Source organism: Acidobacteriota bacterium (assembly GCA_028874215.1).
GTDB lineage: Bacteria > Acidobacteriota > UBA6911 > RPQK01 > JAJDTT01 > JAJDTT01.
Window position 1 is genome coordinate 1 of record JAPPLF010000032.1, and the last position, 40629, is coordinate 40629.

At 59.9% G+C, this 40629-nt stretch carries 28 protein-coding genes; 18 read left to right on the forward strand and 10 right to left on the reverse strand.

Annotated features, from left to right (window positions below):
* The first annotated feature begins 213 nt into the window (after positions 1-213).
* Positions 214-1320 (forward strand): hypothetical protein, encoded by a 1107-nt coding sequence (locus tag OXT71_06410; GenBank protein ID MDE2926013.1) that lies wholly within the window; start codon positions 214-216, stop codon positions 1318-1320.
* A 98-nt stretch (positions 1321-1418) separates the two neighbouring features.
* On the opposite strand, the gene OXT71_06415 is transcribed toward OXT71_06410, so the two are convergent.
* Both OXT71_06415 and OXT71_06420 read right to left on the reverse strand, forming a co-directional pair.
* On the reverse strand, positions 1419-2819 hold the full coding sequence (locus OXT71_06415; protein ID MDE2926014.1) for a methyltransferase: 1401 nt from the start codon (positions 2817-2819) through the stop codon (positions 1419-1421).
* A gap of 43 nt (positions 2820-2862) precedes the next feature.
* On the reverse strand, positions 2863-3060 hold the full coding sequence (locus OXT71_06420) for a hypothetical protein (protein MDE2926015.1): 198 nt from the start codon (positions 3058-3060) through the stop codon (positions 2863-2865).
* Between the two features lie 178 nt (positions 3061-3238).
* On the opposite strand from OXT71_06420, the gene mqnC reads away from it, so the two are divergent.
* The 6 genes from mqnC to OXT71_06450 all read left to right on the forward strand — a co-directional run bounded on the left by mqnC (position 3239) and on the right by OXT71_06450 (position 9269).
* Entirely contained in the window at positions 3239-4321 is a 1083-nt protein-coding gene (gene mqnC / locus OXT71_06425) for a dehypoxanthine futalosine cyclase (GenBank protein MDE2926016.1), read from the forward strand.
* A gap of 82 nt (positions 4322-4403) precedes the next feature.
* On the forward strand, positions 4404-4847 hold the full coding sequence (locus OXT71_06430) for an arginine repressor (GenBank protein ID MDE2926017.1): 444 nt from the start codon (positions 4404-4406) through the stop codon (positions 4845-4847).
* Between the two features lie 46 nt (positions 4848-4893).
* Positions 4894-6132, forward strand: coding sequence for an argininosuccinate synthase (locus tag OXT71_06435; GenBank protein MDE2926018.1), 1239 nt, complete (start codon positions 4894-4896; stop codon positions 6130-6132).
* Between the two features lie 23 nt (positions 6133-6155).
* A complete protein-coding gene (argH, locus tag OXT71_06440) occupies positions 6156-7571 on the forward strand; it encodes an argininosuccinate lyase (GenBank protein MDE2926019.1) in 1416 nt (471 codons plus the stop codon).
* Positions 7568-8527 (forward strand): ornithine carbamoyltransferase, encoded by a 960-nt coding sequence (argF, locus tag OXT71_06445; GenBank protein ID MDE2926020.1) that lies wholly within the window; start codon positions 7568-7570, stop codon positions 8525-8527. The genes argH and argF overlap by 4 nt, the downstream gene beginning before the upstream one ends.
* A gap of 34 nt (positions 8528-8561) precedes the next feature.
* Positions 8562-9269, forward strand: a complete 708-nt coding sequence (locus OXT71_06450; GenBank protein MDE2926021.1) for a YIP1 family protein — start codon at positions 8562-8564, stop codon at positions 9267-9269.
* Positions 9270-9330: 61 nt separating this feature from the next.
* Here the strand turns inward: OXT71_06450 and OXT71_06455 are convergent, their stop codons facing one another.
* Positions 9331-11184: a sialidase family protein gene (locus OXT71_06455; protein MDE2926022.1), complete on the reverse strand. Its 1854-nt coding sequence runs from the start codon at positions 11182-11184 to the stop codon at positions 9331-9333.
* A gap of 184 nt (positions 11185-11368) precedes the next feature.
* On the opposite strand from OXT71_06455, the gene OXT71_06460 reads away from it, so the two are divergent.
* Positions 11369-12934 carry a tetratricopeptide repeat protein gene (locus OXT71_06460; GenBank protein MDE2926023.1) on the forward strand — a complete coding sequence of 522 codons (1566 nt, stop codon included), beginning with the start codon at positions 11369-11371 and terminating at the stop codon, positions 12932-12934.
* Here the strand turns inward: OXT71_06460 and OXT71_06465 are convergent.
* Both OXT71_06465 and OXT71_06470 read right to left on the reverse strand, forming a co-directional pair.
* A complete protein-coding gene (locus OXT71_06465; protein ID MDE2926024.1) occupies positions 12924-14117 on the reverse strand; it encodes a PLP-dependent transferase in 1194 nt (397 codons plus the stop codon). The genes OXT71_06460 and OXT71_06465 overlap by 11 nt on opposite strands.
* A gap of 208 nt (positions 14118-14325) precedes the next feature.
* On the reverse strand, positions 14326-15294 hold the full coding sequence (locus OXT71_06470; GenBank protein MDE2926025.1) for a phosphotriesterase-related protein: 969 nt from the start codon (positions 15292-15294) through the stop codon (positions 14326-14328).
* Positions 15295-15498: 204 nt separating this feature from the next.
* Here OXT71_06470 and OXT71_06475 point away from each other — a divergent pair, with 204 nt between their 5' ends.
* The 4 genes from OXT71_06475 (at position 15499) to OXT71_06490 (ending at position 25700) form a co-directional block, all read left to right on the forward strand.
* A complete protein-coding gene (locus tag OXT71_06475; protein MDE2926026.1) occupies positions 15499-17952 on the forward strand; it encodes a hypothetical protein in 2454 nt (817 codons plus the stop codon).
* Between the two features lie 22 nt (positions 17953-17974).
* On the forward strand, positions 17975-20461 hold the full coding sequence (locus tag OXT71_06480) for a hypothetical protein (protein MDE2926027.1): 2487 nt from the start codon (positions 17975-17977) through the stop codon (positions 20459-20461).
* 181 nt (positions 20462-20642) lie between these two features.
* A complete protein-coding gene (locus OXT71_06485) occupies positions 20643-23132 on the forward strand; it encodes a hypothetical protein (protein ID MDE2926028.1) in 2490 nt (829 codons plus the stop codon).
* A 60-nt stretch (positions 23133-23192) separates the two neighbouring features.
* Positions 23193-25700 carry a TonB-dependent receptor gene (locus tag OXT71_06490; protein ID MDE2926029.1) on the forward strand — a complete coding sequence of 836 codons (2508 nt, stop codon included), beginning with the start codon at positions 23193-23195 and terminating at the stop codon, positions 25698-25700.
* Positions 25701-26130: 430 nt separating this feature from the next.
* Here OXT71_06490 and OXT71_06495 read toward each other — a convergent pair whose 3' ends face one another.
* On the reverse strand, positions 26131-26673 hold the full coding sequence (locus OXT71_06495; GenBank protein MDE2926030.1) for a polymer-forming cytoskeletal protein: 543 nt from the start codon (positions 26671-26673) through the stop codon (positions 26131-26133).
* 304 nt (positions 26674-26977) lie between these two features.
* On the opposite strand from OXT71_06495, the gene OXT71_06500 reads away from it, so the two are divergent.
* Complete coding sequence (locus OXT71_06500; GenBank protein ID MDE2926031.1) at positions 26978-27331, forward strand: polymer-forming cytoskeletal protein; 354 nt, start codon at positions 26978-26980, stop codon at positions 27329-27331.
* The gene (locus tag OXT71_06505) at positions 27283-27537 is read left to right on the forward strand and encodes an XRE family transcriptional regulator (protein MDE2926032.1); all 255 of its coding nucleotides are present in this window, start codon (positions 27283-27285) and stop codon (positions 27535-27537) included. The genes OXT71_06500 and OXT71_06505 overlap by 49 nt, the downstream gene beginning before the upstream one ends.
* A 265-nt stretch (positions 27538-27802) precedes the next feature.
* Here the strand turns inward: OXT71_06505 and OXT71_06510 are convergent, their stop codons facing one another.
* The 4 genes from OXT71_06510 to OXT71_06525 form a co-directional block, all read right to left on the reverse strand.
* Positions 27803-28963, reverse strand: coding sequence for a hypothetical protein (locus OXT71_06510; GenBank protein MDE2926033.1), 1161 nt, complete (start codon positions 28961-28963; stop codon positions 27803-27805).
* A 7-nt stretch (positions 28964-28970) separates the two neighbouring features.
* Positions 28971-30374 (reverse strand): MBOAT family protein, encoded by a 1404-nt coding sequence (locus OXT71_06515; GenBank protein MDE2926034.1) that lies wholly within the window; start codon positions 30372-30374, stop codon positions 28971-28973.
* A gap of 1 nt (position 30375) precedes the next feature.
* Positions 30376-30723, reverse strand: coding sequence for a hypothetical protein (locus OXT71_06520; protein MDE2926035.1), 348 nt, complete (start codon positions 30721-30723; stop codon positions 30376-30378).
* Positions 30724-30857: 134 nt separating this feature from the next.
* Positions 30858-31970, reverse strand: a complete 1113-nt coding sequence (locus tag OXT71_06525; protein ID MDE2926036.1) for a hypothetical protein — start codon at positions 31968-31970, stop codon at positions 30858-30860.
* Positions 31971-32290: 320 nt separating this feature from the next.
* Between OXT71_06525 and OXT71_06530 the strand changes: the two genes are divergently transcribed.
* The 4 genes from OXT71_06530 to OXT71_06545 all read left to right on the forward strand — a co-directional run bounded on the left by OXT71_06530 (position 32291) and on the right by OXT71_06545 (position 40399).
* A complete protein-coding gene (locus tag OXT71_06530) occupies positions 32291-34669 on the forward strand; it encodes a hypothetical protein (GenBank protein MDE2926037.1) in 2379 nt (792 codons plus the stop codon).
* 14 nt (positions 34670-34683) lie between these two features.
* Complete coding sequence (locus OXT71_06535; GenBank protein MDE2926038.1) at positions 34684-37272, forward strand: hypothetical protein; 2589 nt, start codon at positions 34684-34686, stop codon at positions 37270-37272.
* 101 nt (positions 37273-37373) lie between these two features.
* Positions 37374-38678, forward strand: coding sequence for a tetratricopeptide repeat protein (locus tag OXT71_06540; protein ID MDE2926039.1), 1305 nt, complete (start codon positions 37374-37376; stop codon positions 38676-38678).
* A gap of 134 nt (positions 38679-38812) precedes the next feature.
* On the forward strand, positions 38813-40399 hold the full coding sequence (locus tag OXT71_06545) for a CRTAC1 family protein (protein ID MDE2926040.1): 1587 nt from the start codon (positions 38813-38815) through the stop codon (positions 40397-40399).
* Positions 40400-40629 lie beyond the last annotated feature (230 nt).

The window sequence follows — 40629 nt, forward strand, 5'->3', positions numbered from 1 at the left end:
CCCAAGCGCTAGGACAATGCTATGCTGATGCGAACACGGTAAAGTCGGGCTAGCGTGTTTTCAACACTCGCCCTCCAACCCTCCAAGCGTCGCTCCCGGTCCATATTTCTTCCATTGGCGCTGTCACCATGCTCTTTTTTCAGCAAATCGTTGAAAACTCTATATTAGTGAAAGTCTCTTGGAATTTTCACTACAATTCAGTATTTTCAATACATGCTGAAAAACCAGAAATCAGTAAAAGATCTGCAGGTCGCCGCCGTGCATGCGGCGCGTGACCTGCTCACCCATGTGCCGCACCTTGTGACCAGTTCAGTTCAGCACGAACAGTGGCGTGGAAGCGACTATCCCATAGACGGACGTATCGAGTTCGACCATGGTGAGGACACCTATGCACTCGTCATCGAATTCAAGTCGAACGGTGCACCCCGTTTCGTACGGTCTGCGGTCTATGAACTCAAAGGCTACTTGGCCCATGCTCGTCAGTCCGGTCACGGGGATTCCGACGGACGTTTGATCCCCATGCTCGTGAGTCCCTACCTGTCTCCCGAGTCTCGATCGATCTGCGTGGACCACGATATTGCCTACCTGGACATGGTCGGAAATGCTCACCTCGCTTTCGACAATGTGTATATCGATCGGGCGGTTGCGGACAGGCCCAAGCCCGAAACCCGTGCTCTAAGGTCGATCTTCGCCCCGAAGGCGGCGGCAATTCTGCGGGTGCTTCTTCGCGATCCTGGTCAGCCATGGCGTGTCACCGACCTGGCGGAAGCGGCCAATGCGAGCCTTGGCCATGTGAGCAACGTCCGTAAAGCCCTGCTCGCACGAGAATGGATCGAAAACGGGACGGACGGCACCATCCTTGTCCAGCCGAATGCGTTATTGAGGACATGGCGCGACGAATACCGCGAGCCGGCGGGTCGCCGCATTAGCGGATATACGCTCTTGCACGGCGAGCAGCTCAGCAAACAATTGTCGGGAAAGCTGAATCCGGAACCCCAGCTTCCACGCGCAGTTTTCTCGTCAAACTCGGCCGCCCAATGGATCGCGCCCTTCGCCCGGGGCGGCACACACAGCTTCTACGCCGACGAGTCTGGTGCTCGGATGCTGGAGCAGGCGTTGAAGCTTGCTCATACCGAAAAAGGAACGAATGTAGTCGTGTGCATCCCGAACGATGAGAGTTTGCTCAAGGACGCCGTTCAGCCGGCGCCGGGCATATTCTGCACCAGTCCGATCGTCACATACCTCGATCTCTGGCTCGGCAATGATCGAGAACGTGAGGCTGCCGACCACTTGGCCTCAAGGTGCTTTCCGTGGTTGTGACAGAGCCTCAATACGCGGGGGACTACCCCGATCGGACGACGGCGGCAGTCAAGTCCGTTCTGATCGAGAGTGGAGCCGGAAGGCACCGTCCTGCCCGGTCACGCCTCCGTGAAATAGAGGACCCTGGATCCGGAGGGCAGTTCCCGGCGCCGGTGGACCCGGAAGCACTTTCCCAGGCACTCCTCGAAGTAGTCCATCCGGTAGTCGGTGTACTGGTCCTCCTTGTTCCGCAGGAGCATCCGGACCATGGGGTCGTCCCGGCGCACGAACTCGATGACCAGTGAGCCTCCCAGCCCCGAGAGCCATTCGACGAACTCCGCCAGTGGAATGTTGGCGGCGATGACCATGTGATGGATCAGCGCCAGGGAGAGGACCAGTTCCGGGGATCCTCGCTCCGTGAGGGAGGTCCTTTCCCGGCAACGCCATCCCAGTGACGGCGAGGGATCGGCCAGGTTGACCACGAGCGGAAGTATGTTGCCGGGACCCTCCCGGCGCAGGTCCCGGTAGAGGAGGTCCACCGAGGCCGAGTCCCGCTCCATGGACAGCACGTACTCAGACCCGGCGGCGGCCAGTCGCGAGTAGTCGCCCGTGTTGGCTCCCAGGTCCCAGGTCGTCTTCCATCGCTTTCGACCCACCACCCAGCGGACGAATTCCCGTTTGGCTTCCCGGTCCGGCCCGGAATAGGTGTTGTCCCCGGCGTATCCGGTCCACTGGGAGGCGGGGGGTGTCCATCTCAGTCGTGAAACCAGCCGGGTCAGGCGGCTGACGTTGGAGAGGATCGCCTTCCGGTTGAATCCGGCGTCCTTGAGAAGCTGGCTGGCGCTCTCCTTGCGCGCGCCGTATTTCTCCTGGAAGCGGCTCTGGAGCCAGACGTGAGGGAGGACTCCGGAGCGGAACAGATCCCGGGTGGAGAGTACGTCCCGGCACTCTCGCGGCGAGATTCCGTTGAGACTCCCCCTGAGCCAGTGCTGGAACGGCAGGTTTCGATAGGCCTGCAACATCAGCGGGTACAGGTAGAGGCTGCAGAATTGCCGGTAACCCGTCCAGGCTCCGCCCGGCGGCAAGGGTTCAAAGGAGGGAATGTCGATGAAGACCGGCCGGCTCCCGTTCCATTGAACGTTGTAGGGGGTGGCGTCCTTGAGGATCATCCCTTCGGCCAGAGACTTGGAGATCAGCCGGAGCTGCAAAAGGGCGGCATCCTGCAGCATCCGGAACGACCACTCGTAGAGATAGGAGACGTAGGGGACGGTCTCGTGGCGCAGAATCCCTGCCCAGTCTCCGGGCGGCACGTCCGTGGACGCCCATCCGTCGGCGTCCACGCGGCGGGTCCTGACGATCAGGCCCTCATCCACCAGCCGGGGAAAGAACCGGGTCTTCTCCAACCTGTCCCAGGCTTCGATGGCTTGCCGGCTCAGGGCGCGATAGACGGCCCCGTCCCGGTAGAAGACGCGGCCATGGCGATCGCGGAACGATCCAGGCTCGCTTCGGAATTCAGACATGGGAAAGGAACGATTTTCGTCGTACCGGGATGCTCGAGATCCGTTATTCCGCCTTCCGGCCGGTCCGCTCCAGGGATGCGTCGGCCTTGTCTGGCGCGCCCGACCGGACTCCAAGGGCAGACTTGATCCGGTGCCAGACGACTTTTCCCAAGACGGCCACTCCCGCGATGCCCCCCAGCAGCAATTGAAGAAAGAGACTCCCCGATCCGGGATCCAGGTAGGCGAGAGGTGTCCAGATCATGATCCTGCCCTGTACGGGTCCGGCAAGCAGGTTTCGGGCAACTTGCCGATCCGCGCGATTGTAGCAGAGGGCAAAGAGAGAATGAGGAAAGAGTGAAGAGAAGATGGGGAGAGTCCGGCGTTGCGGCCGGTGTCGCGCCACGGCGGGTTTCGGTCCAGGCTGCTAGAATACGCTGGTCATGAAGACGCCGGAGAGCATCCTGGAGGGCGTTTACCAGGGACAACGACTGGAACCGTCCGATGCTCTCGTTCTATTGAAGTCCGGTGAACTCCAGCAGTTGGGTCAGGCCGCCGACTGGATGCGCCGCAGACTGCATCCGGACGGAGTCGTCTCCTTCCTCGTGGACCGGAACGTCAACTACACCAACGTGTGCGTCGCCCGCTGCACCTTCTGCAACTTCTACCGCCGCCCCGGCCATGACGAGGGCTACGTCCTGTCCAACGAGACCATCTTCAAGAAAATCGAGGAGACCCTGGCCCTCGGCGGGACCGGAATCCTGATGCAGGGGGGCATGCACCCCGATCTCAAGATCGACTATTACGAAGAACTGCTCAGCTCGATACGGGAACGCTATCCCGCCATCCACCTTCACTGCTTTTCTCCGCCGGAGATCGTCGTCCTGGCCCGGCTCAGCCGGCTCTCCCTCCGGGAGTCGATTCGAAGGCTGAAGGCGGCGGGACTCCAATCCATTCCCGGCGGCGGCGCCGAGATCCTGACCGAGCGGATGCGCCGGGAAATCAGTCCCGGCAAGTGCACCGCCCGGCAGTGGTTGGAGGTGATGCGGGTCGGCCACGAAGAGGGGCTGCCCACCACCGCCACCATGATGATCGGAGGCGGCGAATCCCTCCGGGAGCGGGTCGAGCACCTGGAGGGCATCCGCAGCCTCCAGGATGAGACGGGAGGGTTCGTGGCCTTCATCCCGTGGAACGTCCAGTTGGAGGGGACCCCCATGCAGGAGTCCATCCAGCGGGAGGTTGCGGCGGTGGAATACCTCACCCTCTTGGCGGTCGCCCGGATCTACCTGGACAACATCGTCAACCTCCAGGTCTCCTGGTTGACCCAGGGTCTTCAGGTGGGCCAGATCGCGCTCCATTTCGGTGCCAATGACGTGGGCAGCATCATGATCGAGGAGAACGTGATCAGCACCGCCGGCGCCCATTACACGGCCCGGCGCTCCGATCTGGTTCAATTGATCCTCGACGCCGGCTTCGTTCCCGCTCAAAGAAACTCCGTCTACAGCACCTTCAAGAAAATCGCCTGATTCCGGACATCCGCCCGGATACTCAGTTCCCCCGGTTTGACTCCGGTGGGGAATCCTGTATAAAATTGCATTCTTCCTGGAAATGAATAAGAAACTGAGACAGGAGGCCATCGTCCGAATCGTGGAGACCGAGACCATTTCCAGTCAGAAGTCCTTGCGAAAGGCGTTAATGGAAAAGGGGTTGAGTGTCACCCAGGCGACGCTCTCCAGGGACCTCAAGGAACTGGGCGTGATCAAGACCGTGGACGATGGGGGCGGGTATAAATATGCGTTCCGGGAGAATCGACGCGCTCCGCTCTTTCGGAGTTGCGAGGTCAGCGGGAACCTCCTCGTGGTGCATACGGATGCCGGGATGGCTCCGGCGGTCGCCTACCGGATCGACGAGATGGGGCTGGCGGGGATCCTGGGCACCGTGGCGGGAGAGGACACTCTCCTGGCCGTCGTTGCCGACGGCCATGATGCCCGTCTGGTGAAGCGCCAACTGGGAGCTCGCGGTGGAGGTCCCGGCCAGCGGCGGGAGCGGTGACGCCGCCGGCGGTATGGATGGAAAAGACACGGAAAGGGTCGAATTCGTGCAACAGGTAAAGAAGATCGTCCTGGCCTATTCGGGCGGATTGGATACTTCCGCCATGCTCCATTGGCTGAAGGCGAAGCATGGATGTCCGGTCCTGGCTTTCCTGGCTGATGTGGGGCAGGGGGAGGACCTGGAGGAGATCCGGGAAAAGGCGCGCCAAACCGGGGCTGACGAGGTCGTGATCTCGGATCTGAGGCGGTCGTTCGTGGAGGAGTTCGTCTTTCCCGCGGTCCAGGCCCACGCCGTCTACGAGGGCGAGTACCTGCTGGGAACCTCGCTGGCCCGGCCCGTGATCGCCCGGGAGCAGGTCCGGGTGGCCCAGGAATGGGGGGCCGACTGCGTCGCTCACGGCGCCACCGGCAAGGGCAACGACCAGGTCCGCTTCGAGCTGACCTACCAGGCTCTCGCCCCGGGCATTCGAGTCCTGGCCCCGTGGCGCTCCTGGGAGTTTCGGGGCCGGCAGGACCTGATCCGCTATTCGAGGGAACACGGGATTCCCATTACGTCTACGGAGGAGAAGCCGTACAGCATCGATCAGAACCTGATGCACACCTCTTACGAGGGAGGCATCCTGGAAGATCCCTGGAGCGAGCCGCCCGAGGACATCTTCCTGAGAACCGTGGCGGTGAGCGAAGCTCCCGACCTGCCTCAGGACCTGATCATCGGCTTCCACCAAGGGGTCCCGGTCCGGGTGGACGATCGGGAACTGGGTCCGATCCGGATGCTCGAGGAGTTGAACCGGCTGGGCGGCGGCCATGGGATCGGGCGGGTCGACCTGGTGGAGAACCGCATGGTGGGGATGAAATCCCGGGGTGTCTACGAGACGCCGGGCGCGACCATTCTTCACAAGGCGCATCGGGCCCTTGAATCGTTGACGCTGGACCGGGAGGCGGCGCACCTGAAAGAAGAGCTCTCCAACCGCATGGCCACCCTGATCTACAACGGTTTCTGGTTTTCGCCCGAAATGAAGATGCTCCTCGGCCTGGTCCAGGAGGCTCAGCAGCGGGTCACCGGAGAGGTCAAGGTCCGGCTCTACAAGGGAAACTGCACCCTGCTGGGGCGCCGCTCTCCCCTGAGCCTCTACGATCCGGAGTACGCCACCTTCGAGAGCGACGAGGTCTACAGCCAGGCGGATGCGGAAGGGTTCATCCGCCTCAACGGGCTCCGTCTCCGGATCGCCTCGCTGCGGGATGACCGGACTCGCCAGGGCCGGGAACCGGTCGCGGCCGGATCCTGAGGATCGGAGAAAGACAGAAGACCATGACCCGATCTCCCTGGGCAGGCCGATTCACGGAAGATCCCGACCAGGCGGTCCAGGACTACACCCGGTCTCTTCATGTGGACCGGCGATTGGCCGGCTACGACATCCAGGGCAGCCGGGCCCATGTCCGGATGCTGTGCCGGCAGGGGATCCTCAGCAGCCGGGACCGGGACCGGATCCTGCAGGGACTGGACCAGGTCGAGGAGGAGATCCGGTCCGGACAGTTTCCGTACCGGGACGAACTGGAAGACATCCACATGAACATCGAGGTCCGCCTGTGTGAACTGGTGGGCGATGAGGGACGCCGGCTTCACACGGGCCGAAGCCGGAACGACCAGGTCGCCGTGGATCTGAAGCTGTTCTGCCTGGACGCGGCGCTGGGATGGCAGGAGATGATCCGGCGGGTCCAGGAGGGTCTATTGGACCGGGCCCGAAGCCTGGAGCGCGAGCTCTTTCCCGGCTGGACCCATCTGCAGGCCGCTCAACCGGTCTCCTGGGCGCATTATCTGCTGGCCTACTGCGACATGTTCGACCGGGACCACCGGAGGCTGGCCGCCTACCGGCGCCTCCACAGCGTCAGTCCCCTGGGCGCCGGCGCTCTGGCCGGCAGCACCTTGCCTCTGGATCCGGGCTGGACCGCACGGGAGCTGGGTTTCGCCTCCAGCTTCGAAAACAGCTACGACGTGGTGGGGGACCGGGACTTCCTGCTGGAGCTGCTTCAGATCGCCACCCAGATCATGCTCCACGCCAGCCGCATGGCCGAGGACCTGATCTATTTCTCCAGCACGCCGGTGGGGTGGGTGGAGCTTCCCGAGTCCCTTTGCACCGGCAGCAGCATGATGCCCCAGAAGAAGAATCCGGATCTGCTGGAGCTGTGCCGGGGCAAGACGGCCACGGTGCTGGGGCATGCCAGCGCCATGGCCATCCTTCTCAAGGGTCTGCCCAGTTCCTACAACCGCGACCTGCAACAGGACAAGGAACACCTCTTTCCCGCCGTGGACACGGTGGGGGAGACGCTGGGGATCCTGACCCTGGTGGCGAGCCGGATGCGAGTGGTTTCGAGTCGAATCGGACCGGCGCTGGAACGGGGATTCCTCACCGCCACGGATCTGGCGGAACACCTGGTGTCCCTGGGGGTTCCGTTCCGGACCGCTCACGAACAGGTCGGGCGCCTGGTGGCCTATTGCGTGAAGCATAACCGGACGTTGCGGCAGCTCTCCTTGCGGGAAATCCGCAAGCTTGCGCCCCGGTGCGGTTCCGACGTTCAGGGCGTCTTGAAACCGGAGGGCGCCCTCGATCACAAATTCCACTCGGGGAGCACCGGGCTGGCCTCCATCCGGCAGCAGATCGACCGCTGGGAGGACCGGCTCCGGACCCACGGGAACGGAAGTACTTCAAGGGAGGACCAGCCATGAGGGACTTCATCTCTCTGGCAGACCTGAGCCCCAGGCAGTGGACCCAGCTCCTGCATCTGAGCCGGGAGGTCAAGTCGCGGCCATCCAATTTCAGGCGCATGATTCCGGGCAAGAGCATCGTCCTGATCTTCGAGAAGCCGTCGCTGCGCACCCGGCTGACCTTCGAGCTGGGAATCCAGCAGTTGGGAGGCGACGCCGTCTATCTCGACTACCAGGAGGCCAATCTGGGACAGCGGGAGGCTCTGAGCGACGTGGCCAAGAACCTGGAGCGCTGGTTCGACTGCCTGGTGGCCCGCACCTTCTCCCACCAGGTGCTGATCCAGCTCTCGGAGTATGCCCGTTGCTCGGTGATCAACGCCCTGACCGACGAGGAACACCCCTGTCAGGCCTTGGCCGACATCTTCACCCTGGTGGAGAAGTGGTCGAACGTGGAGGGACGGACCCTGGCCTACATCGGAGACGGAAACAACGTCTGCGCGTCGCTGGTTCATGCGGCCGCCCTCTCGGGCATGTGCTTTACGGCCGTGACTCCCGAGAGTCGGCAGCCCTATCCGGATTGGCAGGAAGATTTCCGGCGATTGTCCACCAACGAGCGCGCCACTTGTCATTGGAGCGATTCTCCGGACGGGATCCGGGGAGCCGATGCCGTCTATACCGACACCTGGGTCAGCATGGGCCAGGAAGGCGAGGCTCAGGAGAGGCTGGCCGAATTCCGGCCCTACCAGGTGACGCCCGAATTGATGGCCCGGACCGGAAAGGATTCCTTCTTCATGCACTGCCTCCCGGCCCACCGGAACCAGGAGGTGACCGACGCGGTCATCGATGCTCCCTACTCGCTGGTGTTCGAACAGGCCGAGAACCGGCTCCACGTCCAGAAGGCGCTGCTGATGTGGCTGCTGGCCCCGAAGGAGGTGGACCGTTACCTGCACCTGGAGAAATGGGCGGCGTGGAAATAGGTCCGAACGATTCGCACGAGAGGAGAGAGGGACAGTGAACGATTTTGAGACCGCTTCGTCCGAACCTGAACCGATGACGCTTCTTCAGCGCGCCACCGGCGTCTTCTACCAGCCTCGGGCCGTAATGAACGCCGTGGCCGGGAATCCCACCTGGGTGGGGCCTTTGCTCCTGGTGTTGGGTTTGGGAGTGTTGACCGCATTCCTGATTCCCGACGAGGTCATGGAACAGTCGACTCGCAACATGCTCTCCAAGATGCCGGGGGGTGACGCGGCCGCGGCTGAACTGGATTCTCAAGACTTCAGCGCGACCAGCGTGACGAACCTTCTTTCCATCGTGTTCACCACGATCATCACCGGTTTGTTGATCGCTCTTTGGGGCCTGCTCCTGTTTCGAGGCATTTTGGGGGGCGAAGGACATTTCAAGCAATATTTCTCCATGGTCCTGATCTCCGGAGTCATCGCTTCCGTCGGCGGTCTGGTCAGCATTCCGATTCAGATTCAATCGGGCGATCTGTTTGCGTTCCTCAGCGTGGGGACACTTCTGCCCTTCTTGGGAGAAGGATTCTTGCGGACCTGGATGAACGCCATCAGCCTCTTCACCATCTGGCAATGCATCGTTCTGGGCATCGGGGCCAACTGCATCGACAAGGACCTGGGCCGGGTCGGCGCCACCCTGGCATTTCTCCTCCCGGCCGTCGCCATCACCATGGTGGGATCCGCTGTCTGGCAGATATTTGCGTAACGGCTTGAAGAACGCGATCTGGCGGAACACCGGCGAGTGATCGCCCCGGCGCCGTCCCAATTCAGGGCGCCGGGTCGGCCCGGATGAAAAAAGCGTAGGTGTTGGTGTCGAGGCCGTCGTAAATGATGCTGTATTGGACCATCAACTCTTTCGGCGCGCCGGTCTGCCGATCGACAAGGCAGTTGTGGCTGTACCCGTCGAGATGCCGGGCGTCGCTGCTGACGACGATCCCGTCGCTCCAGTTGATCCCGTCGTCGGACTGGTAGAGAACGAAACGGCCGCGCCCCTCCCCGACGCTTCCCGACCGCCCGTGCAGGTAGTATTTGCCCCCCAGATAGGCCAGCTCCGGATCGCGGATCTTCTGGTCCACGTAGGCCCTCTCCTGGGGGCTCCAGGTCTCTCCCTGATCCCCGCTGATGGTGTAGTAGAAATGGTATTCGTCCCGGTGGGTGTAGGCTCCGGCAAGCAGGCGGCCGTCCTCCATGATGCACAGGGCGCCGTACCACTTGTCGGGGTCCAGCGCCAACGTACTCCGCCGGGTCCAGGTCTGCCCGTCGTCGGTGCTGACGTAGAGCACGTGGTGACCCGAGTTGCTGTCGAAGAGGACGTAGTTGGTCGGGCCGTCTACCGCCACCGCGCAGGGATACCCCACAAAGTCGCCGTCGATGGGTGCGTACTCGGTCCAGCTGGAGCCGTGGTCGCGGCTGATCATGATCCCGCTGCCTGACCTGACGTCGTTGTTGTTCCGATCGAAATGGGTCAGGAACAGGACGGCGGTGCCCTTTTCCGTAACCAGGCCCTCCTCGACCCAGACCGGATGCTGCGGATCTCGCAGGAATTGGTCGTAGGAATACGGGAATTTATTGTATCTCTGCCAACTCCTTGCTCCGTCGTCGCTGTAGGCGTACTCGCTCCAGCCGTCCAGGTTGTGGTCGCTGGCATTGGAATGGAAGGCCACGATTCGGCCGTTGGCGTGCTGCATGCAGACGGGACCCCCATGGGAGTTCCGCCCCGGATCGTCGTTCTGGAAATCGACGATGACGTCGCCGAAGATCTCGTCCCCCAGGCGCGTTTCCGGATCGCTATCGTAGACCAGAGCGTTTTCGATCCGGTCATACGGCTTCAAACTGTCTACCAGGATCTCGTCGCTCCACTGGATGTCGTCGCCGGTCCCGGTGATCCCGACGGCGATGACGGCGGCGTGGAATTCGCTTTGGCCCTCCGGTACCCGCAGACACATCTCGATGATGGTGGGCTCGCTGAAATCCCAGGGAAACTGGGGTTCGTGCCCTCCGGAAACGGGCAGTCCGCCCGGTTCGCCGATAAGGTTCCCTTCCAGGTCGAAGGACCGGTAGCGTAGTTCGGTGCCGGGCGGCGCGGCTTGTCCCGGCTCTCCGGACACCACCGCCAAACCCACGTCCCGGCCGGGGCCGAAGACCCCGGTCAGGACCCGGCAGTCGCCGTCGGAAAGCCACTCACCGGGCCGCTGGCCCGCAACGGAAAAGATCTCGTCGATCTCTCCGGTGGCTTCATGTTCCAGCAGATACCGGCCTTGAACGTCCAGCGAGTCGGCGGAGCAGGGAGCCCTGGTGAAGACCGAAACTGCTCCCACCGCCAATTCTGCCGGGTCGGCGGGAGTCAGGGTGAAGATTCGGGCTCCCCCGGCAGGCAGGTTCGTCCGGATGAAGTTCCCCTCCGCTGCCCGGCCGTTGAAGAGGGCTTCCGGAGCCTGGGAAGAGCCCCGGTGAAAGAGCAGCGCCAAGTCGCATGCACGCCCGACCGGCCCCGCGTTGGTGACCACGATCTCGGTCCGGGAGATATTTTCTCCCAAGGGTCCCATCACCACCTGGGGCAGAGTCGCCGCCGTCGTGCATCCGGGGGTGTCCCAGATGGATCGGCAGTAGGGCGTGTCCACTTGGAAGTCTGGTCCGGCAGGGGTCGAATTCGAGCCTTGCCAAGCTTGAATACTCTCCGCGAGGGACGGGGCCGAACTCGCAGTCCCGGGAGCTTCGGCGGCGGATGCTCCCATATTGGCCATGGTCCAAGCAGCAAGAATCAGTACCCGCGTCATAGGCCGACTATGGCAAACTGAGGTGGCCATGGCAAAGGGTTCCCGGCCGCCATTTGTGCTCCTCTGGCTCCTCCTCAACCTCTTTGCTGTCCCATGGAGTCTGGCTGAAAACCAGGCGACTACGGGCGAACTCATACGCCAACACTATTCGGAGGCGCTCAACGCATTCCAAAAGGGACGGTTCCAGTCGGCTCTTTCCAGCCTGTCGGAACTCCTGGAGGTGGCCCCGCAAGTTGCCGAGGCTCACAACCTGATGGGGATCATCCACCAGAAGATGAATCGGCCTCGACTATTTGAAGAGTCTCTCCGAACGGCCATTGAGCTGCGGCCCGATTACGTCGAGGCCCGAAGGAATCTGGCTCTTCACTGGGTCCGTCAAGGCAGGTTGGAGCCGGCGCTCCAGCAGTTCCGGAAGTTGCTGGATCTCAGTCCCGATTCGTCGGAAATCCGTTATCGAATGGGCGTTATCTACGCGGAGCTGGGTCAATTCAAAAGCGCCGTCAACTATTTGGAAGCGGTGGGAAACGAACCTCGATTCCAGAGTCGCCAATACTATCGACTACTCGGGGAATGCTATGTGGCCTTGAAAAAACCGGAGGCTGCGGTTGTCAGCCTGGAGCGGGCCAACCGGCTGGGTGACGACAGCTTCGGACTCTGGGCCGCCCTGGCGACAGCCTACGAACAGACGGGACGCTTGGATGAGTCGGTGGCCGGTTTCAAGAAAGCCCGGGCACTCAATCCCGGCAAATGGGATTTGAGTTTTTCATTGGCTTCGGCTCTGTTCAAGCAGGGGGAGGATGAGAGCTGTCTGGCTGAACTGAGCCGTTGGCCCGAGTCCGAGAAGAATGCCGAGTACTTCAACCTCATGGGCGCGGCCAACGCCAGGTTGGGTCAAGTCGTGGAAGCCGGCAAGTCATTCGAGAAGGCCATCGAACTGCAACCCCGAAACCAGGAGTCCCACTACAATCTGGCGCTCCTGTTTCTGAGGGCCGATGCCTACGACGAAGCGATTACGGTCCTCGATCAGTCGTTGGCGCACTTTCCCGAGTCTCCGCAATTGCTGAGGGCAATGGGATTCTCTCAGCAACTCAAAGGGAGGTTTGAGGACGCTCAGCGAACGTTTTCAAGATTGATCGAGATTCGGCCTTCCGACAGCTCCGGCTTGCTCTATCTCGCCAGTTCATTTCTGGAAGCCGGACAACCGGAGCAAGCACTCTCGCATTTCGAGAGGGCCCGCCGGCTGTCTCCGGAAGACGGGCGCATCTACTATCTTCAGGGTCTGATCCACTCCCAACGGGGCGAAGAGGATCGCGCTCTGGCGCTTTTCGATCAATGCCTGACGCTCGATCCCGCCTTCGTTCACGCTCTCTTTCAGCGGGCAAAAATCCTCTTCACGCGGGGAGACCTTGCGGCGTCGTTGCGGGATAGCCGGCGGGCCATCGAATTGGACCCCGGGTTCCCCCAGGCTCACTTCCAGGCCGCTCAGGTACTGGCCAGGCTGGGCCGGCAAGATGAGGCGCAAGCGGAACTCAAGACCTACCGCGAACTCCAATCGAAGAACGCCGACAAGGAGTTCCGGATTTTCAAGCCTTGATCTCCCGTAGACGATCCACGATCAGCGTAACGTCGCCGGGCCGCAGATTCTCGGGAAAGATGATCACCTTGCCCTTGGCGGCAAAGCTCTCGTAAACGGCGATGATGGGGTCGCCATCCTGGAGCGCGTTGATGAGGCCATGGGCGTCCAGGCCGTACTTCACCGGATCGACGCGGATATGGGCCGCCGGGACGGTCCTGCCGCCCGGTTTCGGAAACTGGAACCTTCCACTCAGACCTTCAATCCGATTCACGCCATCCACCAGTGAATGGGTGGTCTCCTTCCAATTCTGCAGCTCCGCCGCCAGATCCCTTTCCACATAACGGGTCAAGGCGGTCACGAGACCGACGATTTCCTCTTTTCCGACCTTGAACCCCCGTCCGATTCCGTGGTGCGGAGGGCCGGGCAGAACCCCATCATCGATCAGTTCGCGGAAACTCCAGGTTTCGGGGAAGACATCCATGTCCTGATGCTGCAGCGCGGCTGCCAGAATCAGTTCCTTTCGGCCGCAAATGAAGCCGCTCGACTGGGGTCCGCGGATGTGTTTTCCGCCGCTGAAGACCACGAGATCGGCGCCGTGCCCGATAAATCTGCGGAGGTTCTCCCGTGGCGGCAGTTCTGCGCTCGCGTCGACGATGACGGGGACCCCATTTTCTCCGGCGATTTCGGTGACCCGGGCGATGGGCAGGCTGCCGTCGGCGATTCCGGCCAGGTAAAAGACGGCGGCGGTCTTCTCGTCGATGGCCCGCTCCAGCTCATAAGGAAATGTGGCGTAGTTGAAACCGATCTCCTTGACCCTTGCTCCCGCCGCTCTCAGGGCGTGGTCATAGTCGTTGCGGTGACCCCGCTGGATGATCACTTCGTTCTTCATCCCCCTCGTATCGGGCAGGCGATTCATCTTTTCGGGGTCGAGTCCCGTGAGACAGGCAGCCATGGACAAGGTGAGCCCCGCCGCCGCGCCCGAAGTGACGTAGCCTGCTTCGGCGCCTGTGATCCGCGAGATGGTCCTGCTTGCCGCCTCCTCCAGGTCTTCGATCCGGACAAAGGAGCGGCTGGCTTCCTGCATCGCCTGGATCACCTCGGGGTCCATGACGCAACCGCCGACCTTGGTGCTGAAACTGCGGCCGTTGATCACTTCACGGACGCCCATCCGGCGGTATATGGGGTTTCCTGTCAGACCCATCAGCCCTCCACTCTCCAAAAGGAGGAGCGATTTCCAATCGCCCACTCTTCGTCGCCAAGTTTGGCACACGGGAGTTCGGCGGTTAGGAAACCGCCGCTCCACATGAGGAGGGGCGATTTCCAATCGCCCGTTCTTCCGTCGCCAAGTTTGGCACACGGGAGTTCGGCGGTTAGGAAACCGCCGCCCCAGCTCCCGCTCCCAACTTTTTCTACCGGGCGTCCGCCGGACCGGGCCGGTGGGGGGAGTCCCTCACTACCAGGGCACGTCCGGGGTTGATCACGGTCATGCATCGAATCTGTTCATCCGTCACCCCCGCGCGCTTCAACCGGGGCAGGAATTCTCTTTGCAAATAGGCGTATCCCTTGCCTCCGTATGCCAGGAGATGGCCCTTCATGCAAATGTCCAGCGAGAGCATGATCTGGTTCAGATGTCCCGCCGAAATCAAGGCCCGGATATTGGCAACGCGGACGTCGTCGTGAGGATAACCGTCGCCCACGTATCCGATGTTGTCGATTCCCAGGAACACCCCTCTTTCGCCGATGGCCAGGAATCGATCCGGCACGGGACGATCTCCCAAATGGCTGATGACGATACGATCACGAGGCACGCCCTCCTCTTGCAGGAGATCGATCTGCTCGAGAGCCAGCTCGCCGAAGTGAGTGGTGTGAGTCCAGATGCTGACGCCGGTTCTCTTCTGTGCTCGAGCCGCAGCTCGAAACACCTTCTCCTGGGCAGGTGTGATGGAATAACGTTCCGTTCCGATCTCTCCGATGAATCCGGCCCGTATTCCGCTATCGCCGACCCCTTTCCGGAGCTCCTGGACCATCAGCTCCGCCAGTTGGTCCGTGGACTTCTCGCGAATCTCCGGCGGATAGACCTCCTCCCGGTACCAACCCGTCCCCATCACGATGTTGACGCCGGTCGACTGCGAGATGCGTCTCAGGGTTTCTGGTTCCCGGCCCAGTCCGATGCTGGTGCAATCCACCAGCGTGCGGCCGTCCGCCTTCTTGAATTCGGACAATTCCCGTACCGCCAGCTTCTCCTCATCCAGGATGTTGTTGTAGCTGGGGAACAAGGGCCAAAGGTCGCAGATCAGGTGTTCGTGACAGAGGGTAAACCCGGCGTCCTCCTGGGGAATTGGACCCAAGACGGTCACGATTTCTCCCTGGCTTGACATCAACTCACCCGCTCCCTAACCTGCATCCAAGTCGACAAGATCGTTCACCAAGATAGACCGGGGACCAGGTGAAGTCCACTTCACGACGCTGGCTTGTGGGCCTGACTTCCGTGGAGTCCAGGGTGTGGTCCCGGAACCCGAGAATAAGGGGTGTTCCCGCCCCCCGCTCTGCGGTCGCAGCCCTTCAGAGGAGAGAATAGATTCATGTGTTCCGTCAGAAGGAGTTTGATCGTCCTCTCGTTTTTGCTCCCGGTCCCTGCGCTTTGGGCCACGCCCCGCGTGATTCCCATGCCTCAAGCCCTGGAAGCCGGGTCCGGGATACTGAAGAGCGGTGCAGGAGGGTCCGGCGGTTGGGTCGTGGCTCGCCCGTCGAGTAGCCGAATGGGTGAGCTTGCGGAAGAGTTTCTTCGCAAGGAGGCCGGCGCCGGTGGAGTTCGGCTGCAGATGGCGGCGGAGTGTTCCGAAACGCCCTGCATATTGCTGGTGGACTGGAGCCGAACGGAAAACCGAACCTATGAGTTGCTGAGACTCCTTTCCGACGCCGACCGGAAGGTGCTGAACGATCCCCAAGAGACCGGCCAGGCTTATGTGATCAAGACGGATCTTCAAGGCCAACGGATACTTCTGTTCGGGTCCGCTCCCCTGGGTGTGCTCTACGCGGCGACGACTCTCGTGCAGCTTTGGTCGGTGGAGGACGGGGAGCTCGCCGTCCCTGAAGTGGTAGTGAGGGATTACCCGGACTTCAAGTACCGGGCCGCGGCGGACTGGCTCATGCGCGCCGAGCTCAACCGCTGGGGTTACGACTGGGGAGACGGCAGGAAAGCCTACATGGAACGGATCAAGCGCAAGCTCGATTTCTGTGTGCGCTTCAAGATCAACATGGTTTTCTTCGACGGCTTCGGGTGGACCGCCGAAAAAACGCCCGGCTACGGCGCCATGATGCGGGAACTGAACTCCTACGCCCGTGAGCGGGGGATCAAGCTGGTTTATGCCGGATTCGGCGCCAACTTCGACCCCCTGAAGGTCGAGCCCGAGCACAACATCGGGAAAGTATTTCTGAACCGGAAAAGCTACCCGAATGGGCCTACATACGCGTGTTACGGCGAACTCCGAACACCGCTGCACCCCACGATGGGCACCTGCCGCTCCAACGAGGCGCAAAACCGGCAGATCGCCGGAGCCATCACCGAGTTGGTTCGCACGGTGGAACCCGGCGCTCTGTACATCCATCACGAGGACACGGGACACTACAAGAGCAACGTGGAGCGATGGAAGGCCCGCGATCCGGGGTGCAAGGGCCGCTGGCCCAACGACGATTTCGCCGCTATTGACGGTGGCGCCGGAGCCCTCGCCTATCGATACGGTCAGATCGTGGAAAGCGTCCAACAAGTGCGCAACCCGGATACCGGCTACGACGCGGCGCGCGATTGCACCATCATTCTGATCTCGCCTCCTTATGGAATCGATTCCGGGCGGTCCGGCCTGGCGGACGTCGACACCGATGAAGATCTCAACTGGGAGAAAACCCTCGAATTTTGGGCCAATGCCGTATCGCTTCTGCCGTCGCAGGGCAATGTCGAGGTCGGCTTTCGAGAGATTTTTCCTCGGCAGGGAACGGGTGAACCGTGGATTCCGGCGTTCAGGGAGAGAATGGCCTCCCGAGGGTTGAGCGATAAATCCTTCATGTTCTTCCTGGGGGGCGCCGACCAATATTCCGGCGGAGTCTTCAACTATCCGTATGCGGCGACCCCGGTCATCAACGGAATCTTTGAAGGCGCGGAAGCGATCTACAATTTCAGTGGAGGCGTCCACCAGGAACCGTTGCAGGTCGTCAACGCCGAATTCAGTTGGAATGTCGAGGCTCCCGGCCACCAGCGGCCGAAGACTTTCGAGACAACTCTGGCTGCATGGAACCGCCTCCGGTCGAACCAGGAACTTCCCGAGGAAGTGTTCGGTTCCGGAGGACTGTTCGAAGAGGCGTGCGTTCGAATCTACGGAGCGAAGACGGGCAAGCTCATGGCGCGTTTCTTCAACTTCTTCGAACCGCTCGGGGACGATGAAATTCCCGCCTTCTACCCCAGGAAGGTCTATCCGAACACTGTCTTCTGGCGGCTCTTTCAAGCCGACAGCGCCTATTGGGGATCGGGGTCGGCGGGAAGCCGCTCGCGGGAAGACACGGAGGATGCCGCCACGGAAATCCGAATCAGGGGGCGAGTGCGGACGTATTCCTCGCAGGATTACGCTCTCTTGCAACGAAGGATCGCAGCCTTTTGGAGGCAGCTTGCCGAGGTCAATCGAAAGGGGAAGGGAATGGTGGCCGAAGCCCTCGGCGCCGGCGACGTGAGGGAGGACGCAGTGCCGGATCTGCGCCACCTGGAGCGCTGCCTCGAAGTGGGGATCCGGTTTGGAGATCTCCTGGCGTCCTATCATGACGCCATCGGCAATGGGGTGACGGGACCGGACGGACAAGGGGAAATCAGGAAGATCCTCACCGGGATCGAGCAGGTTTGGACTTACCTCGACGGCTCCTTTTCGTTGGACACGGTGGATCCGAAAGGCGGCGACCTGTCGAGTTGGACGCTGACCCTGGAGGAACTGAGAAGCAACCTGTTGGCGTGGGCCCAGTCGATGCCCCGTCGTGGCGTCGAGTTTCGTTAGAGGAAAGGAACACGGTGCACCCATGAATCGATGGAGTACGTCCGGACTGCTCAGCGCGATCCTCCTGGTCATCAGCGGCCAGACCTTGGAAGGAACGCCCCGGATCATTCCCACGCCCCAGAATCAGGCTTGGGACCAACAGGCAGTTCGGTTTGAGAAAGGATCGGACTCGACCCGGCTGGTTCTGGCAGAAGGAGCTTCGGCAAAGGAACGTCTGGCGGCCGACCTGATCCGCTCCCAGGAAGTTGGAGTCTTCCCGCCGGCCACGTTCGTGACGGGCGCCGCACCTCAGCCGGTCCCGGGCGGGATCTACCTGGTGGACTGGAGTCGTGACGGCGCTTTGAAAACGCAAGCCGATTCCGTCCTTGAGCCGGCCGATCGAGACCTGCTTTCCGATCCTGCCAAGGCCGAACAAGGGTACGTGCTCAAGGTGGTTCCGGGAAACCCGCCACAGGTCTGGCTCGTCGGTGGAAGCGCCCAGGGCGTTCTCTATGCCGCCGCGTCTCTCCAGCAGGTCATGAAGCGGGCCGGCAGTGCGGTTCTGGTCCCCAACGGCTCTATTCGTGATTTTCCGGATTTTCGCTATCGGGCCGCGGCCGATTGGTTGCTGTTGGCGGAAATCAACCGCTGGTCCTATGACTGGGGTGACGGCAAGCAGGCCTATGTCCAGCGCATCAAGAGGAAAATCGACTTCTGTCTTCGCTACAAGATCAACCTGGTTTTCTTCGACGGGTACGGGTGGAACCGGGAGAAGTTTCCCGGCTACTCGAGAATGATGAGGGAGTTGAACGCCTACGCCAGAGCGCGGGGCATCAAGCTCCTGTTTGCCGGGTACGGCGCCAACTACGGCCGTATCGTCCGGCCCGAACACAATGTGGGCAAGGTCTGGTACAACCGCGATCACTATCCGGACGGAACCATCTATTCCTGTTTCGGAGAAAACCGTCCGGGGCGTGGGATCGTGGGAACCTGCCGCGGGAACGACGAGCTGAACCGGCTCAAAGCCGCCGAGATGGCCGACTTTGTCCGCTCCGTAGAGCCGGGAGCGCTCTACATCCATCATGAAGACCGCGGAATCGGTGATCCCAACATCGACTATCACCTGACCAACTACGAACTCTGGGTCACCTGGAAGAAGAGATGTTTTCGTTGTCGCGAGAAATGGCCCAACGACAGCCTCCTCACCAAAGACGGCGGGGCCGGAGGCGTGGCTCATGGTTACAACGAGCTCCTGCGGGCCATTCGAAGCGTCAAGAATGCCGACTCCGGTTATGACGCCGCCCGCGACTGCACCGTCATGTTCCTCAGTCCCGGTTACAACCCGTTTCCGACCCTGCCCACCGACTGGGAGAACCACCTGATCTTCTGGGAAAACGTGGTGTCGCTGCTTCCCGACGACGAGAATTTCGAGATCGGCTTCCGGGAGGTCTTCCCCCAGCAGGAAACCGATGTGCGGTGGCTCGATGCCTATCGCCAAAGGTTGGGAAGCCAAGGCCTGAACAACCGCACCTTCCTTTTCTTTCTGGGCGGAGCCGATCTTTATTCAAGGGATTCCTTCAACTACCCCTTTGCAGGGACCGCGGCCATGAACGGGATCTTCAAGGGAGCCGAGACGATCTACAATTTCAGTGGGGCCGGCTTCCAGGAGCCGCTTCAGCTCTTCAATGCGGAGTACAGCTGGAACGTCGATGCCCCCGGCCATGTCATTCCGACCCGCTATGAGGAGACCCGATCGACTTGGCGGGCGTTGATGAACAATCGGAATCTGCCACCGGAGATCACCGGCCCCGCCGGGTTTCTCTCCGAGGCCTTCCGACAGCTCTACGGCGACGATGCGGGCGCGAAAATGCACCGGATTTTCAACTTCTACCGGAGTCAGCGCCGGATGGAAGTGCCGGAAGGGATCGGCCGCACGATCATGGCCACCCACTACGACCGGACGGTGGACCAGGTCTACGGAAGTGAAATCGATCTTCTGGTCCCGGTGGCGGCCGAGAGACTGTATCCCCTCTCGATCCTCTGGAGAATTCTGGCCATGGACCAGGAATCAGGAGGCCCGGAATTGTCGGCGCGCGCCACGGAACTGACGACGCTCCTGGGTATCGGCGCCGTGGAATGGCAGAACCGGTGGGCGGAACTCTGGCAGGCCTACGACGAAGTCAACGCCGAAGCGGTCGCGCTTGTGTCCGAAGTGCTCGGGACCTCCGATCTCCGCGCCGATGCCCGCCCCGACGTCGAATACCTGCGCAAATGTCTGCGAGTGGGACGGGGTTTCTCCAGGGTTTTGAATCGCTACCATGAGGCGCTGGCGGCTTCGCTGGATAAAAAGGGCCGGGACGTCGTGGCCCCCCTGGTCGCGCGGACCGGGAACGAACTGGACGCATTGGAATCGCTCCTGGATCGGGACTTTGCGTTTGACACCGTCGATCCACTGGGCGGAGACCAAGCCACCTGGCTGGAGGGCCTGCACCAGATCAAGGCGCGCCTTCAGGACCTATCGACGGACTAAGCGGAGCGGCGGTTTCCCAACCGCCGAACTCCCGAGTATCAAGGTGGCAACGGAAGAACGAGCGATTGGAAATCCCCCCTCCTCGTGTGGAGCGGCGGTTTCCTAACCGCCGAACTCCGATGTGACAACTTGGCGACGAAGAATGGGCGATTTGAAATCGCTCATTGGAGGAGATCAAGCAATGTCCCAGAAACTGTTTCTCACAGCGGCTGCGGGAATGTTCCTGATGCTGGCCCAAGCCTGTCGGTCTTCCGAAGACGATTCGGCTCGGCTGCCCTACGTAATCCCGGACCCGCAATCGATGGTTGTGGCCGGCGACCCCGTTCTCATCCCTGAACGCCCGGGAAGCGTCGCCATCGCGCTACCCGACAATCCATCCCCCAAACTGCAGTTGGCTGCTCAACTCATACGGGAACGGCTCGCCGAATTGTCAGGCACTAACGGCCTGGCATCCACCGGGCAATCCGCAAACCCGGCTGAAGAAGCCGCTCTGACCATTCGTCTCCAGGTTTGGCGAGACGGGCAGATTGCCCTGTCCAACTCGGTGAATCTGGACAGCGAAGACATCAGCGTTCTCCGCGATACTGCAGAAACAGAACAGAGCTACGTCATCCGAATCGCAAAACAAGACGCGTACCTGGTGGGCACCACCGATCAGGGAGCCCTCTATGCGGCGGCGACCCTGATTCAACTGTTGGAATCCCGCTCCGGCCGCCTGGAACTGGCGCGAGTTCACATCCGCGACTTCCCGGATATCCAATACCGCGAGGCGGCCGACTGGTTGCAGAACGTGGAGGGCAACCGCTGGGGATATGACTATGGAGACGGTGAGGCCAACTTCATCCGGCGGATCAAGAGAAAACTCGACTTTTGCCTGAAATACAAGATCAACGCAGTGACCTTCGACGGTTTCGGCTGGACGCTGGAACCGGAGTACGCGGCTCTGATGCGATCCATCAACAAGTATGCCAGAGAGCGCGGCATCCACTTGTTCTTCGGGGGATATGGCGCCGGTTACGGGTTGGGAACCTACCAGGGCTTTTTCAACACCCCTGCCTACCGCGGGAAACTCTTCTACAATCGCCGATCGTATCCGGACGGGGAGATCTACTCCTGTATCGGCATGGCCCATGAGAACGAGCGGTTCCCGCCCCGAACCCTGGGCACCTGCCGCAGCAACGAAGCGTTGAACCGGCTCAAACAGGAGGAACTTGCCGCTTTTGTAAGGTCCGTTGAGCCCGGAGCCCTGTACATCCACCACGAGGATCTCAGCAACTATCCGGACACTCAGGTCGAATGGATGGTTCGCGCTGAAGGCTGCCGGAAACGCTGGCCCAACGACGATCTGAAGGCGATGGACGGCGGGGCGGGAGCTCTCGCCCACGGGTACAATACGCTGCTGGACGCCATCTTTTCGGTCAAAAACGAGGAATCCGGCTACGACGCCTCCAGGGACTGCATCGTTGTCCTGATTTCACCCTCCTACATGGCCTTCGGAGTGGGAGAGACACCCCGCCATCACGACTCCATTGAAGCGGCGCGCCAGGATTGGAACAACGTCCAGGAACTCTGGGTGAACATCTTCAAGCAGCTAAAGCATCAGGGGCCCAGGGTTCAGGGCGGATTTCGAGAGATGTTTCCCTTCCAGGGGCCGGAAGACACCTGGCCTCTTCGTCTGCACGAGAAACTGCGCGAGCTGGGCTTGAATTTCGGCAGTTATGTTTTCGTGGTGGAGGGAGCCAACTACTACAATTCCGATTCCACCTTTATGGCAGCCCCTGTTGCCAGCACCAGTTTTGCCGGGGCCACCACCCTGTACAACTTTTCAGGCACCTTCGCACAGGAACCGCAGCAACTTCTCAATGCCGAGTATGCGTGGAATCTCAAGGCCCGGGACTTCTTCCTGCAGCCGACCATCCAGGTCGAAACCGAGCGCCGTCTCCGGGAGTACCAGGAGAACCTGGTTGAGCCGGAAGAGATCTTCTCGGAATCAGGTTTTCTGGGTGAAGCCTGCCGCGAGCTCTATGGCGACGAAGCGGGCGGGTACATGTATCAGTACTTCCGGCGCTCCCGCGAGCAGCGGGAGTTCGCTTCTCCCGGCTATTACCAGGAGGGCCATGGCCGCTGGACGCTTTCCAAGATCTACCCCATGAACACCATGTTTTACAACTTGGCCAATGCGCAGCGAACCTGGGAGAAGAACTTGGCCGATACCCAGATCGGGAAAACTCTGGTTGGTTTCGCGCGGAACGCCGGTGGCGGTCCGGACATCTCAACTCAGGATCTTTATCGAAAACTGGAGGGAATCTGGAGACTGCGTGCGGAAGTGACCCGCGAGGCGAAGGCGGATGTGGAGAAGGCGCTCCAGGTGGCCGGGTTGACGGCCGGTAACAAGGAAGACTTGAGTCATCTTTCCAAGCGCCTTGAACTCGGGTACCGGTTCTCGGCCGCTGTAGCCGCTCTTTATCGTGTCTACCAATTCCACCATGACGCCGACACCGATTCCGTCACCAAGGCGCTGGAAGAGTCGAAACGCCTCGTCGCTGATGTCGAGAGCTTCAAGGACGAGACCTTTACTTTCGCAATGACGGACCCCAGCGGCGGAGACCAGTCCTCCTGGCAGTTCTACATCGACTCCATGCGGGACAAGCTGGACGAGCTGAAGTTCTGATTCCGGCGGATTATTTCCTTTTTCCGACAGAGATCACAGCTACAGGGCAGTTGAGCGCCAATGGCCGGTCAAGGCCTGTTTTTCGGAGTCCTCCTTTTCTTTTTCCCCGTCTGCACCATGGGTGAGAGTCCCGCAACTGCCGAGAGTGCCACAGTCAATTGCGACGATTCGACCCCGGAGGACGAAGATGAAAATAAGCACGTAAAGCTTTTGATCAGAGTCCTTGATGAGACTGGCCAGGCTGTCGAAGGCGCCCAGGTGACACTGGTCCACCAAGGAACCTTATCCGTGTCGAAAGCAAAAACAGACTTGATTGGTCAATGCAAGTTCATCAACCTGGCTCGCTCCTCCTACCGGCTTCAGGTTGAAAAGAAAGGCTTCTATGTCGCACACCGTGATCCTGTACCGGTCCCCGAAACAGAAGCTGTAGAAGTCACACTCAATCACTACAGAGAGGTCTCCGATGGCGTGGATGTGGTTTATACCCCATCGTCCATAGATCCGAGTCAGACCGTTAGCAGCGAATCCCTGGACGCTAGAGAAATAGTAAACCTCCCCTACCCGACAACCCGGGACGTCCGAAACGCCTTGCCGTTCCTCGCCGGCGTGGTCAAGGACAACAACGGACAAATCCACGTCAGGGGATCGGCGACCTATCAGACTCGTGATCAATTGGATGGATTCAATGTCACTCATCCAGCCGGCGGCACACAGCGCCTTCGATTCAGTCCCGATGCCGTCCGGTCGATTCAGGTTGTGGACAGCCGCTACTCGGCTGAGTACGGGAAAGCATCAGGTGGGATCGTCAACTTTACGACTGCGACAGGAGACGATCGGTATCGCTTTTCGGCGACCAATTTCATTCCTTCTTTTCAAGACCGCAAGGGCGTACATATCAACGCCTGGACACCGAGGATGAATTTTTCCGGGCCGCTCCGCAAAGGTACAGCCTGGTTCTTTCTGGGGTTGCAGGGCGAGTACAACTTGGACGTTGTAAGGGAATTGCCTCAGGGTCAGGACCGAAACCGCGCCTGGCGATGGAACAATCTGGCCAATGTCCAAATCAATCTGACGCCATCCAACATTTTGACTGCGGGATTTCTTGGCAATCGATATGAATCCGATCACCTGGGTTTGTCTCGATTCGATCCGTTGGAGACGACTCGCCGGCGCAGGGACCAAGCCTACCTGGTGACGTTGAAGGACCAGATCTACCTTTCCGGGGCTCTGTTGGAGATCGGATTTGCCGTGAACGAGTTCACGACCAACGAGCAGCCACTCGGTGACTCTCCGTACCAGATCAAACCTGGCGGCAGTGGAGGAAACTTTTTCAAGCAGGCCGAGGAAGACGCTCAACGTCTTGAGTGGATCGCGAATTTCACCTGGCCAACCCACCATTGGCATGGGCGGCACCAGTTCAAAATCGGAACAGATCTTGATCGCATCGGTTTTCAGAAATCGGAAAATCGGCGACCCATACTCGTTTTTCGCGAAGACGGCACCCTCTCCCGGGAAACGACGTTTACGGGAGGTTCGGACATCGACCGAAACAACTGGAAGGTTGGCCTGTTTGGGCAGGATCGTTGGTCATTGTCAGATCGCTGGTTGCTGGAACTGGGACTGCGATTCGACTGGGACAAGACGATTCGGCAACCGCTGATTTCCCCTCGCCTGGCCTCGAGCTACCTGTTGACTGACAACGATAGTAGCCAGGTGACGGGAGGAATCGGGATTTTTTATGACGCGACGAACCTGAACATTCTAAGTCGCCCCGCCGCAGGTCGACGAATTGACCAGGTCTACGCCGAGGACGGCACATCTCCAGTCGGACAACCCATTGAAACCAGGTTGCTTGCAAATCAAGAGACCTTGAGGGCACCCCGATTTCTGAACTGGAGTTTGGGCCTGGAGCAGAGATTGCCCGCCGGAATCTATCTGCACGGGGAATACCAGCAGAAGAGAGGCAGAGACGGACTGGCTTTCATTCAACAAAGCCGGCAGCCAACAAGCTGGCCCAGGACCCTTGAGCTGCGCAACGTCCGCAAAGACCGCTACACAGCGATTCAAATCACGGTGCGGCACACAATTGAAAATCGATCCAGCTTTTTCACTTGCTACACTCGCGCGAGCAGCCGTTCCAGTCATGTATTCGAGTTCGATATCGACAACATCATTGTCGGGTCTCAGGCTGAGGGTCCGCAGCCTTGGGATACTCCCAACCGTGTTATTGCATGGGGTTGGCTGATTTTGCCAAAGGACCTGCAGCTCGCCTATTCGTTGGAATGGAGGGATGGGTTTCCGTTCAGCCTGGTCAATGAAGACCAGGCCCTTGTAGGACTGCCCAATTCACGGCGCTATCCCTACTACTTCTCGTTAAACATCCATGTGGAGCGTCGAATCCGGCTGCTGGGTCGCCATTGGGCTCTGCGAGTGGGCTTCAATGACGTGACAGGCCGCGAAAATCCTACAGTGGTGGACAATAATGTGGATTCGCCGAATTTCATGACCTTTGGAGCAGCCCAGGGGCGAGCGCTTGTGGCCCGACTCAGATTGATCGGGCGAACGTAGCTTGCAAATTTCCTCAGAGCGGGATTCCTGTCCTTTCCGGTTTGTTCTGCAAGACAGGGAGGGCTGTTAGTCGACGTAGTCACTGCTTGAGGGGTGCTCAGTCGCAAGAGAGGGGACTGTCCTTCTCTCTTGCGTGGCGGAAATCGAACTGAGCACGCTGTGCGAACGATGCCCGGACCGCCGCATTCCCAGCCTGGCCCGGATGAAACGCGAGATCGAGGCTTGGGTCGTGGATCGGAATCAACGGCAAACCGAGATCAACTGGCACGAGAAGACAACCGAGCCTGTTGCGCTGGATGGATTCGCGGCGCTACGTGCGGTGTGGACGCGACACTCGAATAGTTGAGACGCTTTGTGACCGCTGCCGCCGCCAGATCGTGATCGCGTACTCGCGGGAACGGGCCGAGAAGAGAGACGGGCAACTCCGACTCTATTGACGTCCCTGTCCTGGGACAGGCATGACGGTCCGGCCGTTGGACGGCAAGGGTTTCGATGATGCGGGATCATTCGTCCTGTGCCCCTGACGGATGGTCAATGGAACCGAGATATCGCTCGCCGAGCGGTGTTTGGCAGCGACCTCGACGCGACCTCTGAACTCACACCCTTCGTCCATGCTGACCCGGACCGTGGTGAGGTCACCGTGGACCACTCCGGAGGGACCCAGAGAGACCACTTCTTCTCCCTGAAGGTTGCCTTCGACATGACCCTCGATCCGAATCACCCGGGCCAGGATATCGCCCTGGACCCGACCGTTGCGGCCCACCGTGACGGTGTGCCCGGAAAGCGACACCGTACCGTCGAACCGGCCATTGATGGTCAGGTCCTGAGTGCCGCTCACCTCTCCTTTGAAGACGAGGGCTTCCCCGATGAGGGCATGTTCTACAGATTCGCCGGCAGGATCGTACAAGACCGAGGCCGGAGGCCCGGAGTCTGGGGAAGAAATCAAGGGCTTCCGGAGCTTTGTTCTCCACATGGTGGAATCGAACGGACGACGAACAAGACGGACGATAGCAGGTCTCTATGACGTAATCATGTCTCACATGAGGACGAGACTAAGGAAGATCAACACCATGTCTCGCCGGCTGGCGGCTCTGGAAGGGTCCGCCGAACCCCCCGGACGGCGGGCCGGCTACACGGATGGGACGTAGACGGCCACCAGCGTCTGGTGAATTTGCCCGCGTCATGGCATCCTGACACATCGACTGATGGTGCCGCCTCGTGTTTTACCCAACTCTCTGAAACAGGAGTCCGGCCGCCGCCGGTAGCAGAAGAATAGGATGTCAGATCTCCAAGAGCCGGAAAATCCCGAGAAACGATCCGTTATCGGGTCTGCCATCAACATCCAGGGGGAAGTGAGCGGACGTCAGGATCTGCTCATTCGTGGTCGAGTCGAAGGGCGAATATCACTCCCCGGGTGCTCCCTCATCGTGGAGCGGGAAGGCCGGGTCAAGGCCGATCTGGAGGCGAAAGTGATTCGGATCGACGGTCATGTGGCCGGGAGCGTTCAGGGAGAAGAACAGATCCGCGTGAAGGGTCGCGCCCGAGGCGATCTGAGCGCTCCTAAAGTGATTTTGGAAGAGGGGTGCCACTACTGCGGCACCGTCGAAACGGGCAGCCAAACTTCGCGATAGGCGGCGCTAAGGGGCTTTCAACCCGCAAGGCCGAGGGTCGTACCGGCGTCAATCATGCGGACTTTACCCGCATTCGCAACGTACAGCTTGACCGTTTCACCATTGACCGGCTGATAACCGTCCTCAATAGGCTCGGCCAGCGCGTAGACGTGCGAATCGAGGTTCATCCGCGTGGGGCCGCTGAAGAAGCGCCCGCGCACCGTTGAGAGCCTTTTCCCGTTCGCCTTGAGGTGGCGGGTGAGAATACGAGCCGAATGTAGAAATCGAATTTCTTGTCCGTCTTGACTCTTGCTTCGCGGGAGTCCGGCGGCTAGGAAACCGCCTCCCCATGAGGAAGGGTGATTTCCTAATCGCCCGGTCCTGTTCGCATGGCCCTCCAACTCAGGAATCGGCGGTTAGGAAACCGCCGCTCCACATGTCGTAACCTGAATGAAAGACAGGACATTCCGTTGGCCGGGATTTCCCAGGCGCCTATTGGCGGCTCGAATTGGAAGGAATCGAAATCTTCTGCCAGCCCTCCAGTCCGAAGCGCAGGTCCCTCTCCACAAACTCCCAAACGACTAGTTTCTTGTCCTCCAGCAGGTCGGGGTTTCTGCTCAACTGCTGCCGGACCAACGTGGACGCTCCTCCGTCATTGACGATCGACGCGACCGGACGTCTCAGGTTCCTGGCGAGATGCGCCAGAAAGCCCGCCGCTTTGGGGTTGTCGGTCTGGTAGATCCTCAAGAAGCTGTCCCCGAGGACGAGGACCGGGGAATCGGGATCGTCCTGGTAGAGGTTTCCAGTATCCGACTCGAACACTTGCCGGCAGGTGACCTCCTGGGGAGGAAAGAGCCTTTCGATCGATGGTGAACGGGCCATTCTGAGAATGTCGCTGCGGCGCGCGGCTATAACCGGCTTTTGAGCGTATTCCTTCGAACCCGCGGTCACCCAACCCTCTCTCAAGACTCTCTGCGCCACGGCCTGAGCGGCCAATCCGGCTCCCTCCGGCGTCCAATGCGTGTCTTGCGAGAGATAGAGGGGCTCTCCGTTGGTTGAGCGGTCCCGCCGTCGCTCCTGGTGGAAAGTCCCAAAGAGATCGATGGTTGGTATCCCCGCGTCGTTCAATTGGGAGATGAACTCCAGCGTATGCGAGGAATCCGCGATTCCTTCGGGGTCAGCTCGAGAACTGACCCGTTCGGGATAGATGCTGGCCTTGCCGGGGACCGGCACCACCAACAGTTGGATTCCGCGGTCGGCCAACTGCCGGTGAAAGTCAATGATGGCGGCGAAGGGATCCTGGAAGTCGGGTTGCCGATCCTTGCCGGGCGGGAAGGATTCGACCAGGAAACGGACCGTGGGAAGATAGAACAGCCAGCCGTCGCGCCCGACCAAGACGTTGCTCCCGGGTTCCCCGGACAGTGGGAACCAGATGTTCCGCGCCAATGAGCGGGAGTTGCGGGCGAACCAGGAGGTCTCCTCGATTTCGTCCTCGACATCTCTGAGATGCTGCTCCGCAGGCACGTTCAACACCAATTCGGCGACGACAGGCCGATCACCCTGTGTCCACTCGAACACGACCTGAGATGCGGGAACGAAGCCGATCACGGCGAAAAATGCCGTCACCAGAAATCGGTATTTCAGTTCCACCATGGATGCCTCAAAACTGAAAATAGAGAAAAGGATTGAAGGCTTGACCGGACATCACTATCAGGGAGCCCAGGAAAAGGCATAGCAAGGCCATGACTTTTGGCCAGGAAAGACGGCGGGTCCACGGCTCGGCCTCGGCGGCTCCGAAGGCGAACACGCCTGCGACGGCAAAGATGAGAAGATTGGCCGGAGTGAAGATCTGGGCCGAGAGCAGCGCTGCTGAAGCCTGTTCGGAATGGAAGCCGAACATGAAGCCCAGATAGTCTCCCGCCTGGCCCAGGTTTGGGGCGCGAAAGAGGACCCACGAGAAAAGGACCAGTACGAAAGTCGCGCCCTTTCTGGCGGGAACCGGCAGGAATGCATAGAAACTGCCCTTGCCGTTCCATCTCTCCAGGCCCAGCAGGGCTCCGTGGTACGCCCCCCACACCAGAAAGGTCCAGCCGGCTCCATGCCAGAGCCCCCCGACCAGCATCACGATCATTAGATTGACGTAGGTGCGGGAGGGACCCTTCCGATTTCCCCCCAGTGGGACGTACAGGTAATCCCGCAGGAACGTGGAGAGCGAGATGTGCCACCGTCTCCAGAACTCGGTAATGCTTTCGGCGCGATAGGGAGAGGCGAAATTCCTGGGGAAGTCAAAGCCCAGGATGCGTCCCAGTCCGAGAGCCATATCCGAGTAACCGGAAAAGTCAAAGTAGATTTGGAAGGCGTAGGCGGTCACGCCGAACCAGGCTTCCAATGCTCCTGCGGATTCAGCCCAGAACACGGCATCGGCAACGGCGCCGATGGGATTTGCCAGCAGGATCTTCTTGGAAAACCCGAGAATGAAAAGCGAGGCCCCGGAAGCGAGCCTCTCCCAGTTGTGAGTCCGCCGAACCAGTTGGGCGGCAATCGTGCGGTAGCGGACGATCGGCCCGGCAATGAGTTGAGGAAACAGGCTGACGAAGCAAGCGAGGTCGGTGAACGACCGGACTGCCGGCGCGCGGCCCCGGTAGACGTCGATCGTGTAGCTCATGGATTGGAAGGTGTAGAACGAAATGCCGATGGGAAGCGTGATGTGGAGGATCGAAAAGGTCTCGGATCCAACCAGATTCAGCAGGGTGTTCAAGTTCTCGCCGAAGAACATGTAGTACTTGAAGAACCCCAGCAGCCCCAGGTTGGCGGTGATCGAACACACCAGCGCCGCGGTTTTTCCCCGTGTCGAGGTGGCCGGATTCGAGATGGTCTTGCCGCACAGATAGTCCACGATGGTCGAGGCCAGCATCAGAAGCACGAACCACGGCTTCCACCATCCGTAGAACAGATAACTGACGAAGATCAGGAAAAGGTTGCGGAACCGGGGCGGTATCAGCCAGTAGCTGAACAGGACGAGTGGCAGGAAGTAGAAAACAAAGATATGAGAAGTGAAGACCAAGCTATTCTATGACCAGGTTGGCCCAGACCGACCAGTAGCGGGTCCCGTCTTCCTGGAACTTGTCGATCACACCCCCCATATAGTGGTCATCGAGTGGCTCCTCCAAGGCGAGACGATGCAGGTCTCCCTCCTTGAATCGCCGTACGGTGCCACCGACTTTGCCCGAGAACTCATTCTCAGCATCAGAGCGCGGTTTCAGCGGATTGTAGTGGGCCACCAGGATGTTCCTGGAACCGACCTGCCCGCGATGGACTGCCCGGACTTGGTATTTCAGGACGTAGGCATAGTCGTAGAGATCGTTGGGCGGGAACTTGCCGGGAATCTCCAGGAGTTCGGCGGTAATCTCCACACTTCCCGCAGTGGTGATCTCAGCATCGATTCCGGAAAGTTGCTGAGGTCCGCTGCACGCAGGCCATGACAGCGCCATCAGGAACAGACCGGACGTGAAGGAACGTCCACCGGAAGAAAGCTTTATTTGCGGTCTCACTTCCGTCGAACTTCAGAGTAGGTCCAATGGGGCTCCCAGGATTCGGGCAGATGCAAGACGGGTCCGTCCTTGGTTGCCGCGTGCAGTTTGCGCAAGGCCTTGCTTTCGCCGCCGATGGTCGGAGCGTCACTCAATCGCATCAGCGCCATGGGGGCGCCTTGTCGACGCACTCCTGCCTGATCCGTCTGTGACCGCATCACCTTGAGGTCTTCTTCAGGGGATCGCGTAAAGAGAACATAGTTCCCGTCGGGAGATATCTGGCCCCCGTAGATATGACGGCCATCCTCGCCATAGACCAAGTTTCGGTTTTGTCCGGTCTTGTCAGCCATCCAGAGTTGGGTCCACCCATGTTCGAGCTTTTGACCGGAGCGGCGAGCCATTTCACCCCCGTCCATGACTTCTTGATTGGCAGGACGGTGAGAATAAACCAGACGCCCGGAATCGGGAAACCAGTCGCCGGTGCAACAGCCGGGACCGCTGACCGAGTGCAGCGTCCCCGAATTGATCTCAATCTGCACGACGCCCCAGGCATCTCCTCGTCGATTTGCGGGGCCGCACAACATAGTCCCGTCCGGGGACCAGAACAGTTGTTGGTAGATGCCCTGGCGCGGCATCTTGCTCACCTGTGATCCGGTCTCGAGGTCATGGATCCGTATCCCATCCTTGTACAAGCAGGCGATCTGCTTTCCGTCCGGACTCCACGAGGCCCACGGGTATTCGCCTCGGCCGCCCAATTCAGCCGCGTGACTCCCATCGGAACTGGCGATGACGAGAGATCCTTGCAGACCCCAGTTGAGATGGTGAAAGGTGGAGCCGACGGCCAGCCGGCGGTAGAGCAGTTTTTTCCCGTCCGGGGAGAACCGCGCCCCCATTTCGTGCTGATCGGGTGAACTTGTCAGATTGAGTCGCCGGCTGCCGTCCGGACGGCTCATGAAAAGGTCCCAGTCGCCGCTCTCCGCGCGGGCGCTGTAGATGATCCACCCTTTTTCCCGCACCTCGTTGGCCAGGGCATCGACGCGCGGGTCCGCAGCGGACAAGTGCCCGAAGAGCATGGCGGGCAGGACGATGCCCAGTTGTAACAGTTTGCAAATGCGAGGTTTAAATGTCACCGCGACGTGCCTCCAGTGACGAGACTGCCCACTACGATAGACCGGGGACCGGGTGAAGTCCACCATGATCTCCGGCACCTCACGTGACCAAACGGACTTGGGTGCCCCGAATCCACGAATCACTCCGGCAACGGAGCCTGAAATCTTTCGGGATTGATCCATTCAACAGCACCGACTGCCAGGAACGCCTGTTGGGCGTCGTCCAAGACATCCAGCAGCCGTGTGGACATCACCTGGTCCCCGTTCTATCTTGGTGGGAAATCTCGTTGGTGGGGCAGGCTCCCATGCTCCGGAAAAACGAATCAGATGGAGGCATCGCGATGAGGCAAGCCGTTCTCATTCTGTTCTTGTTTACCCCCTCGATCGTCCTTCACGGAGAAGATTCAGGCGTTTTGCCGACGCCTCAGGATTTTCAGCGGACACATGGCGCCATCTCCCTCAGTGGGGAAGTTACGGTCGACTACCTCTTGCCCGCTACGCCGTCCGAAAAGCTGGAAATCGCCGTCGGCTTGATCGACGGGGCCCTGCGGGACGCGGAAGTGGAGATCACACCGCAACGTTACGGCTTGTCGGAACAACAATCAGGCGGTGATTTGAAGATCCTGCTTGCCTCCTATGCCGACTGGACACGCCCAGGCGGCTCGGCCCGGCGTGACGTATTGAGCTTCAGTGACCGCGAGCTTTTGAGTTCCCCAAGCGCAACCGGCCAGGAATATGTCCTCTGGGTCGATCCGGCCAATCGAAGCATTTACTTGATCGGTTCCGGAGACCAGGGCGTTCTCTACGCAGCCGTCTCTCTGGCGCAGTTGATCCAGGGCGCGGCCGGTGAGATCCGGATTGAAGGTTGTCAGATCAGGGACCATCCCGACTTCGAATACAGGCTGGCTGCCGACTGGCTGATGAACGTTGAAATCGATCGGTGGAGCTATGACTGGGGCGACGGGGTCCAGGCCTATACCAAACGAATCAAGCGAAAGCTCGACCTCTGCCTGCGGCAGAAAATCAACATGGTCCTGTTTCACGGATATGGCTGGGGCACGGATCTGTTCCCCGAATTCCCGGTGATGATGCAGGAACTGAACCAGTACGCCCGTCAGCGGGGCATCCATCTGATGTCCGCCGGCTATGGCGCAAGCTATGGCATGAGCTACCAGGGCGGTCCTCTTTACGAAGAAGCGCCTTATCTGGGCAAGCTCTTCCTGAATCGGGAATCTTATCCCGAAGGGAAGGTGTATGAATGTATGGGATTCCCTTACAAGAGAAAAGGAGGAATGAATCCTCGAACCACAGGCAGCTGCCGGGCCAATGATGACCTCAATCGGCTGAAGGCCGAAGAGTTCCGAAACTATGTGGCGAAAACGGAACCTGGAGCGCTCTATATTCATTTCGAGGATTTCGGGGGATTCAACGGCACGCAGGGCTCCTGGCTGCAGCGCTGTGACCGTTGCCGCGCCCGCTGGCCCAACGACGCCCTGAAGGCTCCGGATGGCGGAGCTGCCGGACTGGCCCATGGATACCGCGAGCTGATCGAAGCCATCTTCAGCGTCAAGAATCCCGACACCGGTTACGATGCCTCGCGCGACTGTGTCATCGTCCCGATTTCGCCCGTCTACATCACGGACTCCCGAGATCCGGCGGATTGGCAGAATGTTATTGAACTCTGGGAAGAGACTGCGCGATTGTTGCCGGCATCAAGAAACATTCAGATCGGATTCCGCGAGATTTTTCCGCAGCAGGATACGGCCAGGAGATTTGTCGACGACTACAACCAGGCGATGGTAAGGGCGGACCGGCCCTTCAAAATGTTCATGTTCTTCTGTAGTGGCGCAAACTATTTCTACAACGACTATCCCGTTACCTCCTCTCCGGCGTTGAACGCCGCGTTTTTGGGAGCCGGCACCATCTATGACGGCGGGAACGGGTTCAACCAGGAACCGCTTCAGTGGATCGACGCCGAATACAGTTGGAACGCCCGGTCCACCGGGTTTTACCGGGACCCGAAGTCCTACGAGACGGCGATGACGATCCGGCTGGACCTTCAACACAATCGAGTTTGGCCGGAAGAGATCTATGGGCAAGGAGGCTTGCTCGAGCGGGCTTGCATCCGACTCTACGGTGAGAAAGCGGCACCCTCGATGGTGCGTTTCAACACCCTCTTCGAGGAAGCCACCGCCGATGAGACGCCGCCGAGAATGTGGCCCAGGCTCTATCCGCTCACGGCCATGTGGCGGAATCTTGCAGTGGATCGAAGGACTTGGGGCGGACAGATTGAGCATGATCGTCTATTGCAGTTCATGAAAGAACACCAACTTTCGGCAGACGATCTTCATTCGCGCCTCATATCCCGCTGGAGGAAGTGGGAACGAGTCACGCGGCAGGGAGCAGGGCTCCTGGAAGAAGCACTCAGAGTGACCGGGCCCTACGAGGAATCCAGGGCCGACCTGGAGCACCTGTTGTCGACCGCACGGCTCGGAGCGGGGTTTGCCGAACTTATTGCCAACCTGCACTCCTATTTCTTGATGGCGCCCGGCGGGGCGAAAGAGGTCCAAAGGGAGTTGATACGCGAACAGGCCGAGCGCCTCGAAGTGTTCGTTCGCAACCAGTTTGGGACGGAGACGCTCCATCCCTCCGGAGGTGAAGTCGGAAGCTCTCTTGCGGCCTTGAAACGAATTCAGGAAGCCGTTTCGTCCGGCAACTGACGAGGAGATTCAGAATGCGGCGTGTCGACAAGACGGTGTTCGCGGCAGCCTTGTCCGTCGTCGTCATTGGGGTGCTGGCGACCCAGCCGGCGTGCCGCCAACAGCCCGTCGCAGGTCCTTTTATTATTCCCGATCCCCAGTTCGTTTCGTTTCAGGAACGGGACATTCTGGTGCCGAATCGAGCGGGGGCCCTGGTGATCGTTCAATTCCCAACTCCCACATTCAAAGAGAATCTTGCTCAAGAAATCATTCTCAACCGGCTCCAGGAATTGGGGGCTGCGCCCGGCATCGCAACGGTGGTTCAGCTTCCTGCCAAAGTGCCGGAAGAGGCGCGAGAAGAGGCGCGAGCCATAATTTTTCTGGTGAACTACCATAGACGGCCCGGTTTCCCGCCGCTGGACGAGGAAGACCGTCAGGTCATCGATGACCCCCGGAATCTCGAACAGAATTATGTGATCCGTACCCAAGGCAATACAGTTTTTCTGGTGGGATCCAACGATCAGGGCCTCCTCTATGCTGCCACGACGCTGATCCAGTTGATCGATCGGCGGGAAGAGGAGATCCGGATCGCGACGGCCCAGATTCGGGATTTCCCCTCTTTCAAATACCGGGTCGCCTCGGATTGGCTGCTCAACAATGAGATCAACCGTTGGGCATACGACTACGGCGACGGCCGCGAGAAGTACCTCGCGCGAGCGAAGAGAAAACTCGATTTCTGTCTCCTCCACAAGATAAACGCGGTTCGTTTCGAGGGCTTTGGTTGGGCCATCGACCGGTCCCCGGGGTACAACTCCCTGATCAGGGAACTGGCAAAGTACGCGAGGCAAAGGGGAATTCGGCTTTTCCACGGGGGTTACGGCGCCGGATACGCGTTGGGCACGTACCAGTTCTTCGGTGGAACCAGCGAAGGAGGGGCGCCTTCCTATCAGGGAAGGATCTTCTACAACCGGGAATCCTATCCGGACGGCGAGATCTACAATTGCCTCGGACATCCTTACGAGGACCAGCAATATTTCGGACGCCTGCCTGCGGATTTCACCCGCGGTTTCGGCACCTGCCGGGCCAACGAACCGCTCAACAGATTGAAGGCGGAGGAACTTGCGGAGTACGTTCGCGCCCTGGAGCCCGGCGGTCTCTATATTCACAACGAAGACGTGGACAACTACCGGGACGCGGAGCCGGAGTGGAAGAATCGCCGCTGTGATCGTTGCCGCAGGAAATGGCCGAATGACGACTTCAAAGCGCCTGACGGAGGGGCCGGCGCAGTGGCTCACGGCTTCAACGCGCTTGTGGACGCGGTCTTCAGCGTCCGGAACGAGGAGACCGGCTATGACGCCAGGAGAGACTGCTTCGTGGGACTGATTTCTCCCGGTTACGTGACCTATGGAACGGGAGAGTCGGAGCTGTACAGCATCAAAACGGTGCCGGAAGCGCACGAAGACTGGAACAATCTATTGGCGCTGTGGACAAACGCCGGCAAGCTTCTGAATTACCAGACGCCTGAGGTCCAGATTGGATTTCGGGAAATCTGGCCGCTTGAAGAGACGCGGGAAAGGTGGATTCCAGCGCTCCAATCCCGGTTCGACAGGCACGGCCTGGAGATCGGGACCTACTTTCTCGTCTTTCAAGGCGCGGATTTCACCTACAACGACTACCCGTTCGTGACGTCGCCGCTGACCAATGTGATGTTCGAGGGGGCAACGACCATCGAAAACAGTTCCGGCTCATTCGCCCAGGAACCGATGCAACTGCTCAACGCAGCTTACGGTTGGAATACCCGAGCGCACGGCATCTTCATTCCCGCGACGACCCACAGTGAGTCGCGACGAAATTACATGCGCGGGACCTTCAATCTGCATGAGCCGGAGGAGATCGTCGGCGAGGACGGTTTTCTGGGCCGGGCCTGCAGGAAGATCTATGGCGAACAGGCGGGCGCATTCATGTATCGGTACAACCGGCTTTACCGAGTCCAGAGCGAGTTTGCCACCGAAAAGGAAAGGGTGAATGAAACCACGCCCCATTGGGCCAGCCGGCGAATCTACCCCATGCACACACTTGCCTATAATTCTGCACGGGCTTCGCGCACCTGGAGGCCGGACCTAGCCGAAGCCGACGGGCGATTGGTGAGCATGGCCCTGGCGGCCGCGGGGGAGGCCACGGAAATTACCGGCGCGGTGCTGCATGACAAACTGTCGAAGGTCTGGAACCTGCGAGCCGCCGTCACCCGGGAGGCGTCGGAGCTGGTTCAGACTGCTTTGCAATCGAAGGACTTGAGACCGGAGGCCAAAGAAGATCTTGAGCACCTGTTCGCCCGCCTCAATCTTGGATACCGGTTTGCCGAAAGCGTGTCGGCTCTGCACGTTGCCTACCGGGATTGCGCAACCAAGAACTCCGACGCCGCCCAAGAGACTCTTCAACGGGCCCGCGATCGGCTTGCCGAAACCGTCACCTTCATGAACGACAATTTCGAGTTTCAGATGACCGACGCCAGCGGAGGGGATCAATCCAGTTGGCGTCATTATCTGACGCTGATCGGCGAGAAGATCGATGAACTCCAGGGTGGTTTGACAGCCGAGTCGGCATATTCCGTGGCACATGGCTGACTGGGCGGAGACCTCACCGGACCATGATTAGCCTGCACCTGCTCCTGGTTGCGGTCAGCACTATATCCTCGCAGCCTCAACAGCCCGACGAGATGCCTTGGTTGACTTCTGTTTGCGCAAGTCCGGTCTCCGAGGGGCCGGGTCAAGTTCACTTCGAATCGGCCAGGTCACTGGAAAGCCGAGGCGACTACAAGAATGCCCTGGCGGCTTATCTGAAGGCGGCTTCTTCGGGCCGGCAGTGGCCCTATTGCCTCTACGTGGCGAGGGTCTACCTCCGGCTCAATGAACCAGGCGCTGCGGAGGAGAACGCCGCAGCCTGCTCCACGCTGGCGCCGGATTGCCCGGCAGCGCAGCTCACGCTGGCCTATGTGCTGGGCGAGAAGGGAGAACACGCTCGATCAGAAGAGGTCGCAGAACGGATCATGGAATCGGACCCGCAAAATGCCGAGGCGTGGTACGTGTCTGGAAGAAACCGTTTGGCCATCAATGACGAGACTCAAGGAGAAACACGGCTTCGCAAGGCGATTGAACTTAATTCCGAACTCGCCCACGCACACCTGGAACTTGGGACTTACTACAGTCAGGAGAAATCCACTTTCGAACAGGCCCTGCGTTCCCTGGAGCGAGCTCAAGCTCTGGGATTGGGAAACTTCAAGCTCCACCTGCAATTGGGAGCTCTTCACCTGAAACGGAACCAGATCAGTACCGCTCTCCGGCACCTGGAGAAGGCTGTCGAATACAACCGGTTGGCTCCGGAGGCATACTATCTTCTCAGCCGCGCCTACAGGAGGTCCGGCGCTTTCAGAGAGTCCGGTGAGGCCCTCGATCGTTATCGAGAGCTGCAAGAGCAGACCAGCCGACTGAACGAAGAGATTGCCAGAAGTCAGAGCCTCTACCAGAAAGGCATGAAACTTCTACAGGAGAGAAGGCTGGAACCTGCTCTGGAAGCATTCCGGGAGGCACTGGGACCACATCCCAATCAGGACATCTGTCACTACGGGATCGCTCAAGTGCTTGCGCTGAAGGGGGACTCCGGGGGCGCCATCGCTGCGCTGCAAAAGGCCATAGAAGCCAGACCGTACAGCGCAGCCTACTATCGTTCTCTCGCCGACATCCTGCAAAGCGTGAAGAGAACCGCCGAGGCCATCGAAGCTCTCAGCCAAGCTGTCAGCTTGGAGCCGGCCAACGGATCGCTCCATAACCAGTTGGGAAACCTCCATTTTGCGGCCAACGCATTCGAGAAGGCGCGGGCCGCCTATGAGAGAGCGATCCAGCTCGACTCCAGGAACGCCCTGTTTCACCTCAACCTCTCATCGGTTCTCCAACGATTGGGAAGAGTGCAGGAAGCCGCACGCCAGAGACAGATTTTTGAGCAACTCCTGTCCACGGGATCGAGTCCAAATTGAGGACGGCCGTTGGACGAAACGCATTCATCTGGTCAAACCTGTTGCTCGTTGCCGCTGGTGCGCCTGCGTCCCAGTCTTCCCCAAACGCCTATTTTTCAGACATCACCGAGCGTGCTGGAATCCGCTTTCGACATGTGAATTCCGCCAGCCCCGAGAAGTACCTGGTGGAAACAATGGGCTCCGGCGTGGCCCTTTTCGACTACGACGGGGACGGCCGGCTGGATATCTTCTTTGTCAATGGCGGACTCGTTCCGGGCGTGACCGATCCTTCACCCGTCCGGCACGCACTCTACCGCAACCTGGGGCAGGGACGATTCCGCGACCAGACCAGCGCCGCGGGAATCAAGGCCAGCCAGGGCTATGGACAAGGGGCTGCCGTGGCGGATTACGACGGCGACGGGGACGAAGACCTCCTGATCACCAACTTCGAAGGACGCAATGTCCTATATGCGAATCAAGGGGACGGGACTTTTGAAGACCAAACCGACGAGGCCGGAGTGGCAGGGGACGGGCGCTGGTCGGCAAGCGCGGCATTCCTGGACTTCGACAACGACGGGGACCTGGATCTCTATGTCACCAGGTACCTCGACCACAACTTCGGCAACAATCGTGTCTGTGGACCGTGGCTGGAGAAGGGCATTCGAACCTATTGCTCGCCCAAGGTCTACGACGGGCTCCCGGACCTGCTCTACCGGAACAACGGAAACGGCACCTTCACCGATGTCAGCGAGCAGGCGGGAATCGCCCGATATGCCGGAAAGAGCCTCGGAGTCGTCGCCGGGGACTTCGACTGGGATGGATGGATCGACATCTACGTCGCGAACGATTCCCAGGGGAACTACCTGTTCAGGAATCTTGGGAACGGTACGTTCGATGAGATCGGCCTCAATATGGGTGTGGCTTTCGATGAGAACGGGGCGCCCCAGGCCGGCATGGGAACCGATATGGCCGACTTCAATGGAGACGGCTTGCCCGATATTGCGGTTACGAATCTGGACGTTGAGTATCTTGCCCTCTACCTGAATCACGACTCTTTCTTCGAGGAGGTCGCGGCCCTCTTCGAAGTCAAATTGGCATCCCGGAATCTGGTGGGTTTCGGTGTTCGATTCCTCGATTTCGACAACGACAGCGACCTGGATATCCTGGCTGTCAACGGACACATCATCGACAACATCGTTCAGATCCGGCCAGGATCATCCTACGCTCAGCCCAAGCTGTTGTTCGAGAATCGGGACGGACGTTTCGTCAACCAGGCAGGTCGGCCTGGTGATCTCTTGTCTCGACCCCAGGTGAGCCGCGGTTTGGCCGTGGGTGACATTGATCAGGACGGGGACCTCGACGCCGTGGTCAGCAACTGTGGCCAAGGTCCGATGCTAATGTCCAACGACCACGGGAATGGAAAGAATTGGCTGGAAGTTCGCCTGAAGGGAATCGAGTCCAATTCGAACGGAATCGGCGCCAGGTTGGAGTTGTGGGTCGGAGACAAGCGGTTTCGAACACAGGTGCTGGGCGGGGCCAGTTATCTTTCAGCCTCACCCTATTGGGTGCACCTGGGGCTGGGAGAACGAACCGAAGTGGATGAGCTGACGATCCGATGGCCATCCGGCACCGTGGATACACTGAAGGGAATTCGGGCCAATCAGCGACTCCAGGTCATAGAGGGCTCTCATGGTTCCTCTCAGAAGCTCTCCCACCGGCCCGGTCCGGCGGACGCCCGGTAGAAAAAGGAAAGGAGGCGGTTTTCTAACCGCCGAACTGGAGCGGCGATTTCCAATCGCCGAACTCCTGACTGACAAACTTGGCGACAAAGATTGGGCGATAGGAAATCGCCCCTCCTTTTTCTTAGAAGCTCCCCCACCGGCCGGGGGCCGGCGGACGCCCGGCAGAAAAAGGAAAGGAGCGGCGGTTTCCTAACCGCCGAACTGGAGCGGCGATTTCCAATCGCCGAACT

What these genes read in the sequence shown, in the direction of transcription:
- OXT71_06430 (MDE2926017.1), top strand. Translation starts at nt 4,404, where the DNA reads ATGAATAAGAAACTGAGACAGGAGGCCATCGTCCGAATCGTGGAGACC.
- OXT71_06410 (MDE2926013.1), top strand. Translation starts at nt 214, where the DNA reads ATGCTGAAAAACCAGAAATCAGTAAAAGATCTGCAGGTCGCCGCCGTG.
- OXT71_06500 (MDE2926031.1), top strand. Translation starts at nt 26,978, where the DNA reads ATGTCAGATCTCCAAGAGCCGGAAAATCCCGAGAAACGATCCGTTATC.
- OXT71_06495 (MDE2926030.1), bottom strand. Translation starts at nt 26,673, where the DNA reads ATGTGGAGAACAAAGCTCCGGAAGCCCTTGATTTCTTCCCCAGACTCC.
- mqnC (MDE2926016.1), top strand. Translation starts at nt 3,239, where the DNA reads ATGAAGACGCCGGAGAGCATCCTGGAGGGCGTTTACCAGGGACAACGA.
- OXT71_06490 (MDE2926029.1), top strand. Translation starts at nt 23,193, where the DNA reads ATGGCCGGTCAAGGCCTGTTTTTCGGAGTCCTCCTTTTCTTTTTCCCC.
- OXT71_06420 (MDE2926015.1), bottom strand. Translation starts at nt 3,060, where the DNA reads ATGATCTGGACACCTCTCGCCTACCTGGATCCCGGATCGGGGAGTCTC.
- OXT71_06465 (MDE2926024.1), bottom strand. Translation starts at nt 14,117, where the DNA reads ATGGGTCTGACAGGAAACCCCATATACCGCCGGATGGGCGTCCGTGAA.
- OXT71_06530 (MDE2926037.1), top strand. Translation starts at nt 32,291, where the DNA reads ATGAGGCAAGCCGTTCTCATTCTGTTCTTGTTTACCCCCTCGATCGTC.
- OXT71_06460 (MDE2926023.1), top strand. Translation starts at nt 11,369, where the DNA reads ATGGCAAAGGGTTCCCGGCCGCCATTTGTGCTCCTCTGGCTCCTCCTC.
- argH (MDE2926019.1), top strand. Translation starts at nt 6,156, where the DNA reads ATGACCCGATCTCCCTGGGCAGGCCGATTCACGGAAGATCCCGACCAG.
- argF (MDE2926020.1), top strand. Translation starts at nt 7,568, where the DNA reads ATGAGGGACTTCATCTCTCTGGCAGACCTGAGCCCCAGGCAGTGGACC.
- OXT71_06485 (MDE2926028.1), top strand. Translation starts at nt 20,643, where the DNA reads ATGTCCCAGAAACTGTTTCTCACAGCGGCTGCGGGAATGTTCCTGATG.
- OXT71_06415 (MDE2926014.1), bottom strand. Translation starts at nt 2,819, where the DNA reads ATGTCTGAATTCCGAAGCGAGCCTGGATCGTTCCGCGATCGCCATGGC.
- OXT71_06535 (MDE2926038.1), top strand. Translation starts at nt 34,684, where the DNA reads ATGCGGCGTGTCGACAAGACGGTGTTCGCGGCAGCCTTGTCCGTCGTC.
- OXT71_06480 (MDE2926027.1), top strand. Translation starts at nt 17,975, where the DNA reads ATGAATCGATGGAGTACGTCCGGACTGCTCAGCGCGATCCTCCTGGTC.
- OXT71_06470 (MDE2926025.1), bottom strand. Translation starts at nt 15,294, where the DNA reads ATGTCAAGCCAGGGAGAAATCGTGACCGTCTTGGGTCCAATTCCCCAG.
- OXT71_06475 (MDE2926026.1), top strand. Translation starts at nt 15,499, where the DNA reads ATGTGTTCCGTCAGAAGGAGTTTGATCGTCCTCTCGTTTTTGCTCCCG.
- OXT71_06510 (MDE2926033.1), bottom strand. Translation starts at nt 28,963, where the DNA reads ATGGTGGAACTGAAATACCGATTTCTGGTGACGGCATTTTTCGCCGTG.